The 57671-nt window shown below is 38.5% G+C and carries 42 protein-coding genes and 1 pseudogene (2 of these 43 only partly in view); 9 read left to right on the top strand and 34 right to left on the bottom strand.

All coding sequences use genetic code 11. The annotated features are described in order from the left end of the window. Window positions 1–378, bottom strand: partial view of a DUF5722 domain-containing protein gene (locus T501_RS19915; protein ID WP_155994775.1) — the start only. 1383 nt of this gene lie to the left of the window's left edge; the window shows 378 of its 1761 coding nt (coding positions 1–378); the start codon lies at window positions 376–378; the stop codon falls past the left edge of the window. A gap of 65 nt (window positions 379–443) precedes the next feature. Next, entirely contained in the window at window positions 444–1787 is a 1344-nt protein-coding gene (locus T501_RS03135; RefSeq protein WP_026510575.1) for a replication-associated recombination protein A, read from the bottom strand. A 70-nt stretch (window positions 1788–1857) separates the two neighbouring features. Here T501_RS03135 and T501_RS03130 point away from each other — a divergent pair, with 70 nt between their 5' ends. Beyond that, complete coding sequence (locus T501_RS03130; protein ID WP_044913185.1) at window positions 1858–2727, top strand: ROK family protein; 870 nt, start codon at window positions 1858–1860, stop codon at window positions 2725–2727. A gap of 480 nt (window positions 2728–3207) precedes the next feature. Here T501_RS03130 and T501_RS03125 read toward each other — a convergent pair whose 3' ends face one another. Next, window positions 3208–7005, bottom strand: a complete 3798-nt coding sequence (locus T501_RS03125) for a hypothetical protein (RefSeq protein ID WP_026510577.1) — start codon at window positions 7003–7005, stop codon at window positions 3208–3210. A 34-nt stretch (window positions 7006–7039) separates the two neighbouring features. Beyond that, window positions 7040–9160, bottom strand: a complete 2121-nt coding sequence (locus T501_RS03120) for an efflux RND transporter permease subunit (protein ID WP_026510578.1) — start codon at window positions 9158–9160, stop codon at window positions 7040–7042. A gap of 163 nt (window positions 9161–9323) precedes the next feature. Here T501_RS03120 and T501_RS03115 point away from each other — a divergent pair, with 163 nt between their 5' ends. Further along, the gene (locus tag T501_RS03115; RefSeq protein WP_026510579.1) at window positions 9324–9929 is read left to right on the top strand and encodes a TetR/AcrR family transcriptional regulator; all 606 of its coding nucleotides are present in this window, start codon (window positions 9324–9326) and stop codon (window positions 9927–9929) included. Window positions 9930–10153: 224 nt separating this feature from the next. Here T501_RS03115 and T501_RS21995 read toward each other — a convergent pair whose 3' ends face one another. The 9 genes from T501_RS21995 to T501_RS03065 all read right to left on the bottom strand — a co-directional run bounded on the left by T501_RS21995 (window position 10154) and on the right by T501_RS03065 (window position 25212). Then, the gene (locus tag T501_RS21995) at window positions 10154–13780 is read right to left on the bottom strand and encodes an endo-1,4-beta-xylanase (protein ID WP_050008100.1); all 3627 of its coding nucleotides are present in this window, start codon (window positions 13778–13780) and stop codon (window positions 10154–10156) included. 480 nt (window positions 13781–14260) lie between these two features. Further along, window positions 14261–14881 carry a hypothetical protein gene (locus T501_RS21720; RefSeq protein ID WP_050008099.1) on the bottom strand — a complete coding sequence of 207 codons (621 nt, stop codon included), beginning with the start codon at window positions 14879–14881 and terminating at the stop codon, window positions 14261–14263. 90 nt (window positions 14882–14971) lie between these two features. Continuing rightward, entirely contained in the window at window positions 14972–16150 is a 1179-nt protein-coding gene (locus T501_RS03095) for an acetyl-CoA C-acetyltransferase (protein WP_044913183.1), read from the bottom strand. A 161-nt stretch (window positions 16151–16311) separates the two neighbouring features. After that, window positions 16312–18621 (bottom strand): glycogen/starch/alpha-glucan phosphorylase, encoded by a 2310-nt coding sequence (locus tag T501_RS03090; protein WP_081843016.1) that lies wholly within the window; start codon window positions 18619–18621, stop codon window positions 16312–16314. 342 nt (window positions 18622–18963) lie between these two features. After that, entirely contained in the window at window positions 18964–19953 is a 990-nt protein-coding gene (locus tag T501_RS03085) for a LacI family DNA-binding transcriptional regulator (RefSeq protein ID WP_026510582.1), read from the bottom strand. Window positions 19954–20193: 240 nt separating this feature from the next. After that, a complete protein-coding gene (locus T501_RS19900; RefSeq protein WP_049945780.1) occupies window positions 20194–21219 on the bottom strand; it encodes an SH3 domain-containing protein in 1026 nt (341 codons plus the stop codon). 191 nt (window positions 21220–21410) lie between these two features. Beyond that, the gene (locus tag T501_RS19895; RefSeq protein ID WP_049945781.1) at window positions 21411–22007 is read right to left on the bottom strand and encodes a VanZ family protein; all 597 of its coding nucleotides are present in this window, start codon (window positions 22005–22007) and stop codon (window positions 21411–21413) included. Beyond that, window positions 22004–23641 carry an FxLYD domain-containing protein gene (locus T501_RS03070; protein WP_026510583.1) on the bottom strand — a complete coding sequence of 546 codons (1638 nt, stop codon included), beginning with the start codon at window positions 23639–23641 and terminating at the stop codon, window positions 22004–22006. The genes T501_RS19895 and T501_RS03070 overlap by 4 nt, the downstream gene beginning before the upstream one ends. A 371-nt stretch (window positions 23642–24012) precedes the next feature. After that, entirely contained in the window at window positions 24013–25212 is a 1200-nt protein-coding gene (locus T501_RS03065) for a FecR domain-containing protein (RefSeq protein WP_044913182.1), read from the bottom strand. A gap of 442 nt (window positions 25213–25654) precedes the next feature. Between T501_RS03065 and T501_RS03060 the strand changes: the two genes are divergently transcribed. Continuing rightward, window positions 25655–27487, top strand: coding sequence for a peptide ABC transporter substrate-binding protein (locus T501_RS03060; RefSeq protein WP_044913181.1), 1833 nt, complete (start codon window positions 25655–25657; stop codon window positions 27485–27487). Between the two features lie 14 nt (window positions 27488–27501). Beyond that, window positions 27502–29565, top strand: coding sequence for a methyl-accepting chemotaxis protein (locus T501_RS03055; protein ID WP_044913180.1), 2064 nt, complete (start codon window positions 27502–27504; stop codon window positions 29563–29565). Between the two features lie 42 nt (window positions 29566–29607). On the opposite strand, the gene T501_RS03050 is transcribed toward T501_RS03055, so the two are convergent. Then, window positions 29608–33264, bottom strand: a complete 3657-nt coding sequence (locus tag T501_RS03050) for a DEAD/DEAH box helicase (protein ID WP_050008098.1) — start codon at window positions 33262–33264, stop codon at window positions 29608–29610. Between the two features lie 129 nt (window positions 33265–33393). Then, complete coding sequence (gene amrS, locus T501_RS03045; protein ID WP_044913179.1) at window positions 33394–34254, bottom strand: AmmeMemoRadiSam system radical SAM enzyme; 861 nt, start codon at window positions 34252–34254, stop codon at window positions 33394–33396. A 216-nt stretch (window positions 34255–34470) separates the two neighbouring features. On the opposite strand from amrS, the gene T501_RS03040 reads away from it, so the two are divergent. Beyond that, on the top strand, window positions 34471–34989 hold the full coding sequence (locus T501_RS03040; RefSeq protein ID WP_044913177.1) for a helix-turn-helix domain-containing protein: 519 nt from the start codon (window positions 34471–34473) through the stop codon (window positions 34987–34989). Then, on the top strand, window positions 34959–35615 hold the full coding sequence (locus T501_RS03035; RefSeq protein ID WP_155994774.1) for an IS630 family transposase: 657 nt from the start codon (window positions 34959–34961) through the stop codon (window positions 35613–35615). The genes T501_RS03040 and T501_RS03035 overlap by 31 nt, the downstream gene beginning before the upstream one ends. 41 nt (window positions 35616–35656) lie before the next feature. On the opposite strand, the gene T501_RS03030 is transcribed toward T501_RS03035, so the two are convergent. From T501_RS03030 to T501_RS03010, 5 genes are all read right to left on the bottom strand, one after another. Further along, a complete protein-coding gene (locus T501_RS03030) occupies window positions 35657–36505 on the bottom strand; it encodes an SGNH/GDSL hydrolase family protein (RefSeq protein ID WP_044913174.1) in 849 nt (282 codons plus the stop codon). A 158-nt stretch (window positions 36506–36663) separates the two neighbouring features. Next, window positions 36664–37329 (bottom strand): DNA/RNA nuclease SfsA, encoded by a 666-nt coding sequence (gene sfsA, locus T501_RS03025; protein ID WP_044913172.1) that lies wholly within the window; start codon window positions 37327–37329, stop codon window positions 36664–36666. A gap of 234 nt (window positions 37330–37563) precedes the next feature. Continuing rightward, a complete protein-coding gene (locus T501_RS03020) occupies window positions 37564–38334 on the bottom strand; it encodes a nucleoside/nucleotide kinase family protein (protein WP_442856334.1) in 771 nt (256 codons plus the stop codon). Window positions 38335–38355: 21 nt separating this feature from the next. After that, window positions 38356–39345 (bottom strand): glycosyltransferase, encoded by a 990-nt coding sequence (locus tag T501_RS03015; RefSeq protein WP_044913170.1) that lies wholly within the window; start codon window positions 39343–39345, stop codon window positions 38356–38358. A 150-nt stretch (window positions 39346–39495) separates the two neighbouring features. After that, on the bottom strand, window positions 39496–40422 hold the full coding sequence (locus T501_RS03010) for an AAA family ATPase (RefSeq protein ID WP_044913169.1): 927 nt from the start codon (window positions 40420–40422) through the stop codon (window positions 39496–39498). A 197-nt stretch (window positions 40423–40619) separates the two neighbouring features. Between T501_RS03010 and T501_RS21715 the strand changes: the two genes are divergently transcribed. Beyond that, entirely contained in the window at window positions 40620–40850 is a 231-nt protein-coding gene (locus T501_RS21715; protein WP_197027910.1) for a hypothetical protein, read from the top strand. Here the strand turns inward: T501_RS21715 and T501_RS03005 are convergent. From T501_RS03005 to T501_RS02995, 3 genes and pseudogenes are all read right to left on the bottom strand, one after another. Next, window positions 40764–41177 (bottom strand): annotated as a pseudogene (locus tag T501_RS03005) (transposase); the annotation flags it as partial. The gene T501_RS21715 and the pseudogene T501_RS03005 overlap by 87 nt on opposite strands. Before the next feature lie 198 nt (window positions 41178–41375). Continuing rightward, complete coding sequence (locus T501_RS03000; RefSeq protein WP_044913168.1) at window positions 41376–41747, bottom strand: hypothetical protein; 372 nt, start codon at window positions 41745–41747, stop codon at window positions 41376–41378. A 166-nt stretch (window positions 41748–41913) separates the two neighbouring features. Then, window positions 41914–42648 carry a nucleoside/nucleotide kinase family protein gene (locus tag T501_RS02995; RefSeq protein WP_044913167.1) on the bottom strand — a complete coding sequence of 245 codons (735 nt, stop codon included), beginning with the start codon at window positions 42646–42648 and terminating at the stop codon, window positions 41914–41916. Window positions 42649–42817: 169 nt separating this feature from the next. On the opposite strand from T501_RS02995, the gene T501_RS02990 reads away from it, so the two are divergent. Next, a complete protein-coding gene (locus tag T501_RS02990; RefSeq protein ID WP_044913166.1) occupies window positions 42818–43627 on the top strand; it encodes a HipA domain-containing protein in 810 nt (269 codons plus the stop codon). Further along, complete coding sequence (locus tag T501_RS19890) at window positions 43614–44411, top strand: hypothetical protein (RefSeq protein WP_050008097.1); 798 nt, start codon at window positions 43614–43616, stop codon at window positions 44409–44411. The genes T501_RS02990 and T501_RS19890 overlap by 14 nt, the downstream gene beginning before the upstream one ends. A gap of 237 nt (window positions 44412–44648) precedes the next feature. Here the strand turns inward: T501_RS19890 and T501_RS02980 are convergent, their stop codons facing one another. The 11 genes from T501_RS02980 to T501_RS02930 all read right to left on the bottom strand — a co-directional run. Continuing rightward, window positions 44649–45101, bottom strand: coding sequence for a DUF4869 domain-containing protein (locus T501_RS02980; protein ID WP_044913165.1), 453 nt, complete (start codon window positions 45099–45101; stop codon window positions 44649–44651). Beyond that, entirely contained in the window at window positions 45073–46077 is a 1005-nt protein-coding gene (locus T501_RS02975; RefSeq protein WP_044913164.1) for a hypothetical protein, read from the bottom strand. Before T501_RS02975 ends, T501_RS02980 begins: the two co-directional genes overlap by 29 nt. 78 nt (window positions 46078–46155) lie before the next feature. Beyond that, window positions 46156–46767 (bottom strand): PD-(D/E)XK nuclease domain-containing protein, encoded by a 612-nt coding sequence (locus T501_RS02970; protein WP_044913163.1) that lies wholly within the window; start codon window positions 46765–46767, stop codon window positions 46156–46158. A gap of 411 nt (window positions 46768–47178) precedes the next feature. Further along, window positions 47179–48285: a non-hydrolyzing UDP-N-acetylglucosamine 2-epimerase gene (gene wecB / locus T501_RS02965; RefSeq protein ID WP_044913162.1), complete on the bottom strand. Its 1107-nt coding sequence runs from the start codon at window positions 48283–48285 to the stop codon at window positions 47179–47181. 55 nt (window positions 48286–48340) lie between these two features. Next, the gene (locus T501_RS02960) at window positions 48341–49852 is read right to left on the bottom strand and encodes a lipopolysaccharide biosynthesis protein (RefSeq protein WP_044913161.1); all 1512 of its coding nucleotides are present in this window, start codon (window positions 49850–49852) and stop codon (window positions 48341–48343) included. A gap of 79 nt (window positions 49853–49931) precedes the next feature. Beyond that, entirely contained in the window at window positions 49932–51017 is a 1086-nt protein-coding gene (locus tag T501_RS02955) for a glycosyltransferase (protein WP_044913160.1), read from the bottom strand. Continuing rightward, on the bottom strand, window positions 50986–52122 hold the full coding sequence (locus T501_RS02950) for a hypothetical protein (protein ID WP_207641177.1): 1137 nt from the start codon (window positions 52120–52122) through the stop codon (window positions 50986–50988). The genes T501_RS02955 and T501_RS02950 overlap by 32 nt, the downstream gene beginning before the upstream one ends. A gap of 330 nt (window positions 52123–52452) precedes the next feature. After that, on the bottom strand, window positions 52453–53487 hold the full coding sequence (locus T501_RS02945; protein WP_044913158.1) for a glycosyltransferase: 1035 nt from the start codon (window positions 53485–53487) through the stop codon (window positions 52453–52455). 69 nt (window positions 53488–53556) lie between these two features. Next, the gene (locus tag T501_RS02940) at window positions 53557–54843 is read right to left on the bottom strand and encodes a phenylacetate--CoA ligase family protein (protein ID WP_207641176.1); all 1287 of its coding nucleotides are present in this window, start codon (window positions 54841–54843) and stop codon (window positions 53557–53559) included. A 91-nt stretch (window positions 54844–54934) separates the two neighbouring features. Next, on the bottom strand, window positions 54935–56152 hold the full coding sequence (locus T501_RS02935; RefSeq protein ID WP_044913156.1) for a nucleotide sugar dehydrogenase: 1218 nt from the start codon (window positions 56150–56152) through the stop codon (window positions 54935–54937). A 10-nt stretch (window positions 56153–56162) separates the two neighbouring features. Continuing rightward, window positions 56163–57671, bottom strand: partial view of a heparinase II/III domain-containing protein gene (locus tag T501_RS02930; protein WP_044913155.1) — the 3' portion only. Its footprint extends 93 nt past the window's final position; 1509 of the gene's 1602 nt are visible here — the last part of the coding sequence; its start codon lies beyond the right edge, outside the window — the gene reads right to left on this strand; the stop codon is at window positions 56163–56165.

Genomic DNA, 57671 nt, shown 5'->3' with positions numbered 1-57671 from the left:
ATAGTACTTATCATCCGAAGTAGGAATCGCTTCTGCAACACCCACAACCTCAACTTTTCCACTCTCGCCGATTGTGCAGCTATCCAGCTTCACATATTCTGAAAGGCTTTCATCAGGTACATCCACAGTTTCCGGTCTTTCATCCAAAGCTTTTTTTACTCTCTCTCCGGAAGCTGTTATAGCCTTTAAGGCTTCTTCACTAAGGTAGCTTTTCTCCTTAGGGCTCTCCTGAACCTGGATTTCTTTTGGTTCTTCAACTTCAACCTGCTCTGTTCCTTTTTCCGGAAAAATATAGGCAAATACTCCGGATACACAAGCCACTGAAACCACCAGTGCGAGCACAGCCACAATACTTAAAACAATGCTTATCCTCCTCATTTTTTTGGGAGATATATTCCTTACATATCTCAGAAATACTTTTATCTTATCAGAAAAGGGATTTCTCAATCTTGCTCCTTCTGCTTTTTAGCCTGTTCCTTTAAAAACTTCATGTGTTCCTTGATTTTGACTTCATACCCATTACCTGAAGGACTGTAGAACTCTTTCCCGTTGAGCTCATAGGGAAGATACTGTTGTTCCACATAATTATTGGGATAGTCATGGGCATACTTATACCCTATGCCATGCCCGAGTTTTGATGCAGATTTGTAATGAGCATCCTGAAGATGCGACGGAATAGGAAGATTTCCTGTATTTTTAACTGTATCCATAGCACTAAAAATTGCCTCCACAGCTGCGTTGCTCTTAGGCGCAGTCGCTATATAACTTGCTGCCTGAGATAAATTAATCTGACACTCCGGCATACCAATTCTCTCTGTTGCAAGAAAAGCGGCAACTGCCACCTGAAGTGCCTGAGGATCAGCATTTCCCACATCCTCAGAAGCGCAGATAACCATTCTTCTTGCTATAAATTTGGGGTCCTCCCCCGCGTTTAACATCCTTGCAAGGTAGTAAACTGCAGCATCCGGGTCAGAGCCACGCATACTTTTTATAAATGCAGATATTGTGTCATAGTGATTATCGCCATCCTTGTCATATCTGGCCACTCTCTTCTGTATGCACTCCTCTGCCACTTCTCTGGTTATGTGGATTTTTCCATCCTCACTTCTATTAGTGGTCATAACGCCAAGCTCAATGGCATTTAAGGCGTGCCTTGCGTCGCCGTCTGCAATTTCAGCAAGGAACTCCTCTGCCTCAGGCTCCAAAACTGCATCATAGGATCCCATACCGTTAACTGTATCGTTTATGGCCCTTCTCATCAAAGCCTTAATGTCCTCAGATGAAAGAGGCTGAAGCTCAAATATAACAGATCTGGAAATAAGCGCTCCGTTTACCTCGAAATAAGGATTCTCAGTGGTCGCTCCGATGAGAATCACCGTTCCATCCTCTACAAAAGGAAGCAGATAATCCTGCTGCCCCTTATTAAAACGATGTATCTCATCTATAAAAAGGATAGTTTTGCGACCGTAGCCCCCAAGGTTCTGCTTAGCCTTTGCAACTACTTCCTCCATATCCTTTTTTCCTGCCACAGTGGCATTTAACTGCATAAACTCGGCTTTCGTAGTATTGGCAATAACCTTAGCCAATGTGGTCTTACCTGTTCCGGGCGGTCCATATAAAATTATCGAACTGATCTTGTCAGCTTTAATGGCACGATAAAGAAGCTTGTCCTTACCAATAATATGCTGCTGTCCAACGACCTCATCAAGGGTCTTGGGGCGCATTCTTGCGGCAAGCGGTGACTCTTTATTCATGCTTTTTTCTCTTGCATATTCAAATAAATCCATAGTGCATTTATTCTACTATATTTGTTATAATTATTCCAATCATCAATTTTATTTTTTTGGGAGGTATTTTATGTTATACGGAGCACTCGAAGCGGGCGGAACCAAAATGGTTTGCGCTATCGGTAATGAAAACGGAGAAATCCTTGAGCAGGTTAAGTTCCCCACAGAAACACCGGAAACTACCATGCCTCAGATATTTGACTATTTTAAGGGGAAAGACATCAAAGCACTTGGTATAGCATGCTTTGGTCCTATCGATCTCAGAACCGATTCTCCTACCTACGGCAGCATCACTTCCACACCCAAGAAGGGATGGTCAGGTTACAACATTGTGAAGGCTGCAAAGGAGGCACTTGGTATCCCTGTTGGTTTTGATACTGATGTGAATGGTTCACTTTTAGGGGAAGTTACATGGGGATGCGCAAAGGGTCTTTCTGATGCCATCTATCTCACAATTGGCACAGGTATCGGCGGCGGTATCATGACAAATGGCAAGCTTCTTCATGGCATGCTTCATCCCGAGGCAGGACACCTTCGTCTTCCTCGTTTAAAAAATGATCCCGGAAAGAGCGTATGCCCTTATCACGACAATTGTTTCGAAGGCCTTGCTTCCGGTCCTTCAATCAAAGCACGTTGGGGAAAAACTGCCGACCTGCTTACAGATAATAATGAAGTTTGGGAGATTGAAGCTGAGTATATAGCAACCGCACTTATGGACTATGCTGTAATTCTAAGTCCCAAGAAGATCATTCTCGGCGGCGGTGTTATGCATCAGGAACAGCTTTTCCCTATGATAAGAGCAAAGTTCAAGGAACTTGTAAACGGATACATTGTGACAGATGAGATGAATCATCTCGATGACTACATCGTTCCTGCCAGCCTCAATGATAATCAGGGCATCATGGGTGCTGTAAAACTGGCTATGGATGCATGTGAATAATTACTGTAACATTACTTGCTGTAACTTTACTCATTAAGGTTTTTTTACTTTTGAGAGAGTTGCAAGTTAAGTGTCTAAGTTTTTTACTTTTATTAAAATCTGGAAATTTTTACATCTGTACATAAATAAAACTTCTCACTCGGTATATAGGACAATCCCTATATGATCCGAGTGGGAAGCTTTTCTATTATTAGTCATTTATAGATTATTGAATTTCCTCAGAAATTCAATAATCGTACTGGACCAGGCCCTCGCAAAGCGAGGGGCGTGTCCTGCGGAACGCAGGATTCTTGAACACTTTTACCTTTTTGCGTTCAAGAAGTCATACAAATATAAATATTGTATCGCTTGTAATTCTTACCAAACCGGTGCATCACATATTCCTGCTTGATATTCTACCGCATTTACTGTTTTTTCATTTGCGGTAGAAGTTTCAGGCATGTTTACTTGTACACTGGTTCATTTATTGTAAAACTATCTTTAGTCTGCCTTTACAGGGGCTGTTCTGATAATGAACTGTACTGAGCTGGGTTCATCTTCGTTTGCTCCTGAGAATGAGGTATAGCTCTGAGAAGCTTCATCAATAGCTTTAAGTCTGTCTGTCACTGAGAGAAGATCTTCATCTACAGTGCTTGTAAGCTTCTGGATACCGTCTTCATCGAACTCAACCATACCGTCTGCAAGTTTTCTTGCGCCGTCTTTAAGTTCTACTGCGCCATCCTTAAGCTCTGCTACGCCGTCTTTGAGTTTTCCAGCACCATCATCAAGCTGACCTGCGCCATCATCAAGTTTTACAGCGCCATCCTTAAGCTCTGCTACACCATCATCAAGCTTAACAGTTCCATCATAGAGTGTGCCGACTCCATCATTGAGCTTTCCTGCTCCATCATTGAGCTTTCCTGCTCCATCATCGAGCTGACCTATGCCATCCTTGAGTTCCTTCACACCATCATCAAGTTTTCCGGCGCCGTCATTAAGCTTTCCTGCTCCATCGTCGAGCTTTCCTGCTCCGTCTTTGAGTGAGCCAACACCGGTATCAAGCTTTCCTGCTCCGTCATCAAGCTGAGCTGCACCTGTCTTTAACTGTGTAGCGCCATCCTTTAACTGCTTAGCGCCTGCTGCCAGCTGTGTTCCGCCATCTTTTAATGCTTTGCTGTTATCATTAAGCTGCTTTGCACCATCAGCGAGCTGAGCTGCTCCAAGCTTCAGCTGTCCAAGACCTGTTGACAGGCTCTTTCCACCTTCATCAAGCTTTATCAGTCCGTTGTTATAAAGCTGGTTTGCACCTTGGGCAACCTGTGCTGCACCCTGATCGAGCTGAAGGATTGGCCCGGGATTTGTTTCTGAACCGTATAACTCATTTAATGTACTCTGTGTCTGTACAAGTGACTGATAAGTTGCATTTATTGTAGCAATAGCTGTTGTTCCTGACTGAGTGGGCTTCTGAACATTATTAACTATTTCTCCCAGAGCTGCCTGATACTTCTGAATTGCTTCATATCTCTTTGCTTCCCTTTGCTGGGGATCAGTGGTCTGGGCTGCTTGAGCTGCTGCCGTATCACCTTCACTCATGTATCCCTGGACTGCTCTTCCCCATGCCTTAGTATACTGCTCAAATGCAGCCTTCTGTCCATCTCCTGTTGTCGCATAGAGCGCCTGCTGAGCAGTTGCCTTTATTGCCTTCCATTCGTCTACTGATTTTCCTGTAATTGCTGCAATAACTGCCATCTCCTCATCATCAGAGTATTGCTCAACATCTCCAACCTCAGCATTTAAGGTTACAGCTTCAGCATTCTCTTCACTTGTCTGAGTTGCTACGACGCCATCATTTCCGGCTTCACCAGTCTCTTCTGCTACATTCTCCTGTGAATCCTGAACAGATTCTACAGGCTGACTGTTTTCACTGCTCTGAGCTGCATCATTATTGTCTGATGTATCCTGAGCGGTTGCAGCTTCAGTATTTCCTGCAGTTTGCACATTTGAAGCAGTTTCAGTATTGTCTACAGGAGCTGTGCTCTCACTATTTGCTGCAGAAGCTTCAGATGCAGCATTACTGTTTTCGCCTGATGCTGCAGGCTCTGCATTGTTCCCGGAAGGTGCTGCATTTTCATTAGCATCCTGATCAGATTCGTTTGCCGGTACAGAACCATCGTTATTATTCTGTGCTGATTCATCTGCAGGTGCTGCACCATCGTTATTACCCTGTGCTGATTCATCTGCAGGTGCTGCACCATCGTTATTACCCTGTGCTGAATCGTTTGCAGGTACTGTGCCATCGTTATTATTCTGCGCAGATCCATCTGTACTCTGTCCATTTACATCCCGGAGTGCTTTTGAATATTCATCAGCCTTCTTCTCAGCTGCATCAGCCTTTGCCTCGGCTTCATCTACTTTCTTTTCTGCTTCCTCTGCTCTCTTCTCTGCCTCATCTGCTCTCTTTACCTCAGCAGCGATGCTGTCAGCATATAAATCAAGAATCTTACCCGTTATCTCATCAACAAGAGCAGATGCATCAGCTGAACTTGTGTTAGAAGCATTAAGTGCTTCTACGTTAAGAGCTGCATTACTCTGAAGAGCAAATCCGAACTGATTGGCAAAAGCTGCAACCGCCGCATCAACGCTACTCTTCTTTATTCCAAGTTCCTCTGAAAGCTGTGAAAGTCCCTGGCTTACCTGCGCGGAGCCTTCCATAAGTGCCTTACCGCCGTCTTTTGCCTGGGTTATGCCACTTGATAAAGTCCCTGCACCATTCACCAGTTGTCCTGCTCCGGTATTTAAACTGTTTGCACCACCATAAAGCTGTTCTACGCCATTGGTATAAGTTCCTATGCCTGTGCTGAGAGTTGTAGCTCCGTCTGAAAGGGTAGCTGTTCCATCTGCCAGATCACTTGCACCTGTCTTAAGTTTTCCTGTACCATCCTTGAGCTCTCCGGTTCCTGTTTTAAGGTCTCCGGCTCCTTTCTTGAGGTCTCCTGTACCGCGCTTTAAGTCTGAAGTTCCCTTTGCAAGTTCCTTGGTTCCATTCTTAAGATCGCCTGCACCTGTCTTAAGTTTTCCTGTACCATCCTTAAGATCACCGGTTCCCTTTGCAAGTTCAGAAGTACCATCCTTTAACTGGGAAGCTCCATCCTTAAGCTGAGAAGTGCCATCCTTAAGCTCTCCTGTTCCTTTGACAAGATCTCCTGTGCCATCCTTAAGCTCTTTTGTTCCGTCCTTAAGATCTACTGTTCCATCATAGAGCTCGTTTGTTCCATCCACAAGTTTATCTGTTCCGTCTGCCAGCTCACCTGAACCGTCACGAAGCTTTGTTGATGCATCTGAAAGCTCGTCCATATCATCATTTAAGTCATCGATCTTATCTGAGTTGTAAATTTTATCAAGGCCAAGGTCAGCCACTACATTTGCACTTGCCATTGACACTGTCATCGGAAGCTCGAAATCCTGAACATCTGCGGTGATTTCAACATAATCAGGAATATCCACTTCATCTTCGTCAATATCGTTTTCCTTAAGCTTCTCATCATCTATCTTAAGAGAATCCTTAAGTCCGGGCATTGCGACGCCAACAACAACATAGTTGTTTGCATCTGATATTACTTTACCGTTTGATACCTTTACGTTAGCGAATTTTTCATTATCCAGCATGGTTCCGGAAATCATTGTGAACGGCACATCAATGTTTTCCTTTTCACCGTCTATCTCAACTTCCTTTGTAAGACTGTTTGTGTAATCAAAACGGATCTTAACGCTTCCGCTTTTTCCTGCAATATCTTCAGCCTTCATCTGCTTTCCATCGAGTTCATAGGTGACCTTCACACCAATAGGCACATCCTCTGTAGGAGTTCCCTGATAATAAATATCTGCACCCTCGGCATCCCAGGTTACTGTTCCATCGCCATTGTCTTTAAAAGATTCAGTTCCTTTTACATTGACAATATCTTTAAGATTTGTTTTATCTGTAAGCTGTTTATCTCCTGTAGCGTTTTTCAGCCAGTTGCTTACAACAACCTCATCAACCTTGCCGTCCGCATCAGTCATTACATAAACAGTTTCTTCTTTTCCGCTCTCAGCATTTTCCTTTTTTCCGGTAAAAGCTGTCTTGGTCATGGTATCGACAAGCTCTTCCTCCTCAGGAGTTTCCTCAGAAACATCCTGAACCTGAGCAGTTTCTTCTGAGTTGTCTTTATTTTTTCCAAGTCCGCAGCCTGTCATTGTAGAAAAGGCAAGTGCGAATGCAGTAAATACTGATGTAGCTTTAAGTAAATTCTTCTTATACATAACTAATCCTCTTTTCCTAAAAAACTTTTCCTAATCAGGCATGTTTAATTTCCGGAGTCTTACTTATTTTTCTCTCCTTATCCATTTTGATACAGTTAAGCATTCCCCATGTTGTCCTGATGATCAGTCCGTCGAAAATCATGTACATGGAAGGAAGTACAAAAATAACAACTACCATGCTGATAAGTGCACCTCTTGCCATCAGAAAGCAAAGAGATCCGATCATATCAACGCTGGAAACCAGTCCTACGCCGAAGGTTGCAGCAAAGAAGCTAAGTGCACTTACTATTATTGATTTCATGCTTGTCGAAAGTGCTATTCGTGTTGCCTGCTTTTTGCTCTGTCCGTCTTTTCTCTCCTTGCAATAACGTGTTGTCATAAGGATTGCATAGTCAACAGTTGCACCGAGCTGAATTGTTCCGATTACGACCGAAGATATAAATGGTATTACGGTTCCGGTAAATCCCGGGATTCCCATATTTATGAAAATCGCAAACTCAATTACTGCCACAAGTATAAACGGCAGGGAGATTGACTTCATTACCAGTGCTATTATAAGGAAAACACATCCGATTGAAACAACGCTTACGGTCTTAAAGTCCTTATCTGTTATCGTGATAAGATCCTTTGTACAGGGTGCTTCACCAACTACCATTGCTGAAGGGCTGTATTTTTTTACTATTGAATTAACTCTGTCTATCTGTGTATTTACTTCATCAGAAGCTGTCTTATATTCACTTGTGAGCATAAGCATCTGGTACTGATCGCTTGAAAGCTCATCTCTAAGCTCAGAAGGAATCATATCCCTTGGAAGACTGGGGCCTACCAAAGCATCAAGGCCAAGTACCGCATCAACTCCGTCTACGCTCTTTAGTTCCTTTACCATTCCCTGCATCGTTGCCGAATCAAGATTAGCATCAGCAAGAATCATGTAGGTTGTGTTTGTCTCAAAATTCTTTTCAAGTTCTATCATGGCCTGTCTGCTGGGAAGCTTATCCGGCAATGTCTCAGACAGATCATAATAAACAACTGCATGTTTATATCCCCAAAGAGCCGGAGGTAGCAGACACAGGAAAATGACTCCGAACACTATAGCGTGTCTGGAAATCCATCTCGGGATCTTTGTAAACTCCTGTACAACAGGCTTATGCTTTGTTTTTACAATAATCTTATCTGCTATAAGAATCATGGAAGGAAGAACTGTTACACAGGCTATAACGCCGAAAATAACGCCCTTTGCCATGACAATTCCAAGATCAAGACCGATTGTGAAGCTCATAAAACAAAGAGCTACGAAACCGGCTATTGTGGTGATTGAAGATCCGATGACTGACTGGAAAGTAGCACATATGGCATTTGCCATTGCTTCCTTCTTATCGTCAGTGCCTTTTTCAATTTCTTCCTGATAACTGTGCCACAGGAATATTGAATAATCCAAAGTTACACCCAGCTGAAGAACTGCGCTGAGAGATTTCGTAAGGAAAGATATCTCACCAAGGAAAATATTCGTTCCCATATTAAACATTATAGCAATTCCTATGCTCGCCAGAAAGAAGAAAGGTATTAAATATGAATCCATTGTAAGTGACAGAACAATTACTGCCAAAAGGACTGCCATACCAACATATATCGGTGTCTCCTTCTCAGTCAGGTTCTTGGTATCAAGAACGATGGCTGCCATACCTGAAAGGAAGCATTTCTCATTTGCTATCTTCCTTATATTAGTGATTGCATCCATGGTTCCGTCACCGGATGTGGTGTCATCAAAAATGATGAACATCATCTGCGCATCACCGGTTCCAAGAGCCTCCGTAAGTTTATCAGGAAGCATCTCCTTCGGAATCGTGTAATCCATGAAGGAGTCATACCACAGAACCTTCTTAACATGTTCCACTTTTTCTATATCTGATTTCAGGGCGGCTATATCCTTGTCAGCCATCCCCTCTACTACGAAAAGCGAATACGCTCCGGTTCCGAACTGATCCATGAGGATGTCCTGCCCTTTCATGGTCTCAATTTCGCCGGGCAGATATGAAAGAATATCATAATTGACTCTCGTAGCTGCCATTCCCGCAAGGCACGGAATCATCAGTGCGATGCTGGCAATCAGTATTATGAATCTTGATTTTACTATTGCCTTTGACAAAAACTTCATAACATTTCCCTCGCAAAAAATATTTTTTCATGACCTTTGCAAAATCGTTTATGACCGCTGGTCATTTTTTATATTTTATGTTATACTCCAAAAATGACCGATGGTCAATATTTAAATTTGTTTTTTATAGGTGAATTACTTCTCTTTATGGTAGGATGTAGATATGGGAAAATGGGACGAAAATAAAAAATTGAAATTTGATTCTTTACTAAACACCTCCTTTGAGTTATTTACTTCTAAAGGAATTAATCAGACTTCTATTTCTGATATTGTAAAGAAAGCAGGCGTTGCAAAGGGAACCTTCTATCTGTATTTCAAAGATAAATATGATATAAGGAATCGTTTGATTGCCCGAAAATCCAATCAGCTTTTTGGAATAGCCTACGAGCAGCTGCTAAACGAAAACCTGACAACTGTTGAAGATAAGATAATCTTTATGATGAAACATATACTTCTTGAGTTATCAAACAACCACATGCTTCTTTCTCTTATTTATAAGGATCTTAGCTGGGCTCTGTTTAAGGAAGCCATGACCAATAATACTCCTGATGATTCTGAGCGGGATTTCCTTGGGATTATCACAGAGATGTTCAAGGAATCAGAAGTTAAATACAGGAATCCCGAACTCATGATGTTTATTATCGTCGAGATGGTCAGTTCCGCAGGTTATAGCTCCATAATCTACAAACAGCCTCAGCCTCTCGAAGATCTTTTACCCGAACTTGAATATGCCGTGCGCGGCATCATGCGTGAATATGAATTAAAATAGCATTAAATGAACCCCCGCGTTGGCAAGACGTGGGGGTTTTCAGGTAGGAGATTTCTTATGACTATTTATATGTCATATGTTAGCATTTGCTAACAAAGCTATCTTAATATATCTTTTAAAATAATGCAAGCACTTTTTATGAATTAAATATTTTAATGATAAGGCAAAAGGCTGTGCCCGTATAAAAATCATTACAGTACACAGCCTTTATAAAGCTCATTTAATTAGTTAAACGAATATCCTATTGTATTTCCGATTGTTCCATCACCAAGAACACCAAACTCAATACTCTGTCCATTAGATATATAAGCGTTCCAGTCAACAGGTGTTATAACGTAATAATCACCATCTTCTGTCACATTTATATTCCAGCTTGAACCGATTGTAATATCACTCTTACTAAGTTTAAGTGTCCAGGCATTAACATCAGCGCCTGTGTTATTGGATACCTTGAAGCTAACCTGATAGCCACTTCCCCAGCTGTTAATGCTGTAATCAAGAGCAAGTCCATCTGTTGAAGGTATCTGCGGCTGAGGATCTTCCGGAGCCGGTTCAGATTCAGGATCAGCAGGTTCGGGATTTACCGGCTCGGGAGCAGGATTCTCAGGCTCAGGATTCTGATTTTCTGAATTGCCCTGACCTGCGTTATTTCCCTGATTCTCATCATCGCCAGTCTTCTCAAACTGCCACTGCTGATTAGGATTGCCATAATATGTCCACTGACATACATTTGTTCCATCAGTAGTCTTGTGCTCATATACATCCAGATTCTTTGTTCCGTTTGAAGCCTTGGTAGCTATTGTGTAAATGCCATCATTATCTGTTTTCCTAACTATAAACTTCTGAGCATCTCCACCATAGCCCTGATAGATTCCGATGTTTGCGCCATCTTCGTCTTCACCGTTTGCCACATCAAGCATCACATTTCCGAGCTTACTTGTAAGTGTGATATAACCGTCATCAGTGTTGGTTACATACCACTTCTGCCCGTCAACTCCGGTTCCTGTACTTATAAGTACATTCACCCAACCATCAGCGGTATTGCCTTCAACAGTAAGATACTTTTGTGAAAGTGTATTCTTAAGATAATACCAGCCATTTTCAATGTATGTTCCATCATGTGTATCTGCAGGATTTTGAGGTTCATCATTCTGAGGATCTTCAGCTGCAGGATCATCATTCTGAGGATCACCTGAAGGCTGAGGTGTCGGCAAAGGAGCCGGTGTATATCCTGTTGTAGGTGTTCCGAATGTCTCGGTATATGCCTGAATTACTTTATCAAAAGCAGGCTTCCTGGTAGTAGGTGTGCTGAAAAGAAGCGGCTTTGCATTGTCAATCCAGGTAACCTGATCAGAAAGTCCCCACCAGGTAATACTTGTAATCTTTCCGCCATTCTTCTTGAGTGCATTTATGTTCTTATACAGATTGTAAGCATAGTTTGCAAGATCCTGATCGTTCTTGTTGGTGATATCCATCTCAGTGATCTGTACTTCGAATCCTGCATTTAAGAAGGACTTAAGAGCCTGTGTGTAATAATCAACAGAAGGATAGTTAGTTCCAAGGTGTGACTGCATTCCAACACCGGAGCACATTTTTCTGTCAGAGTTAATGTAGTTCACAAGCTTGATAATGTTGTTAACTTCCATGTAAGTGTTGTAATCATTATAGAAAAGACTTACGGAATCAGTTAACTTAAAGTAATCAAGTGTCTGATATGCATAAGTGAAAGCTTTTTTTACATAAGAAGCATTGGTTCTGTTGTTGCCGTAAACTGCTTCCCAGCCAGAGTTATTGGCATGCATAACTTCATTTGCAATATCCCATGCATATACTACGCTGCCGTACTCACTAAGATATACGTGGTTCATTACTGTCTTTACATACATCTCAAGACGGGCATCCATTGTATCACTGTTTACAAATCCGCCATTTCCTGCATAGCCGTTTCTGAAGAACCATGAAGGAGTCTGTGAATGCCATACAAGTGTATGGGCTCTCATTCTAAGGCCGTTGTTGTAGCAGATTTTCATAACTTCATCAACTGTATTGAAGTTGATCTGAGGAACATACTGTTCTTTGTAATTATCAGGAATATAGTATCCTCTGTTCTTAGCATCGCTTACTGAGATGAGTCTTGCTGAGCCTCCAAGAAGTGCATCGGGCTTCATCTCATTTTCAAGTGTGATACTGTTGTAATTCTTCTTGATAAGATCAAGAGTATTGGCATCTCTAAGCTGATACAAATTAATGCAGGTGCCTGAGTAACCATATTGCTGGCCATAGGTGTTAAGGAGTGTCAGGTCTGAAGGATTGAGTGCCTGTCCGCCACCCTGATTGCCCTGCTGGTTACCACCCTGAGACTGACCCTGGCCTTGTCCGCCTGCTGTCTCTCCCTGTGCAGCAGCTTTCCAGTAATCGAATTCAAAACTTCCATTTAATACAAAGCAAAGGTTCTTAACACCTGTGACATTTTTCATTGAACCTGTAAACTCAGTATTTTTATTATTTGTATTTGCGAGCTTGATTGTTCCAAGGAGATTGCCCTTAGGATTGCCTTCTCTTACTTCAATCGTGCCTGCGTCCCTGCTGTTGACACTGACTGTTATGGAACCAAGTCCTTTTGAGAAGTTCACTCCCTTAACCTTGGTATAATCACCGCTGTCCACATGGTCAACCCATGCCACACCGTCGCCATTACCTGATACACCTATTCCGCTCTGAGTAAATAATGTCTCAGCCTGCACAACAGAATAAGGATCAACATAAGAGGTCTGAGTGGGACCTGCCATCGTAGGTGTAAGTGGATTGATCCTACCATTTGATACGCTGAGCTTATCGATCTGGGTTGTTCTATAGCCAAGACTCTTACCTATAAGCTTTGACTCAACGGATCTTGTATGATAAGCCATGTAGTAATTGCCGCCAAACTCAAATATAGCGTGATGGTTATTACCTGTAGAGCCATTAAAGAACACTCCGGGATTTTTCATAACTTCGCCCTGATAGGAAAAAGGTCCCATGGGGCTGTTACTTGTCATATACTCAATAGCTGCATTGTTAAAGCCATTCTTGCAGTTCCAGTTTGAGCAGTATGAATAGTAATATTTATTCCCAATCTTGTTGATTCCTGAATCTTCAAATAGGTATGGTGCATCAATTGTGGAAGCAGAGCCTGACACACTGGTCATATCTGCGCCAAGCTTAATTACTCTTGCTGTCTTTGGATGCTCGAACTGATTGTTCGGTATTCCACCACCAAAATACAGATATCCTGTGCCGTCAGAATCCACAAGTACAGCAGGGTCGAACATCCATGTAACTCCGCTACAACCGGGTGTTGCTCCGGTAATCAATGCTTTTCCTATAGGGTCCTTCCAGGGACCTGTAGGACTGTCAGCTGTAAGTACACCGATTCCGCTTCCATTATTTGCAAAGTATAAGAAGAACTTGTCCTTACCATTTATCTTCTTAGTTGCAATACATGGTGCCCAGGAATTCTTTGCCCATTTTGCAGCTCCGCTTCCTCCGGCAATTTTGAAACTACCATAATCTGTCCAGTTAACCAGATCTTTGGAAGAATAACAGTTTAAGGTGTCAATCTTCCCATAGGTGTTCTCGTTATTGCCTGCCAGTTCCTGAGAATCGTTGGTAGCGTAGATGTACACTGTGTCATCATAGACCAACACCCCGGGATCTGCGCCGTAGTTCTGTGAAACTACAGGATTGTTCTCATTGTCCCCCTTAACATAAGAACCATTCACCACGTCGGCAGCCAGCGAACTTGTGCCGTTTCCTATGATCAGCCCTGCAGCCATCATAAGAGACATTAACATTGTTAAATTTTTCTTCATTCCTTCCCCTTTCTTTTTTCTTTTCTCCTCCACATGCCGTTGCAGGTAGCATGTTTACTAGTGTTAAACCATTCTAGCAACAAAAAGGGGTTAAGCACTTATCAAATATTGCATCAATTTAACTAATTATTGCGGACTTTATTTATTATTTTTATGCAGTTTTGTTATTTCTATTATTTCTCTTGGGATCAGTATGTGCAGATTTGCATTTATTATTGAAGATGCATGTATATTTATGGGCATTTTTACCATAATACAGGCATAGAGCTCGGTGGTATCTAACGCTTTTGCGGTTTTTGCTTTTTGCGGTAGTGTTTTGCGGGCGCCGGACTCTATGATATATATTAGAATGTCAAAACTTAGTAGTCAATGATACATTCCCATGCAAAAAAGAAGTTGTGAAAAATAAAATCATTCTTCACAACCCCTTTTCATGCATAATAACCCAATTTCATTTAAACAATGTAATTGAGAAAAACACTAATGATTTAAATTCCCAAAAAACGCATCCCCTGAACCGTCAGTCCCTCCGTTTCTGCCGCCATAGCCATCATCAAAATCCTCCCCGTCTTCGCCGAAGTCATCATCTTCATCATCTTCGTCTTCGTCAAAGTCGTCATCATCATCAAAGTCTTCGTCCGAATCATCATCATAATCCTCATCGTCGAAGTCTTCATCTTCGAACTCATCATCTTCTTCATCTTCGTCCGAATCATCATCTGAATCGTCTTCTTCATAATCATACTCGTCATCGTAGTCATCCAGATCATCATATTCATATTCCTGATTATAGTATCCTTCAGCCTCCAGACGATCCCTGACATCTTTATCAAAGTCGAGTTCAAAATCATTAGGATCTATGCCGGCATCTTCAAGCATTGCACGCCTCTCATCCTCATCTGCTCTCAAGAAGTCATCAAAATCAAGCCCTGCATTGCAGACAGTTTCAACAAGTTCAGCGTCCACATACACGGTAAAATCTGCACCATCACCATCAAAATCATCATCAACATAAGGAAGATCTTCCGGAAAAATGGAATACATTTTGCCGTTTTCATCAAAATCAAAGGGACCAAAGCCTCTTCCAAGATTAACGTTCATAATACCTCGCTAAGTTTCATAAGGTAGTTCTATTTCTCTTCGTTCAATAGTGCAAGCTCCACTAGGTTCGTTAATACCTCGCTAAGTGTTTTACCTTTCTACGATAGCAGCGGCACCCATTCCGCCACCTACACAGAGTGTTGCAAGTCCTTTCTTGGCATCTCGTCTCTGCATCTCATATAGAAGGGTAACAAGAATACGACATCCTGAGCATCCAACAGGGTGTCCAAGTGCAATTGCTCCACCGTTTACATTGAGCTTGCTAAGGTCGAATCCAAGGTCCTTGCCAACTGCTACAGACTGAGCTGCAAAAGCTTCATTTGCCTCAATAAGATCGAAGTCTGAAATCTGGTATCCAGCCTTAGCCATTGTCTTCTTGGTAGCTGCAACGGGACCGATACCCATGATTCTGGGCTCAACACCTGCAAGCTCACCGGCAATCCAGGTAGCCATAGGCTTAATGCCAAGTTCCTTAGCCTTCTCTTCACTCATGACTACGATAGCTGCAGCACCGTCATTGATTCCTGAAGAGTTTGCGGCTGTTACCATACCGTCCTTCTTAAATGCAGGACGAAGTTTTGAAATACTCTCCTTTGTTACGCCTGCTCTGGGGCCTTCATCCTTGTTAAAAATAACTGTTCCTTTTTTAGTAGTAATTTCAACAGGAACTATCTCCTCGTCAAACACGCCATTTGCCTGTGCTCTCTCGCACTTCTGCTGGCTGTTTGCAGCAAACTCATCAAGCTCATCCCTTGTGAGTCCCCACTGCTCACAGATATTCTCAGCTGTAATTCCCATATGGAATCCGCCAAAAGCATCTGTAAGAGCATCTTTTATCATAGTATCGATAAGTTCGCCGTTGTTCATTCTATAACCAAATCTTGCATTCTGAAGAGCATAGGGCGCACGGGACATATTCTCAGTACCGCCTGCAACTATGATATCAGCATCTCCCATTGAAATAAGCTTTGCTGCAAGGTTTACACAATGAAGACCTGATCCGCAAAGAACATTAATAGTGGTAGCCGGAACCTCAACCGGTATTCCGGCGTTAACTGCTGCCTGACGTGCTACATTCTGACCGGTACCTGCCTGAATTACGCACCCCATATATACTTCGTCAACCTGCTCGGGTTTTACACCAGAGCGCTTTAATGCTTCCTTAATAACTATTGTTCCAAGATCCGGAGCTGAGATGTCCTTAAGGGCACCTCCCATAACACCAATTGCTGTTCTGCAAGCTCCTGCTAAAACTACTTTACGTGCCATGCTTTTTTATTCCTCCTTAAAATTGTAAATTTTATTTAAGAATATTTTACCAAAGAGAAAGCTCACCCTCAATAAGCTTTATCCTTATGAAAAAATCATATGTCAAAAAGGCCGCCGCACTAATTAGTGCGACAGCCTCCAATAAAAGATTCATAATAATTTTAGTTGAGCTTCCAGATATCTCTGTTGTACTCTTCAATAGTTCTGTCAGATGAGAAGAAGCCGGCCTTAGCTATGTTAGTAAGCATCATCTTCTTCCACTTATCACGATTCTCGTAATCAGCGAAAATAAGATCCTTCTCTCTGATGTAGTCCTCAAGGTCAATAAGAGTCATGAACCAGTCCTTGTTAAGAAGCTCGTCCTGGAGACGCTTAAGATTTTCCTTGTGTCCTACTGCAAGGCACTGCTTGGAAGTGATGAAATCTACAGCTTCCTTGATAACCTTGCTCTTTTTGTAATAATCTTTTGAAACATAATCAGCCTTCTTGTAATGAGTAATAACCTCATCAGCGCTGATACCGAAAATGTAAATGTTGTCATCACCAACAAGGTCGTGAATCTCAACGTTTGCACCGTCGTCTGTACCAAGTGTAATTGCACCGTTTAGCATGAACTTCATGTTACTTGTACCTGAAGCTTCCTTGGATGCAAGTGAAATCTGCTCTGAAACATCACATGCAGGGATAAGCTTCTCAGCATAACTAACATTGTAGTTCTCTACCATGATAACCTTCATGTAAGGTGATACATCGGGATCATTATTAACGATCTCCTGCAGGCAAAGAAGTAAGTGTATGATATCCTGTGCAATAACGTATGCAGGTGCTGCCTTTGCTCCGAAGATAAATGTAATCGGACGAACAGGCTTTTTACCACCCTTGATCTCCAGGTACTTATGGATGATGTAAAGAGCGTTCATCTGCTGACGCTTATACTCGTGAAGTCTCTTAACCTGAATGTCAAAGATAGACTCTGTATCTACTTCTACACCCTCGTGCTTCTTAAGGTAATCTGCAAGCTCTACCTTCTTCTGATGCTTAATATCAGCGATCTTATCAAGCACTGCCTGATCATTCTCATGCTTTAAGAGATCCTCAAGTCTGTTGGCATCCTTCTTGAAGCCATCACCAATAGTTTCTGAAAGGAATTCAGTGAGTGGATGGTTACATGACATAAGCCATCTTCTGAAAGTTACGCCGTTTGTCTTGTTGTTGAACTTTTCAGGATAAAGCTTGTAAAAGTCATTAAGCTCTGAGTTCTTCAAAATATCTGTATGAATAGCTGCAACGCCGTTTACTGAGAAACCATAGTGAATATCAATAAACGCCATATGAACTTTCTTATCCTTATCGATTATCTGAACTGCAGGATCCTTAACCTTAGCACGGATTCTCTTGTCAAGCTCCTTGATATACGGAACAAGCTGAGGTACAACCTTTTCAAGGTACTTAAGTGGCCATGTCTCAAGCGCCTCTGCAAGGATTGTGTGGTTTGTGTAAGCGCAGGTCTTTGATACAACATCGATGGCATCATCCATAGAGAATGCCTTATCTTCTACAAGAATTCTGATAAGCTCAGGAATGATCATTGTAGGATGGGTATCATTGATCTGGATAACAACATGCTTATTGAGCTCTCTTAAGTCATACTGACGTTCCTTCTGCTCTCTCAGAATAAGTTGAGCTGCATTGCTTACAAGGAAATACTCCTGGTAAATTCTAAGAAGGTTACCTGCCTCATCTGAATCATCAGGATAGAGGAAAAGTGTAAGGTTCTTCTCAATCGCTTTCTTATCAAATGTAATTCCCTTTTTAACAAGGCTCTCATCAACTGTCTCAACATCGAAAAGTCTAAGCTTGTTAACTCCTGTGTCATAACCTACAACATTCATGTTGTAAAGTCTTGAAACAACCTTCTTCTTACCGAAGTTTACTTCGAAAGTAGTGTCTGTCTTCTCAAGCCATGACTCCTTCTCAATCCATGCATCCTTCTCAGCTGTCTGAAGGTTATCCTTAAATACCTGTCTGAAAAGACCGAAGTGGTAATTAAGACCGATACCCTCGCCTGCAAGTCCTAAGGTTGCGATAGAATCAAGGAAGCATGCTGCAAGTCTGCCAAGGCCACCGTTACCAAGTGAAGGCTCCGGCTCGCACTCCTCGATCTCTGCAAGATTCTTGCCATTCTTATTAAGAATCTCATTTACTTTGTCATAAACCCTGAGGTTTATAAGGTTGTTCGACAGAAGCTTTCCAATAAGGAACTCCATCGATATATAATATACTTTCTTCTCTCCCCCATCAATTTGAGCTGAATTCATCAGACGACTGGAATACTCAAGAAGAACAACATAGGTCTCCTGATTACTAAGGTCCTTAAGGTCTTTTCCAAACTTTTCTTTGGAAATGTCACTAAGAGCTTCCTCCATATTTGTTACCAGAACATCCTGCTCTAAATTAGTGTGCTGACTCATTAATTCCTTCCTTTCAAATTATTGACTATACCGTTTTTTTGCATTTCGCAGAAAACGTTTTCTCATGAACTGAAAATATCATATCACATGAAAACGTTTTCCGCAAGAGGAAATTTTATAGCTAAATATTTATAGATTCCTGTTTTTCCTCAGAAAAACGGGAATCGTATTGGACCAGGTCCTCGCAAAGCGAGGGGCGTGTCCTGCCGAAGGCAGGATTTTTGCGGGCGATTTCCGCTTTTGCCCACAAAAAGTCACTAATTCTTGCTTCTTTTTATATGAACAAAAAACGACATCAGGCAATTCCTAATGTCGTTTACAATTCATATTTGCACTGTATGTTTAGCAGATGATATCTTCATATTTCATTCTGACAAGTTTGTGGGGAAGGCGTACATTTCTGCCTGTAGATCCGCTTAAGAGTCTGTTCAGTTCACATACTGCCTCAGCAGAAACATTGGCAAAATCCTGCTTTACTGTGTTCATCTGTTTTCCTACATATCCCATCAGGATAATGCCATCGAAGCCACAGACAGGACGGAAAATATCCATATCCATGAGGGCTTTCATGGCTCCAATTGCCATCAGATCTGAACCGCAGACTACTATATCTTTATTTTTTGCATAGCGAAGTGCTATATTTCTGGCTTTTAATTCGGAAAAATCTCCGTTCCTTATAAAAAGCTTCAGCTTTTTCTTTTTGGATAAATCTTCCATGGCACGGATTTTTTCCTCGGTAACAAAGCTGTTTCTCATTCCGGCAATGTACAGGATCTTATTTCCGGTGTTTTCACTAATAGTCTTCCAGGCTACGTCATACTGTGCCTGGTAGTGGTCAATACCGATAGCTGATGTATTTTCATTTACATAGGGATTATCTACGACGACAATTTTGAAGGTCTGTGATTCTATGAGTTTTTGCAGGACTTTGTCATCATTGTCCATACCAAAGATAACAATTCCGCTTATGCTCTGGGAAGTAAAATATCTTGTCATTTCTTCAAGATTCATTTTTTCTATAACAGAGTAGAATACCGTGATGCAATCAAGCTGTTTCTCCCTTGCCATTCCAAGTGCACCTGAAATATACTGCATGTCTATCTCGTCGATCGCCTGGGTCTTCATGTTAAGCTTAAGAAGAAGCGCAATCCTTCCGGAGCGTTTTGATGAAAGTGCTGCTGCAACCTGATTAGGCACAAAATTGAGGCGTTCCACCGCCTCTGTCACTTTCTTTTTAGTTGACTCACTTACATATGGGTAATTATTTAAGACCTTGGATACTGTTGAAATGGCAACCCCTGCTTCCTTTGCCACATCCCTGATTGATACCATCGATATGCCTCACAATTAATTTGAATTTAGATTTTATCATGAAAGCCCATGAACTACGACTTTCACAAAATTAGTTTATCAGATAAATCAGTAAATTAAAAGAGACCTGATTCACTAATAACCTTAATTGACAGTTTTCATAGTTATAAAAAACACTGCATATCGGTAATAGTTTTCGGGTCTCTTTAATATTTTTATGGAACTTCCTGCATTTAAACAGGAGAAAATTCCTATTCTGTTTTAAATAGTATCAAATGTAGCAATCTTAGCAGATGCAACCTGATTCATGTAATATTTGTAGAGTGATTTGTAGGTGTCACTGTTATAGTGAAGTCCGTCACCTGTTGAAAATCCATTATTCTGAAGGTATGAATAACCATCAAGCCATCCGATTCTGTCATCAAGACCTGCCTTAAGTTCCTTATTAAAGCTCTCAATGTCATCATTAGTGATTGTAGGATAATCGCTTACAGGTGTTACAGCTGCGTAATAAACAGTTGCGCCGGAATCTATCCAGGAATCAACCTTGTCATTAACAAGATCGATGTATTTCTCTACATTATATAAATCATTAACACCATAGTTGATAATGATTACGCTTCCCTCGCCGACATTCTTATCTATCTGGGGAATAGCTTCGTTAGAAAAGAAATTGTAGCCCTCTCCAACCTTGGCAATCCATTCATTTTCATCCTTATCAACTGCCTGGCTCATCTGAACCGTGCGGGAATCTCCTGCAAAAATGTATTCAGTACCGGGTTCTGCTTCCTGAAGATAGTCGCAGTTCACATAACCGACCTCATCTCCTATCATGACCTGATACCATCCATTATCAGTTTTTCCGAGGCATTTGACTTTAGTATCTCTCTGTATCTGCCCCACCTTATCAAAATCTTTACCTGCTCCGCTTCTTATATTAACCTTCTCTGTGGTATACAGATTCTTTTCATCCTCAAAGACTGTGATCTTATATTCTGTTACGCTGGAATTCTCTTCAGTAAGATTGATAGCCTTTTTACTGTCAGAGTTATATGTGTTATTTATCACTTTTGTGGTATTAACAATTTCTCTGGCTCCTGCCATCTGCTTATCAGCTGTAACTTCCACCTTTTCTGCTTTTACGAGGGATGTCATATGTCTATCCATCTGAAAAGCTGCATATTCAGCTATGAGCACTGCTATCAAAAGAAGTGATACGGCGAGAATGATCCTCTTTACCGGAGCTATACTCTTAATTTTTGTGTTCCTGCTACCTGTCATTTTCATATTCAGAATACTCCTTGATTAAAAACGGAGAAACAAGTTTATAAGGTTACAGATTATCTTGAACATCATTTATCATGCAAATATTACTTATCATTAAGAATGCTTTCTATATGATAAATAAGGGAGCTTCTTGCTCCCCATAGTTCGAGATATTACTCCTTTTTTACAATCTCGTCAAGTTTTTGTAACATTTATTTTTTATTCTTCCTTATAATCTTGTGGAATATCAGGTAGAGTACCCATAGAATTCCCCAAATTATCCAGCCTATAGCTCCTCCCAGAGTATTTGTTACAATATCATCAACCTCTGCAAATCCCAGCTTTAAAAAAAATTGCGTATTTTCAATAAAGCATGATAAAAATGCACAGGTAATCACACAGATCAGAGGATTTCTGAAAATCCTGAAAGCTCCCGGAAGCAGCATTCCCATTGGAATAAACATGATTATGTTTTCAATAAAAAGTGCTTTCCTTAATGTAGTAGTCCCCCATGAGGACCACAGATGGAGATTTACTCCGTCAAACTGTCCCGGCTCTCTGCTCATGAAAACTATAAACAATAAAGCTGTAAGATATATCAGAAGGGCAAAAACTGCCGTGGCATGTCCAAGGCTCAGACTCCTCTTTTTATTTATTATTTTATGTATAATTGCATATAACAAATAGATTGCCCCATAAACAAGGGCAATTGCTAATCCTACATGCGTATATTTTGTCATTCGCTGTATATCGGAAAGAATTCTTCTTATGAGTGCTTCATTCTCCCCAATTATTTCCAAAAGTATCATTTTTTATTAACAACTTCCCTGGCATATATCACACACTGTACAATATTTGAACGCTGTTCCCTGGTAAGGATATAGCTTACGCCAAAGTTTTTCTTTGCTCCTTTGTAAAAATCGGTAATAGAGTCAGCCCCGGCCGCAATAGCATTGCCTCTGCGGTCAAGTGCAATTACCGTCACCGGTACATAATCCACGTTTTCATCTGACGAGTTGGTCACATCAGCAGAAAGTGTAAAATATCCGCTTGCATTGCTTCCATACATAATATTGGCAATATCAAAATCCTTACGTGGATCTCCGATGCATTTTTTCACATCAAGATCGGGCATTATAAAGTATTCATTAACTCTGTAAAGCGAAAGGCCGGGATACTCTGCCTTTTTTGTTGAAGTGCCTTCTGTTGCACTGTCTGATGCTCCTTCATCTGTGCCGTCAGCAGAATCCTCAGACTCTCCCTCTTCAGAAGAATTATCTGCATCTTCCTCTGTCTGGGAACTGCCTTCTGCACCACTTTCAGACTCTGTTTTTTCATCTGAAGAAGCTGCATCTGCTTTTTCACTGTCATCTGCATCAGTCTTCTCACTGTCCTTATCATCGGACTTTTCGGCTGCGGCATCATCAGTGCTGTCTGTTTTGGATGTATTCTCTTTATCATCTGAAGAGCTGTCTTTGTCAGCAGCGTCAGTTTTCTTATCATCCTCACCGCTTTTTCCTGCATCTGAATTACTGTTCTTTTCATCGGCTGATTTATCAGAACTGCTGTCAGAAGTAGATGCTTCCTTTACATCTTCCACGGGTACATTATCCTTGACATTAGCTTTACCCTTGGGAGATGATGTGCTCTCATCATCTGCAGGTAAAAGCTCTGTTCCACCGCTCTTATCACTATCATTAATAGAAGATGTTCCGGCACCCTCTGCAGCAGACATCCTTACCTCTGCGTCCTTGGTAATGGTGAGCGCTGAAGTGGTAAGTCCCTCCTCCATGAGCGCCTTTTCCAGCTCATCTATATCTATGGCATTTACATCCTCGCCATTTGATGAAGACTCTGCGCTGCTGGCTTCTCCGGGATTTGGAGTGTCACCTGTAAGCTCATCCGCTTCAATAGTTACGCTGTCTTCCCTTGTTTTAATATGTCCATAGGGCACATAGAAAAATCCTTTTTCACCGGGCGCAATAACATCCGGTACAGCTCTTACAAAATCATATGAATCCACAACTTCAAGATTTCTGTCCTCTATATTAAATACGGAATCTCTTCCCAGATAAAGATTGCTCTGACCAACATTTTCAATTGTCACAACCGCATGAAAACCTGAGTAAAGCCCGTCATCCTCGTATACAAAATTGGTGCCTGTTATACGATAGTCTATATTCTCGGCAGCATCCTCTCTTATTAAAACAGTACTTCCATCGCCGCCGTCCCAATTTTCATTCTCATTATATCTGAATATCCAATTGCCTTCACTATCAAAGTACTTGGAGCTGTCCATGGCCTCTTCCTGGGTAGGCGCTTCATTTACCTGCTCCACCGGCTTGTCAACCGGATTATTCTTTCGATACATATAATAAGCACCGAAAATAAAGCCTCCTAAAAGCGTTACTATCAGTGCAAAAGTTGTTAGTGCGTACTTCATAATGCTCCCCTCATTTATCGACCTATGGATACCGCTTACGGTGAATTCCTCAGATCAAACATTTTTATCATAATTGTTTTGCCCCTACCATTTATGATTTCAATATTATCGTAACAAACATCCACAACGTGTTCAATAATGGTTTTGCTTTTTCGAAATTTCACAGAATAAACACAAACCTGTCACTGTTTCTTACGAATTAAGCTCTATTATAAAGATGTAAATTGAAAGAAGATTATCTCATCCCCCTCATAAGAAAATTTGTCGTGACTAAAGCTGCCGGGTATCGTGGCAATACCCGGCAGTTTTATTTATGCAAATACACTTTCGAGGTCCTTTTGATCCCGGTGGAGCTTACTTACGCAGAGCACTCAGTGATTTTGGTCTCTATCAAGGTAATTCCTTATTACAGTCTGCGCCTGCGGGCTTTGATATTGTATTTTCACCTCCGTGTTTGCTCCATTTATTCCCTCAGTCTTCATACTGCCGGTTTTTATTCCATCGCCTTCGTTATTGCTGCTGCGATTACTGTTGTTCTGATTGTGTGAGCCCTTCTGATTTGGTGTTGTATTAGCAGCGCTTTGATTCTGATTTTGTTCATCATTATTTGGTATATTATGTGCTCTCCACTGCTCTACGCTCACATCTTCAGGAATTATCTTTACGTACCCTTCCGTGGTATATAAAACTTTTCCCTCTGAATGATCCTCCAGGAAGTCCATATGCATGGCCTTCTTTTTGTTATCATTTTTCTTTTTGGCAGACTTGTTCGAACTCTTCTGCTCAGTTTTTAATTTGTCTTCAACCTCTGCCTGTGTAAGGCTTCTAAAATCCAGACCGCTCTGCTGGAAAACTGTATTTGCAAGGGTCTTGTCCTTATAGAACTCTTCTAAAACAAATCCCTTAATGTCATTTTTCGTAATGTCCTCAGTTACTATTTTGCAGTCATTTTCTGTTTTTCCGTTCAGATAAAAATCTGCCGACTGTCCTGCCAGCAGGATTACGGTCTTACTTTCGCCCGACCTAAGACTTGTTATCTTGCAATGAAGACTTCCCTCAAGAAGACAGACCCGTGTATGCCTTGCATCCAATACCTCAACCTGGGCGCAGGTTCCCCTGATCGACATAGTCATATTAGATGTTCGAATATTAAAAATCTCATTTTCCTCAAGTGGATTAGTTACATTAAAAAACAGATTTCCGGAATTCAGGAGTACCTCATATTTACCGCTGCGCTTTCTGACCTCTGCCCTGGTGAGGGAATCAAGCTTTACATGCTTGGCACTGTCAAGATTCACATAGGCACTGCTATCTGAAGCCGTTGAGATGGTTGTCCCGTTTGCAAGTCTCATTTTGGAAGTAGCCTGTTTCTTTTTTCCGTTATAGTCGATGACATTTACCGTGCCTGTACCACCCACAAGCCTCATTGCATTTTCGGTTTCATTTTTGGTCTCGGCTACAACCTCGTCTCCTGAAAAGATGATAATAATGAAGAGCGCAACTAAAAGCGCAAGTATCCTTCTACCTGCGCGAGCTGCCTTATATATCGTATAATCGTATACTCCCCTCATAGCGCCACCTTTCCCAAACGCCTTTTCTCTATAATAAATGATACGATATTCTGATAATAAATGGTATTAAATAAATGTTATTTTTTTATAAAGCCGTTTATTCAAAAAAGCTCCAATAGTTGCTCCTTTAATGCAAAAGCATTATCAGTTCTGTATCTTCGTTCTACTATATGTAATAAAATCTAATTTTAACTAATTTACCAACAAGTTAATAATATCAATAAAACTAGAATTTTACTGCTTCCAAGACACTTCGCGGAAACAGAATCTTTCATTTCTTTTTATGTTTTATTTACAAATAAATTACGTAAAATCGGTTAGAATATCATTAATTAGCATGCTTAATCCAATCCGCAAAATACAAAGAAATTATAGTACCTGTAAATATATCCATACCATATGAAATACACTGTTTTACGTTCAGAATCCAGGAGGTATCAAGATGCGTAACAAACTTCTATCTCTTGTCATAGTGATGACTATGACACTCAGTCTCCTTACCGCTTGTAACAAACAAGCTACTGATTCCAGCGGTGAAGCACCTGCAGCAGAACCGAAAACAAATGAAGCTTCCGTAAGTTCAGGCAACGCTGCCTCTTCTTCCTGGCCATCTACATTGACCAATTCTGTTCACAATAGTGCCGCTCCGGACTGGACAGAATATAATCAGCTGATCTTCAATATCAAAAATACTACTGATTACAATGAGCGTGAGGTTATGATGCACCGGGCTGAGGATATCCTCATGTCTACAGGCGCCGTTGTGCCTCTCTATTACTATAATGATCCTTATCTTCAGAAATCTTCCATCACCGGAATCTATTCATCCATTTTTGGAACCAAATACTTTATGTATGCATCCGGATGTCCTAACAATGCATTAAGAGTCAGTCTTTCATCTGATCCAACATATCTTGACCCCGCCCTCAACTCTTCCGTTGATGGTGCATGTCTTGTTGCCAATACCTTTGCCGGACTCTACACCTACAACGCAGATGGCGAGTGCATCCCCGCCCTGGCAGACGAAGCTAATCCCTACGAGGTTTCAGAGGACGGCCTTAATTACACATTCCATCTGAAAAATGATCTCAAATGGTCTGACGGCTCACCGCTTACAGCCTCTGACTTTGTGTACTCCTGGAACAGAGCTGTATCCTCTTCTCTCAGCGCAGACTATGCATATATGTTCAGTAACTTCGCAGGCTACGATGATGGCAAGGTTAAAGCAAAAGCTGTAGATGACACAACACTTACCTTTAGCCTCACATCACCCTGCGCATATATACTGGACCTCATGGCCTTCCCCATCTTCTTCCCGGTAAATCAGGCCTGCGTTGAAGCTGCTGATCCTGATGGCGTCAACCCCGGTGCATGGGCAGAGTCCGTAGGATTTGTAGCCAGCGGCGCATTCACACTTGCATCCTGGGAACCTGGTGTAAGCATGGTTTATGTGAAAAATCCTTACTTCTATGACGCTGAAAACGTAACAATAGATCAGCTTGTATTCCTGTTATCTTCCGATGAGGAAGTAATTTACAACGCTTATAAAAATGGCGAGCTGGACTTTGCAGATTCTGTTCCCACAGAGGAAATTGCAGGCTTTATTTCATCCGGCAATCCGGAATTTATAATAGCTCCAAGCCTTGGAACCTACTACTTCGCATTTAATGTAAACAGTCACATGTTTGATGGCAAATCCTCAACACAGGCAGCTGCCATGAGACGTGCAATCGGACTACTTATAGACAGAAATTACATAGTTGAAAATATCGGTCAGACAGGTCAGGTTGTTGCCACATCCTTTATTCCCGCGGGAATGCTGGATGGTAATGGTGGTGTTTTCAAAACAAGCGATGACAAATACAAATTCCCTGACGCATCATCAACCGGATATTTTCCTGCTGAAAAAACCGAAAATTCCGTTCAACAGGCAAAATCCCTGTTCGAGGAAGCAGGCTTTAAGTTTGGCTCTGATGGCAAGCTTTCACCTGACACACCTCTTGCCTTTGAATTCCTTACAAATGACAGCCAGTCACATGTTCTTGTAGCAGAGTCCATCCAAAGAGACCTCGCTGAAGTAGGTATTGAAGTGACTATTGTTAAACAGGATTGGAATACCTTCCAGCAAAACCGCAAGGATGGTAATTATGATGTAGCCCGTGAAGGATGGCTTGCAGATTTTAATGATCCAATAAATATGCTTGAAATGTTCCTTACAGACTCCGGAAACAATGACCCTCAGTTCGGCAGAGAGCCGCTTGATGAAGAAGAATAAGGAGGGAGACACTAATGTTTAAGAAAACAAGTTTACTATCTAAGATGCTCCTTGGAATTATCCCTGCTGTAGCACTTGCACTTATTCTTGTAACAGCAGTCAGCGTAAGCAGATCCTCAGAAGCTATTGCGAATCTGACCTCACAAAAAGCAGAGGAATCCATTCTTGCCAGTGTAAGTGACATAAATGCGACCCTCATGACTCTAAGGTCTACCGCCACAACCCTTGCAAATACAGTAGGCGGAACCTACAGCTCTACAGACCTTGACGTTTATCAGGCTATTTTCAAGAAGGCTATCCTGTCAAATGAAGTTATATCAGGAGCCGGTATATGGTTTAAACAAGGCGTTTATGAGCACAAAACCTATTCAGGTCCATATTGGTACAGAAACGGAGATACAATTACTTATACCGATGAATATTCCAATGCCGACTACGACTATTTTAACCAGGAATACTATATGGTAGCTTCCTCATTAAAGGAAGGCGAGTCAAACATTACCAATCCATATTATGACCCTTCAAGTGACAAAGTAATGGCAACCTGCTCTGCTCCTATTTACGACGTTGCAGGCTACTATTCAGGCTGTATTACTGTTGATACCTATCTTGATTCAATTCAGAGCATGGTATCCGGTATATCACTTGGACAAAATTCAGTAGCTATACTTCTTGATTCAGCAGGAGTATATATCTACGACGAAGATGATTCCAAGATTTCCTCCAGTGTCAACATAGCCAATGACCCTAACTCCTCTCTGGCAGCGGCCAGCTCAGAGATTATGGGCAATAACAGCGGAGTGACCTCATATGTTCAAAATGGAGAAGATTATCTCCTGTTTTATGGAACCGTGCCTGAAGTAGACTGGAAGCTGTGTGTTACACTTCAGAAAAAAGAGATGAATTCCACTGTGGATTCTATAAGATCCTTCCTTATCCTCATTTGTATCATCGCACTCATTGTATGCGTAGCTATCATTACACTACTTGCTCTGTCTATTGTTAAAAATGTAAACAGCGTTAAGGTATTCGCAGGAAATCTTGCAAAAGGTGACTTTACGATATCACAGATCAAATCAAGAAGTACTGATGAACTTGGACAGATGTCCCAGTCCCTGAACAACATGTATGAAAGTAACAAATCTGTTATCACACAGGTTTCCGAGGAATCAGGCAGAATCGGACAGGCTTCATCTAATCTGGGAAATATGGCAGAACAGCTCACCAATGATTTCCAGATAATCCAGAATAACATGACGGGCGTAAATGATGCCATGATGAGCGCATCGGCTGCTACAGAGGAAGTTAATGCTTCTATAGAAGAAGTAAATGCTTCCGTACAGATGCTCTCAGGTCAGGCTGATGAAACAAGAATTCAGGCTGATGATATTCAGCGTAAAGCCGCTGATATAGAAGAGAATTCCAGAAGGGCCAGTGAAAACGCAGCTCTCATAGCTTCCGAAAGAGAACGTGATGTGGAAGAAGCAAATGCACAGGCTGAGGTTGTTAAGGAAATTGGATCTCTGGCAGACTCCATAGCAGAAATTGCTGACCAGATTAATCTTCTGTCCCTGAATGCCTCAATCGAAGCAGCAAGAGCCGGTGAACACGGTAAAGGCTTTGCCGTTGTGGCTTCTGAAATCAACAAGCTTGCGGGAGATACCGCAGAAGCAGTTAGTCAGATTCAGGGCACCGTGGACAATGTTCAGGCCGCTTTTGCCAACCTGCTGAATGCCACCAATGAACTTTTGAAATTCCTCAATGAGACAGTTAAGGTTGACTATGATAACTTCGTTAATATAGCTCAGGAATACGGAAAAGATGCTGAATCCTTCGGCCGTCAGTCAAGCTCCATAGCAGAGATGGTAGCCACCATTCGAGGAGCTATGAACGAAGTAAGCTCCGCTATTCAGAACATAACAGAGTCCACTCAGGATACCGCCACCAGAAGCTCTGAGATTACAGATACGGTTAACACGGTATCAGGAGTTGTTGACAACGTCTCCGACATGTCAGTTTGTCAGCAGGAGATTTCAAAGACCTTGTCAGATGTTGTAGGAAAATTCAAGCTTGAATAAGTTCAAAATTCCCCACTGCACAATCCGCAGTGGGGAATTATATTAGCCTAGAAGTTCCAGCAACTGTTCTTTTGTCATATTTGTGATTGATTCACTGTCACCGCTAAGGATTGCATCAGCCAGATCCTTTTTGGCGTTCTGCATTTCAATGATTTTCTCCTCAATAGTATCCTTGGCAATGAGCTTGAAAACAGATACATTTTTCGTCTGCCCTATTCTGTGTGCTCTGTCGGTGGCCTGATTCTGAGCAGCCAGATTCCACCATGGATCATAGTGTATTACAACATCAGCCCCTGTGAGGTTAAGCCCTGTTCCTCCGGCTTTTAGAGAAATCAAAAATAAAGGGATATCATTTTCATTGAAATTGCGGACAAGCTTTATTCTCTCTTCTTTGGAGGTCTGCCCTGTTATCTTGTAATATTCTATGTGCTCTGCTTTTAAATCCTTTTCAAGAAGTTCAAGCATCGATGTAAACTGTGAGAACAGAAGTATCTTGTGCCCACCGTCGATAGCGCTCTGAACAAGTTCTATGCATGAGAGCCTCTTGGCGGATTCTCCTTTGTAGCCTGCGGTGATAAGCTCAGGGTCGCAGCATATCTGCCTTATCCTTGTGAGCTCTGCCAGAACTTTCAGTCTGTCTTTTCCCGACCTGTACTCCTCACTCTCAAGCACTTTTTTCATATGTGTAACCTGCGCGTCGTAAAGCTTCCTCTGCTCACTGTCAAATTTTGAATAACGGATTTCTTCTATCTTATCAGGCAGATCCTTAAGCACATCTCCCTTTAATCTCCTTAAAATAAAAGGTCCTACCATATTCCTAAGCTGTTTGGTTACTGCCTCATCCTTAAATTTTGTTATGGAGGTCTCAAAGTCAGTCTTAAACCTGTCATAGGTGTAGAGAAATCCTGGCATCAGATAATCAAAAATGCTCCAAAGCTCGCTAAGTCTGTTCTCTATAGGCGTTCCTGTAAGTGCAAAGCGATGTCTGCCCTTTATGATTTTAACCGACTTGGAGGCTGCTGCCTGGGCATTTTTTATATACTGAGCTTCATCTATTATCTCATAGTCAAAGGTATGCTTTTCATAATGAGCAATGTCTCTTTTCAAGAGGTCATATGAAGTAACCAGGACCTCCGGAAGAACTTTTTTCGAAAGGAGTTTTTTCCTCTCTGCCTGAGTTCCTGTCACGGTCTGGACTTCAATTGACGGCGCAAACCTTTTAAATTCTTCCTCCCAGTTATACACAAGGGATGCGGGACACACTATGAGAGCCGAAAGCTTCGTGTCTGTCCTTCTTTCTAAATGCTCTTTCCTGTAAAGAAGCATGGCTATAACCTGCAGCGTTTTTCCAAGTCCCATGTCATCAGCCAGAATTCCGCCAAAGCCCAGTTCCGATATCATGGTAAGCCACTTAAATCCATACTTCTGATAGCCCCTTAAAACTCTTTCAAGGCTCTTGGGAACATCGATGTCGGCATCTTTTATGGTGTTAAAATTCCTTACTATGTTTTTGAAATTCTTATCACGGTCTGCAGCTATATCATCATGTTCTTCTAAGAGCTTGTTTATGTAAACTGCTCTATACAACGGAAGATGGAGTTTTCCCTTAGTGAATTCCTTCACCGATACCCCCATGGCCTCCATAGTCATCATCAGCTCCTCCAGGGTATCATCTCTGTCAAGCCTGATGAATTCTCCATTCCTTAATTTGAAAAACTTCTTGTTTTTCCTGTAGCTTTCAAGGAGGTCAAGAAGTTCCTCCTCTGACATTTCCTCAGTAGTTACTTCAAGATTGAGAATGCCGCTTTCTACGGAAACACCAAGTCGCACTGAAGGAGTCTTTCTTATCTTGAGCTTTTCAAAATCCTTACTGGCTTTTATTTCGCCATATGCCATAAGGTCTTTTAAGCCTTCACTAAGGAGATCAAAAACATTATCACCGCTTTTTTCACAGAGGAAGGTCTCCCCGTCATCACTGGTAGTCGGAAGGTAGTGCATCAGGGTCTGCACTCCGCTCTGCTCGAAAGTAGTGTCGCGGGATACCGGAAGCGGATAGTCTGAATCCCTTAGTTCATGAAGGAAAATCTCCTCCTCACCATAAGTCGCTGAAACTCTGCCAATAATGTAATCCTCATCGGCATCCATATAAAAACTCAGCTTGCACTCAGGCGGCAGGACGCTCTCCAGTTTTAAATCCTCAGGTTCGATAACTTCTATGTCAGAGGATTCCATCATCTGCGGAAGCAGTCTGTAATAAAACTCGGAGATATTCTTTTCTCCTATGGTGAACTCAGAAAGACCATTATTCGCATTCTCTATTAAAAGCTCCATCATTGGAGATATCTTTTCAAGCCTTGTAAGTGTGCCGGTTTCATTGTCTATGGAATAGTTGTAGTTTTTACCCCTTATAATCAGAGGAACATAAGCTTCTACATAGAGCCCGTTGAACTGCTCTTCAGTTGAAGAAATATACACCTTTGCCTTTACGTTTCCGGATCCTATTTTGATTCTCCTGACCTCACCACCGCCTTCTATCCTGAGCCCGGAGATTTCTAGCATCTCACCATAGGCTATATCATAGAAGGTATCAAGATGCTCAGCTGACAAGTCTATCTCATCAGTAATAACGGAATAATCATCAGAAAAATAGTTTCGTCCCATCCCGTACTTGTTTTGTATATAGTCAGTCTCTTCTTTAACAGCTTCAATTATTGAATAGTATTCCTTAGATTTTTCATCAAAATCATTATCCATAAATGAAAGGATATAGCTTTTTCCAAACTTCATGCTCTTATGCTGTTTATGAGCTTCGATAAGTCTTGGAATGCTTTTAAGGACATACAGCTTTTCAATTCCTATCTTGAAGGAAACGGAGAGTTCAGGGTATTTATTATTGTAATTGATACGTATTCTTGGCTGCAGACGAACTATAGGCGTTGCTGTTATTGTGTCCTCAATCTTCTGAATGCTTGTCAGCTTTTTATATCCCTTTAAAATCTTATTTCCAATATAATCCGTATCGTCTCCGGGATTATACTTGGCTATATATTTATCCGCCAAAAGAAGAAGCGCTGTCCTGTGCTCACAGATTTCATCATACATGGAATAGTAAAAGCCATAAGAGCTTTTGGCTCTATGATCATATGTACAAAAGGAGTTCACTATTACAGACTGGGTAAACTCAACTTTTACAAAAATAGTTCTGTTATTCTCATCCCGGGATTCCCCCTCAAATGAAATAGCAAGTTCACCGCCATCAACATCATACCTGGAAGTGTATCTGAGATTTGTCTTTGTTATCGATATCCTATCCTCTTCAACAATCCGATATGCTTTCTCAATTGTGTGTGGGTCAATCCCACTGTTTTGCATAACCTTCCTTACATTAAAATAAGTCTTGCCCTCACCGGACTCTAATTCATCTTCAGGAACAGATAGTTCGGAATTCTCTGCTCCCCACTGATACATCACCGCTGCTTCATGTTTACAGAGTCTGCCACTTACACCAATAGGGCAACTGCATGTAAACATCAGATGCCCTATCTTTAGTCCGGCAACGCGAACATTGTATATATGTGTTCCAAGTACCCTTGCCATACAGCCATCTGCCGTCTGAACAAAGCCTTTAACTTTTCCTTTTCTGTAATATTCAATTCCTTTTCTGAGCGTTAACGAGTCAAAATAACTTGTCCAATCCATAGTCTTTCCAATCGTAGTTTATCTTTGTAAATCATTTCGGTTCTTATTTATTGACTTCTTGTGGGCATAAGCGGAATTAGACTGCGAGGAGCTATGACTTTTTGCGTAAAAAAGTGGAAGTCATAGAATTCAACAATTACCGGTATACACATATTTAAGATTTTCTCCTGCTACATCAGCCAAATGATACACCTGGGATACATCTGTAGGTTCCCTGTCTGTAAGCCTGAACCTTGGAAAAAATCTTGAAATATGTAAAGGTATTTCGTGACCAATATTTATGCCATCTGCACTCTTTAGCGATGCAATCCATGAAGACAGATTCCGCATTTCCTCATCACTGTCATTTTCCCCCGGAATTATCAGCGTAGTGATTTCCACATGACAATGCTTTACAGCTTCTTCTATAAATTCCATCACCATCTGCCTGCTGCCCTTTATAAAATCACTGTAAAAGGAATCGCTAAAGCTCTTAAGATCGATATTCATGGCATCTATATAGGGAATTATCTCATCAAGCACCTGCCTGTCGGCCATCCCGTTTGACACAAGAACATTTACCATTCCCTTTTCATGAATGAGCCTTGCTGCATCCCTCACATACTCATATCCTACAAGAGGTTCATTATAAGTAAAAGCAACACCTATATTTCCTTTTGATTTATATTCAAAGGCAAGCTCTGACAGATTTTCCGGAGACAGATATTCCGCACTCTCACTAAAACTGTATGCCTGCTCTGACCATGAGATTTCATAATTCTGGCAAAACGGGCATCTTAAGTTACAGCCAAAGCTTCCAACTGAAATAATCTTGCTTCCTGGCATAAATCTTGCCAGTGGCTTTTTTTCAATAGGGTCAAGAGCTATACTTGTTATCTTCCCATAATTAACAGGGACAACCTCTCCGTTAACTGCAGTCCTCACCTTACAAAATCCAAGTGAACCTTCTTCAATTTCACATTGTCTGTAACAAACCTTACATTTTGCCATAGTGTTTTTATTTCACCTCTTGCGATAGCTACTGATTTGACACTAGCATTGCTGATTGAGGATGAAGCAGCATATGTGCAATCAGACAAGCGAATGTGCCAGATAATTATTATTCGGTGTACTAGTGTAATGACATGTTGATATTTAATCAAAATACATCTATTAATCCGTGCTATTTCTTGGTAAAATAAAAGAAAAAAGCGCGGAGGCATAGTAATGGCGGGCAGACCTAAAAAGTATCACATCAATCTCACTGACGAAGAGTTCAAAAGCATCAAGTCTATAATTCGTAAAAAGAGTACAAGCAAAACACTAAGGACAAGATGCCAGATCATCCTTGATCTTGATGAGAATCATGGAAAAATGTTGTCATATGAGCAATGCTACAAATCGAATGGCGTCTGTCATGCAACAGTATCAAATACTGTTAAGGGCTATGCCACAAAAGGTATGGATTACTTAAAAGGTCTCAACAGAAATGTGAATTCCAATAATGCTCGCCGTAAGGTTGATGGACGAATTGAAGCTCAACTTGTTCAAATAGCTTGTAGTCCAGCACCTGAAGGTCATAGCAGATGGACAATACGCTTATTGGAAGATGAACTCAAAGTTGTTTTGGATACGGGTGAAACCATTAGTCGTGAAGCTATCCGTAAGGCTTTAAAAAAAACAAACTTAGACCTCACAAAAACTCCTACTACTGCATCCCAAAGAAAAACGACCCGGAATTCGTAGCAGCAATGGAGGATATACTGGATGTCTATGAAAGACCATACAATCCCTATTGCCCTGTAGTCTGCATGGATGAAAAGCCATATCAGCTACTCGGTGATGTGCGCGATCCACTTCCTATGAGACCTGGAAATGATGCGATTATTGACTCAGAATATCAGCGTAATGGAACATGCAGTATATTTGCTTTTGTAGAGCCATTAGGTGGCAAACATCATGCCAGCGTGCGAGAACATCGAACTGCTGAAGACTGGGCTGAAGAAATCCAATACCTTGTTGATGTTATGTATCCTGATGTAGAAAAGATAGTCCTTGTCATGGATAATCTGAATACACATAAAACTGCATCACTATACAAAATCCTTTCTCCTGATGAGGCTCGCAGGATAATAAAAAAGTTAGAAATACACTATACTCCCAAGCATGGCAGCTGGCTCGATATTGCAGAAATTGAGCTTAATGTCATGACAAGGCAGTGTCTGTCTCGTCGCATTCCGAATATCGATTTGCTCAAGACGGAACTCAGCGCATGGGAGAATGAGCGTAATTCAAATAAAGCAACTGTAGATTGGCAATTTAGAACATCTGATGCGAGAATCAAACTCAAATCGCTATACCCCGTTCTTTAAAGTGAGGAGCAACTTTGATTAATTATGAACATGTCAGTACACTAGTATAGTTCCGAAAGAATATGGTTCCAAATAGCTGTAGTAGGCTTAGGATTGTAATGTATCCCATCCTGAGAGATTTCAATATTATTACTTACATAGGAGTACAGATCGATGACCTTAATTCCATGAGAGCCGGCCCATTCTGTGATCTTCTGATTAAAAGAAATAATATACTGATTAGGATAATTTGTCACATCCCAATCCCCACTTAAATATTCGTCAGCAGTTGGGCCTACAGTGCAGATAACTAGTTTCTTTCCTTTACTTAATATCTCCTCATAAATAATCTTATATGAATCTACATCCTTATTATCATTGCAGCCGAGCCATGAAACTACAGTGTCGAATTCATCCGCTCCATACTGGTTCATTACATCATACATGTAGGTACACACACAGCCATCTCTGGCAAAAACTCTGATGTCCCCTGCTTTGTAGTCAAAGATTTCCGTGGCATCCTTATCAAACATGTCCACGGTTCTGGAATCACCAATAAAAAATATCCTGCCGTAATCTGATTGTTGCTGAGGTGTTTCTTGTTCCTGCGGTTCTGTACTATTCTCAGACTTTTGCTTCAAGTCTACTACTTTATCGTTGCCATTTTCTTCATGAGGTTCTGTATTTTGATTTTGCCTGGTTGTTTCCTCTTGATCTATATCTTTTTTAGAATCATTTTCGTCATTAGATGTTGTTATCTCAGATGATTTTTGTGCTGATTCCTTGCCTACTGCCTCATTTTGAACATTCTCTACGATAATTGAATTGGTGGAACTATCTGCTTTTCCTCCACACCCGGATAGCATCAGACACGCCAGCATGATAAATAAAATATTTTTTCCTTTTTTCATAATTCCCCTTACTCTATAGTAAACGGCATTGGCTTTTTCCAATGTCTTTTATAAATATCTTTTACTAATAACTTTTACAATATCTTTTACTAATGTCCTTTACTAATGTCCTTTGCTATGCTGTGTTTTGTCACTAAAATCAGCATATTTCAGGTTACTTATTTGACCCTTTCATCTACAATTACAATTTCATCTGCCAACACTCTGCACAGATAAAAAATAATTTCCACCCCGGCTAGTACTGCATCATTAAATGCTTTTGCAAATTCAGGGTCTGTAACATCATTCGGCAGCACCTCATCAATGCCCTCTCCCTGAATTACGAAGGCCACTCTTGCATGATAACCTTCTTTAAGCGCACCCGTTAATTCTCTCAAATGCTTTGCTCCGCGCTCAGTCGGAGCATCAGGAAAATACCCTTTTCCATCGATGAAAAGTGTGCATCCTTTAACCTCCATCAGGTATTTCTCATTCCCTTTTTCCATGTAAAAATCGATTCTGGAATTGCCATATTTATACTCAGGCTTCACCAGATTATAGCTATTTTGAGATAAAAGATACTCCTTAACCACCGCATTTGGTGCCTGTGAATCAATGTTGATAATTCGGCCATCCTTCTCCGCAGCAATCAGATCGTATTTCGTTTTTCTATCGGGATTATCTGATTTTTCCAAATAAACATTGCATCCCGGGATAAGCAATTCTTTGCATCTTCCGGTATTTTTCACATGAACGGTTTCTTCTTTACCACCAATGCTTACTTTTGCTATGAAACGGTTTGGTCTCGATATAAAAATCGCTGAAGTTACGTTGTTATATTTCATATAATGCTATTCCCCTTGTTGAAATGAAATGCACAGATACTTCTATTACTAATAACTTTATAATCATCTTATACCAATTTAATTTGAACCGTCTTATACAATTACTATAATCAAATAGGTTTCACGAGCCACTTCGGTGATAATACAGTTGATACAAGCACCAACATATCTGTAATGCTACAATCACCTTTAGGATCTGCCAGCATATTAAAGACTAAACAAGCAATTACTTCGTCATTTTCTCTGCTCTGGCAGAATGAAGTCTCCATTTTCATTAACACAAAGCATCAAATCAGCTAAAAGACTTTTATTAAGGCTGAGCCGGACATTAGCCATATCACTGTAGTCCACAAAATGCTCAACCTTATCTTTTGTATTCCCACTCTTAATTTTCCTGTCAATGAGTCTTGATCTAAGCATATTTTCATCTGCACTTATGAAAATAGTATAGTCAGCTAAATCTTTAAGTTCACGCCATCCATCTTCATTAAGCAGAAGATAATTTCCTTCAATCAATACTATGTCTTTGGTAATAGTAATAGCATTATCTACCGGATTATGCAGATGCCTGTCATAAGACGGCCAACCCACGGTAGCTTCCTGCAATATTTTCTCTAAATTCTGCTTCAACAAGTCAAGATCAAAAGTAACAGGTGCACCTTTGATCTCAACCATTTTTACCAATTTTCCATCTCTCTCCACAGAATGTGAAAGCAGATACTCCTGCCTTCTGTGAAAGCCATCCATTCCTATCGCCTGAATATCTGTCAGCTTTTCATCATCCTCCGACAGCTTCTGAAGAAAAGAAGCAAGAGTACTCTTCCCCACACCGGGCGGTGCCGCAAGAAACACAAGAATCCTTCTATTCTTCTCCCTCTGCAGATCAGAAAGCCTCTCTAACAAAGGATGAAAAATATTATCTATTGCATTTTCCGAATAATGGGCATCTACATCAATGCCATTGATATTTACAAAATATTCCATGATAAAAACACTTTCTGCCAAAAAGAATTATTTTCAGCTAAGTTATTTTCCCCAGTTGTAAATTGGTCTTCCCAATGTTTTTTCAACAATTTCCAATAGAATCCTCTTTAAACCACTATCCTTATGTTCTTTCAAAATTCTTGAAACTTCAGAACCATACAACTCATTCATATTAACAATGTACTTATCATTTCTATTCTCAAATACATTTGATTTTTTAAGCGAGCTATCCTGACTTTCCATAATTTCAGGTGGCATAGGCATCTTATTGGGAACCCATACCACTTTTATATCATTCAGAATTTCCATATATTTTAGCCAAATATCGTCCGAATAAAAACATTTGTCTAAAATCACTTTTTTATTAAATACCTGCTCCAAACCATTAAATATGTTAGGCGGTATCAATGTCCCTGCTCCAGTCGTCGCCATATACATATGACTGGGAGTTGTAGAAAAATCATATTCCCCCAACCAGGATGAATATTTGCTGATCATATCATCTGCATCAAGCTTCATCTTATGTACTCTTCTTGCAGATATACAATCAGGATGCTTTCTATAGGATTTTAACAACGACTCTATCAGGTCATGAGGATATACCAAATCATCATCAAGTAAAATCACTATATCATCCTTATATTCCTGAAGAGCATAAAAATACTTTTTATGTGGTCCGAGATTATCTTTAGCTTTCTTAAATTCCACTCCATATTTTCTTAAAGACAGCAATTCATCCGGCAATGATTCCTCTTCATCATCACACCAAATAATAATTTTATCCGGAAGAACACTCTGCAATAATATACTCTTTACAACCAGTGGTATTCCACTAAATCTAGGTGCATACGTTGTAAGTGAAACGACAATTTTATTCATTCTGTCTGTTTTTACAAGAACAGATACTTTGTCTTCATTCTCAACTTCCTGATACAACCTATTCTTTTTTTTCCTATAAAGTGGGTAACGGATTTTCCTATATATTTTATAGATCTTGTCCTTTTGTTGCATAGCACTTGCTAACTTATTCACTATTCCACTCCCCCAACTTCCCCTATTATAATGTGTTATCGCTTAACAAATGTCCCCAATATAAAACAATAACATTCAAGAATTATCATTACTTGTGCAATTCATTGTATATGGCATCAACATCATATTCAGGATCAAACCTCTCTGCTACTATGCACAAGTCCATCCACAAATCGGTATTTTCATTAATCTGGATCTTATCGCACCTATTGTTCTGCCATGAATCCGCGATATCTCATCAATCCCCAGCCCGTTTGCCCATTCATCAAGGAGCCTTCCATCTTCATCATGGCTCCACTCAGAGTAGTCTCTTGCGTTAAGCTTTTTCATATGATAATTATCATCATAAAAATCACATACCACTTTTGTCGCGCGAAGAAGCTTTTCATACATCTTTATACTTATATCTGCTTCATTAGCTTCGCGAATCTTTTCAAGATTAACAAGATATTTGACATCTCTGTTTTCACACATAGGCTCCCTCAAAATGATGTTATCCAAATGCAACTCATCCCACAGAGAGGAATTAAATGGTAAAAAGTCCTCTCTTCGCTTTAGCCCCCATTCCGATACAAAAGCCGGCTTGTCCTCTCTGCTCACCTGTGATGGCAATTTGTAAAAATCCCCAACAAGAATTATCTGTTTTTTGCTATGATCCAAAATGCCTTCAGTTTTTTTATGCTTACTTATATTCTGAAGTGTCCGAAACACATACTCAAAAACATCAATCCTACACATGCTGATTTCATCAATAATAATGATGTCAGCATCCACTATTTTTCTATCCGGAGCAGCATTGTAACTGCCCACCTTCAATATTCCTGTGGGAATTGAAAACGCTTTACACAAAGCCTCTCCGCCAATACTTTCAGCCGCCATATCAGTAGTGGCACAAACAATAATGTTCTTATTCTTATTTTCTTTAACAAATCTATTTATGAGAAAAGACTTCCCGGTACCTGTAATTCCGGAAAGAAAGACATTGCTACCAGCGCACATCACCTTCCATGCGTTCTGCTGCTCAACAGATAAAGTGAAACCATTTTTGTTACTACTATCACGCTGCTCGTAAGACATATGTGTTAGCCTCCTTGTAACAAACTTATAGGATTAGGATTATCGCTTTATATAAAATCGCACATAGTATGTGCATATTCTTGGAAAAATATCTTTCCCTTGAACCAGCACCCTTTGCATTTATCTTTGTCCAGGTTTTTTAGAGCTTGTCCTTCTACTAATTTCATGAGTTATCTCTACTTTGCAATTCATCGTATATGGCATCAACATTGTATTCAGGAGCATACTTCTCTGCTGCAGAGCAGATAGGTGTAATGTCAGAAACACTTTCCTCTGACAATAGGTCTGATGTATGGCTGAGATATACTGACAATCCTGTTCTCAACTGTATGAGTCTTGTTGTCATCGCCATGTTTATTGTTCTTGATGATCATTTCATTGATCTCGGCAAGCTTTTCATCCATAAGGCGTTTGCGAAACTCAACTAGCAGTGATGGCGCAAATGGCTGTTCTAGATGGAATCCTGGTAGCCCGATGAAGTATTGATAATACGGATTCTCCTGGATTTGTTCTACAAGTTCTCAGTCAGAATAGTCATATTTCTTCTGAATGAGAAGTGCACCAAGTGCCATCCTTAGAGGCTTTGCAGGCATCCCACAACTTGAGGGGAATAGATCAGCATACTCTTTTTCGATGGCATCCCATGGTATCATGGCAGCTTTCTTTATCCATTTATTCTCAGGATTCAATTTCAATCCAAGTGGCTGATTAAAATCCTTGAGGGTAATTTGACGATTTTGATTCTTTTTATACATGGGATTTTCCGTGAAAGGTGCAAGGTTTTTGGAGCAAAAGTAATGATTTCCTTGCATCTATTATCTCACGGATTGCCCACAAAGTCAGTAAATATCAGTAGTTATCAATTATTGAGCACGCACTAAATAACAACTTGCCAAAATTTTTTAGTGTAATCTTCTCTTGTTCGTCACAGAGGTGAGTATTATAGCGCCTGTTCATTCATCGATATGTTGTGACAAAGATAGAATGTAACCACTTGGTGAAACCATAATATTTATCTTGGATGATCCGGTATCAATTGTATCATGTGCAGCTTCATGCCTTGCCTTATGAAAACCACGTGCCTCCAGGAATTCAACAGCTTCCTCCAGATTATCCACATTTACGCGAATCATAGTCCATTCGCCTGATCCTTGTGAAATATCCACTGCAAAGCCATTGGAATCTTTCATTCGTACATCAGTAACATTTTGTTTGCCTATGCCCTGTTTGGTATGGTGCATTTCAAATCCCAACTCTTCAAAGAGCTTAATTACAGGTTCTGAGTCTTTAGTAACGATTAACGGATTAAAAGATGTTATTTTCATGTTGGCCTCCTATCTGGCGTTCTACCATGAAACTACACTCCACAAAAAGAATTATATCACTTTTTAGTTTTAGAAAGACTCTTGTGTCAGTGTAAAAATAGGTGGCGCACATTGTCGAGATTTTGTGACTAAATGGAGGAATTCAGACACAAGCAAATTAGTCAAATCACAGAGTATACTCTCCATTCTCAGTAACTTGCAGCATCAGATCAGCTTCCATGCTCTTATTTAGGCACAGCCTGACATTAGACATATCACTATAGTCAACGAAATGCTCAGCCTTGTCCCTGGTATTGCCACTCTTTATCTTTCTGTCTATAAGCCTGTTTCTGAGAAGCTCCTCATCTGCACCTATGAAAATCGTATAGTCAGATATCTCTTTTAATTCGCTCCAGCCATCTTCATTCAGAAGAAGGTAATTGCCCTCAATCAAAACTATATCTCTGCTTACAGTAATCGCATTCTCCACCGGATTATGAATATGCCTGTCGTAGGAAGGCCATCCGATAGTTTCTGTATTAAGGAGCTTTTTGATCCTCTCATTAAGGAGTTCTAAGTCAAACGTAACCGGCGCTCCCTTGATATCTACCATCAGGATCTCTTTTCCATCCCTCAGGGTTGTGTGCGAGGTCAGATACTCCTGCCTTCTGTGGAAACCATCCATTCCAATTGCCTGAATGTCTGTAAGCTCATCGTCCTCCTCCGACAGCTTCTGAAGGAAAGAAGCCAGCGTACTTTTCCCTGCTCCGGGAGGCGCCGCAAGAAACACAAGTAACCTGCGGTTTTTCTCCTTCTGAAGGGTCGTGAGCCGTTTTAAAAGAGGATAGAAAATTTCATTTATGGATTTTTCAGAGTAATTGGCATCTACATCGATGCCGTTTATGTTTACGGAATAATTCATGGTTGTGCCTTTCTAGCATTATTCTTTTATTAATTTACTCTTATACACCAAGAATGTCTATGATATAATTCTCATTTTTATTTGACGCTCGTCAAATTTTTAATTATAATAATAATATAATATATTTGACGCTCGTCAAAACTTCTTTTACCAAATGAGGTGTGAAATAATGGCTAAGCTTATCTTAGAAAAACAAGATCTAACATATTTGCAGTGGTCGCACATACGCAGTTCAAGCGGAACAGCCGGAACATTTTTAAAAGCGACTTCATCTCTTCATGGTAAGAAGAAATACTATAAGCTTTCTAACTTTGATTCCGCCAAAGGCATTGTTGGACATGAATGTATTAACGAAATAATTGTCGACAGGCTTCTTGATGTCTTCGGGATAGACCACCTCGAATATGAACTCATCAATGCTGATATTGAAATAGAAGGGAATGTATATAGCACTTATCTCTGTGCTTCTGAAGATTTCAAAGAGCGCGGTGAAAGCAAAATTGCCCTTGATGACTACTACCGTGCCAACGCTGAAAAAGGCGAATCGCATTATGACTTTTGTAAAAGAAAAGGATGGCAGGAATACATAGATACTATGATTGTTCTGGATTACCTTATCCTGAACAGAGATAGACACGGAGCCAATATAGAAGTTCTCAGAAATGCCAGAAAACATACTCTCAGGATCGCTCCCCTATTTGATCATGGCGTATCCCTTCTATACTCCTGCGCCAATGATGACGCAGCCATGAACTTTGACATACTTGCTGATAAGCCCTGTAACAATTTCATCGGAAGCTTTTCCTGCTATGACAATCTGAGTCTTCTGCCAAGAAACAACCGACCACTCAAGAGAATCTTGAAGCCACATCACAAGGACATCATTTTTGAAAATCTTAATGGTATTATTTCAGAAACATTCATAAACAGAATTTGGGATATGATTTACGAAAGGTACTTGATATATGAGAATTTATGAGATACTTGACGAAGAGCCAAAAGCAATAGTTGGAACCCTGCTGTACTACGAAAAAGAAACATCATTTATCATAGAACTTACAGATTCCCTTGATGAATGGGACGCGCCTCTTCTTTTTACCAATCTGGTAGAGAGGGGAATCTATACTGTGCCAAGGGACTTGAGTTTTTTATGGGTAAAAGAACGAATAATTCCCAGCGGTCGTCAGAACATCGGTGATATTCTAAATAACCACAAATTGAAAGAATATGATGAAATGAAATTTCTAGAGCTCGCAAGCGGCCGCTGCAGTCAGGATTCTTTATACATAAAAAAAACTGAGAAGTTACCGGAATATGTAATAAAGAGGCAAAAGTATAATCTCAAGGACTGCACCGTTCTTACCGATTATCATTTGCTTTGTTTTTTTAACGACGATACCACAAGAAAAATATCTCTTAAAGCACTTGAAAATATAGAGGGCGTTGATAAAGTAGTTGCAAATGCTCCTCTTTTTGCTTCCGCAGAGCTTGGAACCGATGGATATTTCGTCTCTTTTGACAATTCTATCGATATTCCTGCCTGGGCTCTATATAAAGAAGGTCAAAAAGTTCCACTAACATATGAAGATTTTCTTGCTTTTGCCAAAAACAACCTCGAAGATACATCTTCCAGCTGTGAAATCCTTGAATGCTCCCGTCAGAACCTCGCATATATGGTCAAAGAAAACCAGCTTTCTCCATTTAAAGAAAATGTGAAAGGGAATCTGTATCTGAGAAAAGATGTGATAAAAAACAGGTGGTAAGGATTTGATTTGTTCCTCTTCTTCGGTCATGTCTGATTTATCAGACAAGATCGCTGCCACTATGCCAAAAGTTTTTCTGTTTATTGTGCAATTAACATTTAAGCTGGACTAAAACCAATTTAATTTGAGAAGATATTATAAAAAACGTCCCCACTTATTACTTTCTGAGCAACTTGCCTTACGCTCATTATTATTTACTCCGAAAGCAGAAATCAAAGTTATGAAGTACATTTATAATTATCTTAGCAATCTGTTATCAATAACTTCATCATCCAATTCTTCAAGATTATGTACAACTTTATCTGTATTAACAACATGTATAGCAAAAGGCTCCCGCCCAAAGTCCATAAGGTACCCAAGCCTCACTGTAATATCCTTGGTCTCAGCAATCTTCAAAAGCCATTTTGCACAGTTATTGCCGCAGGCAGAAGCATTAAAAATATGCTCATCATCATTATCAATAAGAATCAGTGTCTTAACGCCGCCTGACAAACGTTCGGGTGGAATCGGACCTAGTACAGGGCTCTGAATAAGATTTGGTCCTACCACTTCAGATTTATCTATATCCAATATCATCTCTTTTGAAAGTGGAGTAGTAAGCCAATCATCCAAGTACTGATTATTAAAAAAAGTATCTGGATCAAAAATATAATTATCTTTTTCAAGTTCTCCGTATATTACATATAGCATCTTCTACCTCAATCTGTTCCGGAATCTGATTCCGTATTTTTTTCATATTACCCTCTGTCATATAGGGTAGCCCCAGCTTTTTCTTACTATAACGATATTCAGTGCCTTGAGAAAGGTCTGTTAAATATGCTTCGTAAAATTGTTCCCAACTTACATATTGGCAACTATCTGCATAATCATATGTCTTAGCTAATTTATCTGAATCAACTCTATCACCTAATATTCCACTCTTAAGTAAGATATACTCAAAAGATTCCGGTGCATATAAAACACATTTTGCCCCGTAGTTTTCTGCTTTTCTCATAAAGAATTCCACCTCAGATCCAAAAGCAGCTCCATCTACGATGGCCAGGACATCTTTATGCTCTGATTTCAAAGAAGAAATCGCATTTACTACATTACTTCTTCCACCTGCAGATCTACAGTCCTTTGGAAATATCATAGTAAAACAGTCATGTCCGGAGTTCGAATCCTCAGTAATCACAACTTCCGGTTTTAGTCTCGTGCCTTCAAAATTGTAGAGTTTATACATCTCATTATAAACTCTGTGAGGATCTCTGTATTTCTGCGAATCCCTATCAACTCTTATCCCATATATCTCTTCTACACTATATGAAAGCTGTGGAAGACTATCCCTACAGATAATAACAAAATAGTTATCTGAATAATTTGCAATCTTTGCAAACTCATGTGTCTTAACAAAAGAGCTGTTTTCGTCAAGAAAAACTATATAGCCATGCATAGCTTTAAGAAGCTCTGTCTGCAACTCATCATTTAACCGCAACGTTACACATTTTCGATCACAAGAAACTGTGACACCGGAACTAATTCCGGATTGATTGTAATCTGATATTAAATTAAACAAGCTGGTCTTCCCGGTACCACTATCTCCTTGAATAATTGTTATATTTCTCTTAATTACAAAGTGATATGATACCCTGTTATTATAGACTCTGATATCATATTTACCGACCATATGATAGTTTTTGCCCTCCTGAAATTGTCTTACCTCAATATATCTACTATATTAAAATCCAAACACTCATCATTTATTTCAGTGTATTGCTTTACTTAACATTTTTCCAGAACAGATAACAATATCTCCTTCTTCAATAAAGAATCCGCTATCCACAAGCGACAAAATCAATATTTTTCGAATATCAAACCCCTTAAACAATTCCAATTTAGTCAAATATGCATATCTTTTAATCTGGCTTAAATCCTTTTTTTCATAATACGATTTAACCTTAAACTCAATAATATACACCATTCCATTTAATACAATTATACAGTCCGCTCGTCTCCCATTCTTAAAGTGATATTCAAATATTATTCTTCCTGATCGCTCTGAAATCTCCATATTATTTAGAAACTCTATGATAATCAAATATGAATCTTTCCATGCATTAATTTGCTCAAAAGAACAATTTTTCTTATAGTCTTTAATATAACTATCTTTTAAATAATTCAACCACTCACCAGGCTTCTCATTTATAAATCCTATCAGCGATTTACTATAAAAACACCGTTCTTGACAAACATCATCCCATTTTTCATATTTTATTTCACGTAATTGGGCTTTAGAAAACTCTTCATCACGCTTTTTTATATATTCATGTCGGTTCTTATTCTCAATCCATAAATCATCTTTTTCTATTGCTTTCATAATATAATTGTTATCTAAATAAAGCTTACGCTGCTTATTTGTCATCTGTAAACAGTATTAAGTATTAGTATTTATGTGGCATAAATTATTTTAAATGCTGTGAAGCGCAAATAAAAACTCGTGTTAAATCGTACGAAAACCTATTCAAATATCGTTAATATTGCAGGATATCAATGCTTTCTATAAAAAATCACGATTTTTCCAAACGGCAAATAACTTACCTTAAACTACTGAAAATAAATGGTAACATTATAATTCAAATACCAAACACTAATAATCCGAAATTCTCTTTCTTCAGAAATTTCTCTAATTACACTAATACTCATTCCATCTCTCATATATCAGCAGCGAGAACCACCTTATCCTGCTATTCAGTTATAAACATGATATTTTTTAATACAGCATTATAAATTAACTTCTCATCTCCCCAAACTCAAGAATATCTGCTATTCTCTCACTGGCATGTCCGTCTCCGTAAGGATTTACAGACATAGCCATTTTTTCATATGCATCTTGGTTATCTAAAAGATTCGAAAATTCCCTGTATATATTCTCTTCTGTGGTACCAACCAGTTTTAATGTACCTGCGTCAATACCTTCTGGTCTCTCTGTGGTATCACGCATAACCAAAACTGGTTTACCCAAGCTAGGTGCTTCTTCCTGTATCCCTCCAGAATCTGTCAAGATTAGATAACTATAATTCAAATAATTATGAAATTCTAAAACATCTAATGGTTCGATCAAACGAATTCTGTCATCATCTCCTAATATCTCATTTGCACATTTTCTCACTAATGGATTCAAATGGACAGGATAAATAGCCTTTACGTCACTATGTTCATTTAAAACACGTTTTATAGCTCTAAACATATTTCTCATAGGCTTACCTAGATTTTCACGTCTATGAGCAGTAATAGTAATTAGTTTTGAGCCTTTGGCCCATTCAAGATTATCATCAGAAAACTCTTCCCTAACTGTCGTACGTAGTGCATCAATGGCAGTATTTCCTGTAACCCATATGCTATCTTCTTTTTTTCCTTCTCTAATTAGGTTTTGTTTTGCTATTTCTGTAGGTGCGAAATTATATTTTGAAACTATACCTACAGCCTGACGATTGAATTCTTCAGGATACGGAGAAAAAACATTGTATGTCCTAAGCCCTGCTTCAACATGGCCTACCGGTATCTGCATATAGTAAGCTGACAGTGATGCTGCAAAAGTAGTTGTAGTATCTCCATGAACAAGAACAACATCCGGTTCAACCTCTTTCAAAAAACGTTGCATACCAGAAAGGACATCAAGGGTTATGTCAAACAGTGTCTGTTCCTTCTTCATAATTGAAAGATCATAATCTGGTTCCACTTTGAAAACACTAAGTACCTGATCCAACATTTGCCGATGTTGTCCAGTTACACAAACTAATACCTCTATGTTCTTTCTTTTTCTTAATTCACTTATTACTGGACACATCTTAATTGCTTCAGGACGCGTACCAAAAACAACTAATATTTTATTCATTGCCACACTTTCTATAAGATTTTCGATATTTTATTCTATTAGCAAACCGATTTTCTCATTTTTTTTTAACTCGTCCTGCTCTTTCAAAAATCATCTTTCCCAAAAGACTCGCTTCGCCTCTGAATATACAGAAATTTGTAACCATAACAATACTAGTTGACATGATTGTCGTTTTACATGCTAAAATAATCCATGAATAATAAGAATTTACATTATCATTCATAAGAAAATTCATTAAAAAAACAATACAAACCATCTCAACAAATGCGACAACTAATCTTTTTAATAAATTATAAATATCCACTTTTATGAAACACCCAGAAATAAAAAGAGAATAATTGATTGTCCTATAAATCATTCCACATAAAGTTCCAATGACTAGACCAACCATAGAATACTTCCATACTAATGTAATTGAAATCACCAGATTCAGAGCAACTTCAACCACAGCTCCCTTCATTGTTTCCTTGATTTTTCCAATTGCGACAATAACTGATTGATAAGGAATTCTAATACAATAAAAAAATTCCGCGAGTAGTAGCAAAACAGCAAACAAATATTTTTTATAATTTACATCTGTAATTCCTCTTGTGTAAATATTTATGAAAGGTATAATTGTAACCATTGCAACAGAAAAAAGTATTGTAGATAGTGTAAAAACAAAATACTCAGTCATATTAAATACATCAATTAGTTTATTCTGTTCATTTCTCGCATTTATTTTACCAAATAATCCTTCAATACCACCAATTGACGAATTTATTAAGCTAACCAATCCCATAACAATCGTACTATAAACAGAATAAACAGAAACAATTTTTGCCCCCTTAACGATTGTTAAAAGAATAATATCTATGTGGGTATGCAAAAAATATGCTATATGATTAGCCATACCAACCCATTTGTTTTTTATTTCTATTGTATTAGAATTATTACTATTAAATTCATAGGCATGTCTAACATACCTAGAAATCGCTATCGGCTTTATCATATATACAAAAGCCGTAGCAAGCTTAACTAAATGTATAGAAAAACCCAGTTTTATAAGTATAATACTAATAACCAAGTTTATTATGATTGATATTCCATGTATCGTACAATATATATATTTTTTTTGATCAGCATCTAACAATGTACTATAGGCAATTCCAAAATAATACTCGGAAAATGTTGATAATCCAACTATAAATATTAAAGTACATGTATATATCCAATTAAATTCAGAACTTAGTATAATTGGGAGAATAATTGATATTGACAAAAGATAAAACACAAAAAAAAATGCAATTTTTCTATAGAATCTTTGAGCGGAATTCGTTATTATTTGAACAGTGAAATACTCTTTAGTTGCTAATGGCTTATAAAGCATTGATCTCAAAACAGCACTAACACCCGCATCCATCAGTGCTATATAACTCAAAAATTGAGTTATCGAAGCCAATAAACCATTAACATTTGAACCATAGTAAATTAATAACCACCTTGGAATTATAATACTATATACAATTTGAGCTATCTGTAATAAATACATTCCTATTGCATTATATATAACAAGTCTTTTTCTCAATTTAACCCAATTTCCTTATAATAAATTTAACCCAATTTGTTTTTTGGCTAAATACTAATTTAGTGAATCCCATAATTTCTCATGCTTCAAACACTTTCCAAAATTTACTAGCTACATTACTTACCTCATATTTTTCTATACTCTTTTTAATTTTTTCTGGATCAGGTCTACCTATATTAAGAACTTCTAAAAACTCCTTAACATCATCAGCCACGAAAACATAATCAGAATCAATGTAATTTGATAGCATGCAATATCGATTTATAATACACGGTATTCCATACTTCATGTAATCAAAAATCTTATTTTTCATTCCTCCTCCATCCCTCATAAAACAAATTCCATAATCCATTTTTGAAACTAACTCTCCCAAATCATCCACAAAACCATATGTTTTTACTCTTTTATCATTCTTAAAAAATTTCTCACTCTCTTTGCCTATCAAATGCAAATGAAATTTATCATTCAGTTTTGAAAACACTTTATTATAAAAAAGCTTTATTCCATTTTCATTAGGTGTAAATGTCATATTTCCTATAAATACAAGATTAATCTTTTCATCTATTCTACACTTCTCAAAAATACAATCCACCTTTTTATATACAACCGGTATCCACACAAATCTATTTGTTTCATTCTTGTTATTTGCTTCTTCAGCCTCTTTTTCATTAACTAAAACTATTCTTCTATATAGCTTTGGCAATAGTTTTTCATAATAGGAACAATAAAGATATTCCTTTATATAAAATGCTTTCTTAAGAATATTATTTGTCTCCACTATATATTTCCGATATGCAATTGTAGGCAAGTCAGTAATAATAAGATATACATTTGCTCCGTTGCAATATTTTCTATATACATTACATGAACTTGTACATAATAAAATTGGATTATCTCCCCAATCATTTATAGCTGAAACAATATCTTTTTGAGAATTATGGGAACTGAAATTTACCGACATAAATATTTTTCTTAATATATTAATTCTATATGAATAATCTATTACAGTATTCTCAATATTATCCCCATAATAAATCGGCGTATCACTAATAACTGTTACCTGCATATCTGCGGGAACATACGAAAGGAAATTCTTTAATGTGTTCATTGGTCCGTTTGCATTATTAGAAAAGCTAACATCTGTTACTACAAGCAATTTCTTCATTACACAACTCCCTAATTTCAAAATAATAATTTTCTCTTGAATACACAAACCCAAACAATAAGTATATAAAATTCGATGATGTATATAACATTTTATTTCCCATACTCCCAAATATGTTCACTAGTACCAAACTAGATATAATAATCAATCTTATTTTTTTATTTGCAAAACTACTAGCTCCAAATAAAAATGCAAGCCATGATAAAAATCCGAACGCTCCTACAGATATTAAACTCATTATAAATGCACTATGCAAATGTGCTGTACCAAGTCCAATTCCTATCAGGAATCTATCACATAAAATTGGCAAAGATTCCATAATACTTATTATTCTGATCTGTGAGGAACCTATATATCTTAATGAATGCCAATTTCCATAAAGTATCCTACCTAAACTTTTCAATAAAATTGTTGTCCTCCATAAAAAGTAATTACCTTTCATGAACCTAAATGAAATAAGAATTCCAATCATAATTGTAAAAAAAATCCCCACCCACCTTATACGATATAAAATAGCTTTCTTTTGTTCCTTTATCCATTCCAACATATAATGAATAAACATAATAGTAACAATGATATACACCGAACTATATGCCCTACTTAATAACAACAATACAATTATAGTTGCAAACCAAATTCTTTTTTGACCATGAATTTTTTTTTCGCATAATAATATGAGATATGTAAAAAACAGTGCATTAACATAATGCGAAGGCTCTTTTGTTAACCCTTGAAGACAATTTAACCCATTTCTCAAATACACCTGACTTAATTCATAGCCGCTTGTCCCAGTAATCTTGCTAGTAATTCTACCAAACAAGCTTATCTTTAGAAAATTATTTACTATTGCCTCTATCACTCCATACAATATAAATCCTTTAAATATTTTGCTAATTAGTAAAATTAACTTTTCAACATTAAGGCTTTCTAAACAAATAAAAAAAATAAATGCATTTAATAAAAAAGTAAAAGCTTTCAAATATTCCATGAACTGCCCGATTCCAAATCTTGCATATGTTCTTACCGCATGCCCCAAAATAAATTCATCCCATGTTACTCCACCAATAATAGTCTTTTTATATGGATACATAATCAACAAAATCATATTAGTTAAGAAAATAAAAAATGTCATACAAAACAAGACTAATTTATGCTTTGTAATTTTTTTTCCATTACAATACATAATACCAACTAAAAGTAATATAAACTGAGATAAATATGTATAATCAATGTCAAATCTGCTTACCCTAACAAAGTACCCAACTTCTATTTGTGAAGATATAGCAATGTCAACAGCTAAAAAACGTCTATATAACACTTCAACACTTTTATGTGATGTGATGACAATAAAACACACTAAAAAAATATATATAAAACTTAGCACATTCATAACACATCCCCCTCCGCCGATGACTAAGCAATCACCCTGAAGTCCTTACAATAAACCATTAATAATTTCATCAATATAGTTGTCTATATAATAATCTTCAGCCCTTTTGATACTATTCTTTCGCATGATATATAACAAGTCTTTATCATTGCAAAGCCTTTCAATTTCTATTTTTAGCTCATCAGAACTTCTCTTATCCTTTAGTAATATTCCATCAATGTTATCATTCACTAATTCCTTATTATAATTATGATCTGACAATAAAGGAACAAGTCCAGCAATTCTGCCTTCTACCACTATTCCAGGAATTCCCTCTGCATCCCATCTAGTAGGTAACAATAATATATCGTATTGGGCCAATTCCTTATATTTTTCATCCATATCCCCAATAAAAATCCCTTTATACTCAATGTTTTCAAGTCCTGCAATCTCTGATGTAAATTCTTGTATATATTGCTCATCAATTTTGCCATAGAAAGCAAATGTCACATCACGAATCTCGTTTGCAGCCTGAATAATAATATCAACTCCTTTTTCTTTTTCTATTTTTGAAAAGAAAACGCATTTCCTTACTCCTGGATAATTTTTGTTTAGCTTCTTTTGGATACTATCTTTCTCAACATCAAAAGCTTTTGGCTTAACTCTGCAATTAGGATAAATAGAACAATTACAAATTCCTGCGTTCAGCATTTCTTCCTGCATCCCCCTCGTTTCAACAAATACCAACTTGAATGCAGCAATAAGACTTTTATACTTCTCATCACTCACTATTTCGTGAGCCGCTTTACCTCCCATTATGATAAGAATCGAATCTTGCATACCTTTTCTATTTATAAAATACAATAAATTACAAAACTTTCTTCTTGTTTGGCTGCCAGACACACCTATAATAAATCTATTTTTTCTATTAGTAACAACTAATAGAAATCTAATTATCTCTTTTATTTTCTTCTTCTTAATTAAGTTTAGGTCTACTTTTTCAATATCTATCCTCTCTTTTAATGTATTAAATAAATTTTCATTTTTAACAGTAACTCCACCATAGCTCGGTGGAAAAGCCCCAATATATACTAAAGCCACAAATCAAATACTCCTATTAAATATTATCGTACCCAGTAATTTATTGCCGCCTAATCACTTCATGCGTTTTTACTTTTTCCTAATAATCAATTTATATTTTCCTCTGTCAGATAAGTTGATTCTATCTACTACCTGAACTTCGCACATGATCGAATCTCCAAGTTTTTTTCTAACACTTTGTAATACTTTATTCACTTCATCTGAGTTCATTCTTTCTTTTGGGTTAATCAAAAGCAAACACTCCCCATCCTTTTCTTGTACAAATTGATATCCAGAAATTTTATCAAACGTTTTGTCATGAAAGTTTATTGCTGCCGCTGAAATCTCTTCTCCATTTCTACCATGCAGCAAATCACAATTGTGATGTCCTTCAATTGTATACTTTCCATGTATTTCTTTTGCCTTATCATCAACTTTATATCTTATTAGTGGCATCATTTTGTTTATGAAACCAGTAGCTATAATATCACCATCCTCTCCTAACTCAGTCACTCCATACATAGGATTAAAAACATATCCTTCTTCAATTTTCTCACCAAATACAGCTCTTTCAGAATGCCCATAAAACATACCAATTGGACAACATAATACTTTTGTTATAGTTTCTTCTTGAAATGTATATAGATTTTCAGAAATCAAAAATGCTGCCGAAAACAATTTTTCAACTCGTATTCCAGCATCCTGCGATAATTTACAAAAATTATAAATCGCTGATGGATATCCATATATAAATTCTGCGCCATATTCTTTTATAGCTTGAACATACTTTTCTATATTACTTCGTCTCATTGAAAATAGATTCATCCTTATCTCTCGATATATTGGATTAATCTCATATAGTTTTTTCCCCAGGTTTATCCCACGAAACGTAGCCAATTTACTAGTATCTGTACGATAACCAAATTCTTTCCAAAAATTATATACAAATGCCCATTCTATATAATATGCATTATTAGCCATCATCACTTTTGTAGGTTCACCGCTTGTTCCACCCGTAGTGACAAGATATCCATCCTTTATATCATCAGCAATAAGATCTTCAAATCGTTCATTCAAAATTTGCTTAGTTAAAACTGGAACAGAACTTATATCTTCAATAGAAGATATTTTATATGGATCAAAACAAACTGAATCAAATAATTCCTTGTAATACTTTGTATGCTCATATGCATGAATTACAACTTCTTTACATAATTTAAATTGTTCAATTTTAATCCTCTCTTGATTCCATCCTTTAACATTCATCAACCAATTATAAGTATCTACAAATTGGCGATTACCAATTAATGAATAACGTAACATTCTAGAAAATGGTTTTTTAACAATATATGGAATTTTTTCATATACCGTTTTCAAGCAAGATAAATTCATTCAAAATTCCCTCTGTAAATCTTTATCTTCTGCGATAGAAATCTTGCAAATAGCCTTTTCTCATTAATAAACTATTTCATAATCTATAACATTCCCCAACACAAATATTTCTAGTATCAAAAATAATCTTGTCACTAAGTAATTGTATATTGTTCTTTATTTCATCATGTCCAACCATTATCACGACCATATCCACTGCATTTATAAATTCATCTAAATCATGATATTGATTGTCTACAATATTCTCTTCAATATAAGGATCATAAACTTTTAACCCATTTGCCAAGTGTCTCTTTTGACTTTCAAGAAGTTGTAATGTTGGGCTCTCTCTAATGTCATCAACATTCTCTTTATATGTCAGTCCGTATAAACCGACCTTTGATATATCAGTCATTCCATTTTCTTGCATAATTTCATATATCCGGTTTAATACGAAGTCAGGCATACTATCATTTGTCTTCATTGATTCATCTATTACCTTTGCAAGAGAAGGATAGTCACCTACTAAAAACCATGGATCAACTGAAATACAATGACCTCCAACCCCTGGTCCTGGTTGTAAAATATTTACACGTGGATGCATATTACAAATTTTGATTATTTCGTATACATTCAAGCCATCATATCTGCATATCTTTGCCAGTTCATTTGCAAATGCAATATTTACAGCTCTATATGTATTTTCAACAACTTTCGTCATTTCAGCTGTCTTAATACTGGTTACTACTATTTCCCCTTTACAAAAAGTTGAATAAAGATGTTTTATCTTTTCGCCAATAGTCTTATCATCTGCACCTATCGTTCGATTATTATGAACCAATTCGTATATCATTTTCCCAGGAATAATACGCTCTGGAGCATGAACCAAATGAATATCCTTTCCTACAACATTTCCAGATGCTTCAACAATAGGTTTTACATATTTATCTATTGTTCCCGGAGATATAGTCGACTCTATAACGACAATCGCTCCTTTATCACAAACTTCAAGTACAGATTTTAATGCTTGAATCACATAACAAGGATCAATTTTTTTGCTAAATTTGTCATATGGCGTAGGAACTGAAATAATATATGTATCTGTAACTTGATACTCACTAGTAAATCTTATCCCCGCATTAACCGCTGCATTAAACAGTTCATCTATACCATCTTCTTTGAATGTCAATTCACCTGAATTTAGTTTTTCTACAACTCCATCGTTATAATCAGTTCCAATTACTTCTACCCCATGTGCTGCCATCATAAGCGCTGTTGGCAAGCCTATATATCCCAGCCCAATAACATTAACCATTTTTGTTCCTCTAAGCCTTCAATATTTTTACAGTTCTAGCATCAGTTGCAAATGATGGTAAGTTCTGAATTTCTCCCATCTCTTCTGAATACCAACTTTCATTAGTAATATTTTTAAATTTTCCATTCTCCGCAACCATTATTATTCTAGTTCCTCTGTCTGTTACTATTTCAATCTCATTATCATCAATTACACTAATATGGTTAGTGGGATATATATGCCAATAACTCGTATATTGTGATGATGCCGAATCATTTATTACTACTCCATTATCAATCAGTATTTTTCGCTCTAATCTGTTCCTTTTATAATCAAGCATTTTTATATAAATAGAATTATCAGCTATCTTTTTTTCTTGGATAATTGCTCTTCTTCCTGTCCTATGTTCCCCCCAAATCTCCGACTGATCTACTCCATCAACCTGTATAGTATTATGGGATTTTGTGCTCCTAAAAAAAACTCTATGACCAGATTGATACTGGTATGTCCCTGCATTTATCAAAATCGGTTCATCCATAAAAAACAATTCAAAACTCATCATATCGCAATGTCCATGCCCGGATATATATGAAGGTGCATAATCACCAGCATCAACAATTACATTAAATGAGCCATTTGCCAATTTGAAATATCCACCATAATCCAACCTGGTTTTATATTGTGGCACTATTCCGGCAATACTATTTGCAGCCCTCAATAATTGAACAGATGTCTTCGCCACATTAGAAGCCGCATCATTAAATGCAGGAATCCTATTTGAATTTTCAAAACTGAATATGCAGTCAGCCATAGCTTGCATTTTGTCTAGCAGTATATTTCTGAGTACATCCTTACTTACTTTATAAATCCTTATCAAATCCTCAAAAATCAGATTATGGTACATAAAGCTTCTTTCAAAATGCATTCCGTCTTCTAATAACTGTTCATTTATCTGCCCAATTAATTCTTTAAGTATGTACTCTTTATAGCTATCCTCTTGAAAAAAAGCACTACATATATAAAGAGTTACCAAATTCTCAAAATAGTGGTTCCCTAGGAGATTTTTTTCCTTGTTATGTTTAAGAAACTGGAACTGTTGATAAATATCATTTCCGACAATTTCAATCCATTCTTCCTTCTTATCATCTAAAGTATCTAAAATTATCAAAAGGTTCTTTAGTCTTAATGAAATAGTATATGGATGCCATGCATCCCCTGTTTTACTATCAAAGCAAGTCTTATGCCAGTCCCTATACATTTGAGTTAGTTTTAAGTAATAATCATAATTTCCTGTTTTTTTATAAATAGCAGCAAGGGCAATTCCGTACTCAAAATAATGTAGATTAAAATTCCATAAATGCGTTCTGCTCGGATATTTCCATCTTCCAGGCATCCACTCTTCCATATCATTTAATAACCAAATATGATTATTCAGTAATTCATCTACTTTAAATCTGTCTATATACGTGTCATCTTCATCAAGATAGCAGGATGAAATATAGAATCTCGGAGCAAGGTGATAATTCGTTTTGACCTCAAC

Origin of the sequence: Butyrivibrio sp. WCE2006 (assembly GCF_000701985.1) — a bacterium.
GTDB lineage: Bacteria > Bacillota > Clostridia > Lachnospirales > Lachnospiraceae > Butyrivibrio.
The sequence above is the reverse complement of the archived record's forward strand: the minus strand, read 5'-3'. Positions and strand labels throughout refer to the sequence as shown.

Bases quoted from the DNA above. Each gene is read 5' to 3' on its own strand.
- T501_RS02935 (WP_044913156.1), bottom strand. From the start codon at position 56,152: ATGGTTAATGTTATTGGGCTGGGATATATAGGCTTGCCAACAGCGCTT.
- amrS (WP_044913179.1), bottom strand. From the start codon at position 34,254: ATGGCAAAATGTAAGGTTTGTTACAGACAATGTGAAATTGAAGAAGGT.
- T501_RS03090 (WP_081843016.1), bottom strand. From the start codon at position 18,621: ATGAGTCAGCACACTAATTTAGAGCAGGATGTTCTGGTAACAAATATG.
- T501_RS03070 (WP_026510583.1), bottom strand. From the start codon at position 23,641: ATGAAGTACGCACTAACAACTTTTGCACTGATAGTAACGCTTTTAGGA.
- T501_RS21715 (WP_197027910.1), top strand. From the start codon at position 40,620: ATGGCATCAACATTGTATTCAGGAGCATACTTCTCTGCTGCAGAGCAG.
- T501_RS03115 (WP_026510579.1), top strand. From the start codon at position 9,324: ATGGGAAAATGGGACGAAAATAAAAAATTGAAATTTGATTCTTTACTA.
- T501_RS02950 (WP_207641177.1), bottom strand. From the start codon at position 52,122: ATGATTTTGTTGATTATGTATCCATATAAAAAGACTATTATTGGTGGA.
- T501_RS02955 (WP_044913160.1), bottom strand. From the start codon at position 51,017: ATGAAGAAATTGCTTGTAGTAACAGATGTTAGCTTTTCTAATAATGCA.
- T501_RS03000 (WP_044913168.1), bottom strand. From the start codon at position 41,747: ATGAAAATAACATCTTTTAATCCGTTAATCGTTACTAAAGACTCAGAA.
- T501_RS21995 (WP_050008100.1), bottom strand. From the start codon at position 13,780: ATGAAGAAAAATTTAACAATGTTAATGTCTCTTATGATGGCTGCAGGG.
- T501_RS03085 (WP_026510582.1), bottom strand. From the start codon at position 19,953: ATGGTATCAATCAGGGATGTGGCAAAGGAAGCAGGGGTTGCCATTTCA.
- T501_RS03040 (WP_044913177.1), top strand. From the start codon at position 34,471: ATGGCGGGCAGACCTAAAAAGTATCACATCAATCTCACTGACGAAGAG.
- T501_RS03065 (WP_044913182.1), bottom strand. From the start codon at position 25,212: ATGAGGGGAGTATACGATTATACGATATATAAGGCAGCTCGCGCAGGT.
- T501_RS02970 (WP_044913163.1), bottom strand. From the start codon at position 46,767: ATGAAAGCAATAGAAAAAGATGATTTATGGATTGAGAATAAGAACCGA.
- T501_RS03130 (WP_044913185.1), top strand. From the start codon at position 1,858: ATGTTATACGGAGCACTCGAAGCGGGCGGAACCAAAATGGTTTGCGCT.
- T501_RS03060 (WP_044913181.1), top strand. From the start codon at position 25,655: ATGCGTAACAAACTTCTATCTCTTGTCATAGTGATGACTATGACACTC.
- T501_RS19895 (WP_049945781.1), bottom strand. From the start codon at position 22,007: ATGATACTTTTGGAAATAATTGGGGAGAATGAAGCACTCATAAGAAGA.
- T501_RS21720 (WP_050008099.1), bottom strand. From the start codon at position 14,881: ATGAACGTTAATCTTGGAAGAGGCTTTGGTCCCTTTGATTTTGATGAA.
- T501_RS02990 (WP_044913166.1), top strand. From the start codon at position 42,818: ATGGCTAAGCTTATCTTAGAAAAACAAGATCTAACATATTTGCAGTGG.
- T501_RS03010 (WP_044913169.1), bottom strand. From the start codon at position 40,422: ATGTCTTACGAGCAGCGTGATAGTAGTAACAAAAATGGTTTCACTTTA.
- T501_RS19890 (WP_050008097.1), top strand. From the start codon at position 43,614: ATGAGAATTTATGAGATACTTGACGAAGAGCCAAAAGCAATAGTTGGA.
- T501_RS03095 (WP_044913183.1), bottom strand. From the start codon at position 16,150: ATGGCACGTAAAGTAGTTTTAGCAGGAGCTTGCAGAACAGCAATTGGT.
- T501_RS02995 (WP_044913167.1), bottom strand. From the start codon at position 42,648: ATGAATTATTCCGTAAACATAAACGGCATCGATGTAGATGCCAATTAC.
- sfsA (WP_044913172.1), bottom strand. From the start codon at position 37,329: ATGAAATATAACAACGTAACTTCAGCGATTTTTATATCGAGACCAAAC.
- wecB (WP_044913162.1), bottom strand. From the start codon at position 48,285: ATGAATAAAATATTAGTTGTTTTTGGTACGCGTCCTGAAGCAATTAAG.
- T501_RS02980 (WP_044913165.1), bottom strand. From the start codon at position 45,101: ATGCTATATGTAATATACGGAGAACTTGAAAAAGATAATTATATTTTT.
- T501_RS03030 (WP_044913174.1), bottom strand. From the start codon at position 36,505: ATGAAAAAAGGAAAAAATATTTTATTTATCATGCTGGCGTGTCTGATG.
- T501_RS19900 (WP_049945780.1), bottom strand. From the start codon at position 21,219: ATGAAAATGACAGGTAGCAGGAACACAAAAATTAAGAGTATAGCTCCG.
- T501_RS02975 (WP_044913164.1), bottom strand. From the start codon at position 46,077: ATGGTCGGTAAATATGATATCAGAGTCTATAATAACAGGGTATCATAT.
- T501_RS03125 (WP_026510577.1), bottom strand. From the start codon at position 7,005: ATGTATAAGAAGAATTTACTTAAAGCTACATCAGTATTTACTGCATTC.
- T501_RS03135 (WP_026510575.1), bottom strand. From the start codon at position 1,787: ATGGATTTATTTGAATATGCAAGAGAAAAAAGCATGAATAAAGAGTCA.
- T501_RS03055 (WP_044913180.1), top strand. From the start codon at position 27,502: ATGTTTAAGAAAACAAGTTTACTATCTAAGATGCTCCTTGGAATTATC.
- T501_RS03120 (WP_026510578.1), bottom strand. From the start codon at position 9,160: ATGAAGTTTTTGTCAAAGGCAATAGTAAAATCAAGATTCATAATACTG.
- T501_RS03050 (WP_050008098.1), bottom strand. From the start codon at position 33,264: ATGGATTGGACAAGTTATTTTGACTCGTTAACGCTCAGAAAAGGAATT.